Origin of the sequence: Bradyrhizobium sp. CCBAU 45389 (assembly GCF_028128625.1) — a bacterium.
In the GTDB taxonomy this organism is placed as follows: domain Bacteria; phylum Pseudomonadota; class Alphaproteobacteria; order Rhizobiales; family Xanthobacteraceae; genus Bradyrhizobium; species Bradyrhizobium liaoningense_B.
The window spans coordinates 624,886-682,533 of sequence record NZ_LBIY01000098.1 but is presented as its reverse complement, the minus strand read 5'-3'; the positions used below and the strand labels follow the sequence as shown (position 1 = coordinate 682,533).

The following is a 57,648-nucleotide window of genomic DNA, read 5'->3' as shown; positions in this document are numbered from 1 at the left end:
ATCGCCTAACGCTCTCGCAGCTTCGATCTCGGCCGCCTTCTGATCGGCGAGCTCGAGTCCTTCTTCGTCGGGATAGAGGTCTTGGCCGTCTCTGATGTCGAAGTAGTACCGGGTCATCACGCGCTCCTCTGCAGGCGGGAGCGCGCGTTGTCTCTCAGTCACCAACGCCCATAGTCGGCTGTTGTCGGTGATGCCTGACAATATGAGTAAGGCGACGACGTTCCAAGCTAAATTCCTTTTCGCTCAGAGCTTTCCTGGGGAACTCGTGATCGAACAGCGGATTGATTTGGACAGGCATGCGAGCAGCTGCGCCCGACGAAGCAATGGACGCAACTGTGATGGTGGCCAGCCATTACGATCGATCGATCTGTTCGCACGCGCTATTCGCCTCAGAAAATCAGGCTGCGAACGTGACCGGCAGGCGCAGTACTGGTGCTTTTGAGTCGCGCGCGTTCGTGCAATTTGAGGGCAACAAGATGATGAAGGACGAACACGCGGCTCGGGCCTTGCGCCAGGCCAACGAGCTGTTCAAGCAGGTCGACGCGACGAAAGAGGTGAGTGACTACGAAAAAGCGCAACAGTCATTTCATGAAAACCGCGAGCGTTGAAAGCGGAGCGATTGGCTCGCGAGGCCAAACCGAGTCGTCGACCTGATTAGGAACCCGTTCGTGCGCCGGCGGTACTCGACGTCTGGAATGGAGAGGCACTCCAGTGGAAGAGGAGGGCCATCGTCAGCGCCCAAACGCTGACAGTTGAAGTCGCGATGTTTTGGGGGCGCACAAGCAACGATGCAGCCGACACGCAATTTGCCTGCCTATCGGGCGAGGCTGAGTAGCGGCAAGGCGATCGTAACGTTCACGCCATCGTCGAGCCACGAAACCGGCGTGGCAACAAACATCGTTTGGCGAGAGCGCAGACGGCGGGCGCAGGTCATGCCACTATTCTGATGCTTGATGTATCGTAATCCTCCCATAAGATCGCGTGCGGGAGTATAAACCCTGCTCAGGCTAGGCTGCCCGCCAAAATTCTTCTCGATCGAGATCGGTTGACGTCTCGAAATCCTGGGTTGCTCGTCGACCCGCTCCGTATCCCAGCCAATTCCGCAGGGCGCGATCATTTGTAAACGATGCCCCTAGAGCGGTGAACACTGTGCTACTGATCGCTTGTTGCTGGCTGCGTAGGTGATCTTCAAGAAGCTTGTGTCGAGTAACGTAGCCAGCATTAACGCCGGGGATCGAATGGTTCATCAAGAGCTTTGCATCGAACTCGGAGACACCAGCGGCTGTGGCGATGGTTCGAAATGTTTGACGTAGATCGTTCCCCCACTTCGAAAGCGTGTCTCGATCCTCCTTGGTTTCTGCTATGTGCCCTGACTCGCTGTCGGCGGGGAATACCCATTCTTTCGCTTGGGTCGGATACATCTTCATACCGAACCGAATTGCGCGAACGAGACACAGGATCATCTGCCGCGACAGCGGAATGTCGAAAGCCCGCTTCCTACCACCCTTGGGCTTTGAGATGTGCAGCGTTCGCCGCCGAAAATCAATGTGAGCCGGCTTAACCTCCTGCAACGCGGTTGGTCTGGACCCCGAAAGCAGCGTGAACAAGTGGAATTCGCGGCGGACTGGATTGTCGAGGGTAGCCAACTCCGCGAACCATCCCTTCAGATCGCGGTTGCCCATTCCGGTGTCGCGGCGCTCCTCACGGTTCCAGTCGACAGCGTCTGCGGGATTGTCGGGGGGCAGAGACCGGTTAGTCTTGCGGGCGTGATTGTAGATTGCGCGCAGCGTTCGCATGCTGCCGTTCGCCATGTACGGGCCATTCTTCTTAGTGGTCTCGTCGTGTTTCTTGGCCACTCGCGCCGGGTCCATTCCGAGCTCCCGCAACGGAGCGTCCAGCCAGTCAATAAAGACCCGCTCGACGTGGTCGCGATAGCCACTTATCGTCTTTTCGCTCCGACCTTTCCTAATGAGATGGGCCTCCAGATATCGTTGCCAGGCCTCCCGAAGCGTTATTTCGGCCGCGGGCATACTATTCGGGACGGTTTCACCAGCGTTGGGCCGAACCTCTTCTTTCGCCGGTTTTGGGTGCTTCCCCTTACTGATCTGGGCCAGGTATTCCTTCGCTGTCGCGCGCGCAGTCCGGGTCGACATCTCCGAAGTGTCCCCGATAGACACCCTGACAGATGAGGCGCGCTTTCCATTCTGTCGGAGATCGCCCTGGACCGTAAATGTCCGTTTTCGCTTTCCGACGACGACGAAGAAGCCCTTGAGCTCGGTGTCGCGCGCCAGATACCAGCCATCTTTTGGAGTAGGCAATTGGGCAATCGTTTTGTCGGTCAGGAGAATGCGAATGTCGGCCATATGAGTGTCCTGAGGCGCTAAAACGGTTCTCAAACGGTGATGATGAATTGAGGTGTTTGAAGGTTTGAGTGCGAAGGACTGCGAAGCTATGCGAGAAAGGCCTGCAAACAAAAGGGGATTTGAGAAATCGTCGTAGTGTGGCGCGCGTTCAGAAACAGCAGCGAATTGATCGTGTTGAACTCTTAATCAGCGGGTCCCAGGTTCGAGCCCTGGTGCGCCCACCATATAAAACGCCTTCCTTTTCAATAAATTACGAGAATAGTCGTCAAGAACAAAACGGGTCTTGTGCGACGTTGTAGTCGAACGTGGCAGCGCGACCTTGCTTCTGTGTCTTCACCCCATTCGATACAGCGCGCAAATCCGATGGTATAGGCCGACCTACGTGCTCGGCGTGGAGTAGGATATTGGGGGCGAGCTAAACGGACGACCTGTTCTGCCCGCCGCCGCCGGGCACCGCTTGCTGAACAACCAGAACCGGAATGTTCCATTTGCTCTCCCGCTACCAATCGTACGATTTTTTTAAGCCAGTTTCCGTTACCCGATTCCCGAAGATCCCAGTCTTCCCTGATCGCTGATGAAGACCAATCAGACCGTAACGCTACACCGCGGCGAGGCGGCACCGCGCCGTTCGCCTTGAGCGGCCGGCCGCGCGGGGGCTCTGATGGTGCGCCTCGTCAGCGACGGTACAGTGCGCCAACCGTTCCGGTCTCGCTAGCACACGCAGGAGGAAGGAAGTGGAGGCTGCCTTTCAGACACGCCGCTGCACAATCCACTCTGAAACCTGGACCGCAAGTGAGGGGTGACTGGCCAGAGTGAGGCGCCGAAGATGGCCGCTGTCCAGTTCGATAACCACGGCAGAGGGTGACGAGGCCAACACAATGGTGTTTATGATCGTAGCGTCTCCCAAAACGATAGGCAGATCAGTGCCGACCGGCGGAAAACGCTCCAGCTTGACGCTGGTCGTCAGCCAGACCGAGGCGCCAGTTGACAGCGTCCAATAATGGGTGTGCGCCGCCCAAGCCAATGTTTCACCGCTATCGATTGCGGGCCGTTGGTAGGTAAGTTGCCCCGAAGAAACCTGATCGATATCAAGGCCGGATCAGCGACAGATTGTCGCTCGCGCGTCGTTCATGCGGCCCGTGTAGAGGTGACGTTTCTTCGCACGGCAGAGTCATCGTTCTGGTTCCAGTCACGCTGCGTCAGGTCCCGATCTCGGTGGCGAGATCCATCGCTTTACGTTCCAGCTTCACGGCAGCACGCAGAAGCGTGCTGAAAGAAAAATGGCGCGGTGAGGAAGAGCTCGCGCGGAGGTTTCTTATCTCCTTGTTGGCCGCTTGGGGCCCGCGCGAGTCGGAAATGGAGACGATGCCAAATCCAGTTGGACGCGCGGTGGGAGCGCATACGTGGCGAACACCGTCTGCTCTGTAGTGTTGCGCACTTGAGCGTCGGGCCTCTCTCGCTTCGCAGTGCCTGACGGATTGTGACGAGCGGATGTTTGGGACATCACCGAGTCAGTACCTCGCCCAGATATTCCCGCGCTCACTCCGGCATGAATCTCCCCGGCGCGTCGACAATTGCTGTCCGTGCGAAAAGCGACTTCAATAAGCCGCTTCGCTCGAGAGCGTTATCACGGTCAACGCGATGATACGAAGATCTAGCCAAATGCTCCAATTGGTTACATACCAAACGTCGTATTCAACACGCTTCTTCATCAATTCGATGGTTGGTGTCTCGCCGCGGAACCCGTTCACCTGGGCCCAGCCAGTCAGACCGGGTTTTACGTAACGGCGGTAAGCATAGTTGCTGATCGTCTGGTCGTAAAAATTATCATGTGCGAGTGCGTGCGGGCGCGGACCCACCAGCGACATGTCTCCGCGCAAGACATTCCAGAGCTGAGGCAATTCGTCAATGCTGGTCCTCCGCAAGACACGCCCAACTTTGGTGACACGCGCATCCTGTTTGCTTGCCTGTCTAATCTCGGGACCATCCTCCGAGACCGTCATGCTGCGAAACTTCCAGATGTTGAATGGTTTGCCATTGAAGCCGCGACGTGTCTGTTGAAAGATGACGCGGCCGGGCGAATCCAGCTTGATCAGAACTGCCGTCAGGATGAGCAAAGGTGGCAGCAGCAACAGCCCCAGAGAGGCTAACCCAATATCGAGGCCACGTTTCAGGGCACGTTCGCCGATCGAAAGAGGTGCTCGCTGAATTTCGACTGCCACCGTTTCGCCGATGGGCACGAAAGGGCGCGACACGACGTCCGCGATAGTGGAATCCGGCAACAAGCGAACGGCATTCGGCACTTGGCGCAAATGTTGGCTCAGCTTCTTCAACGTCGGGAGCTCGGTCCAGTCGAAGGCGAGGAGAAACTCATCTGCCTCTGCCGAACGGGATTCTCGAACGATTTTCAGGACATCTCGATCCCACTTGGTATCGTCATCCTCCAGCGTCACGTTCAGAACGACGTGACGCACGACCTCGAAGCCGTTTCTACGCAAGTCCTTGAATCGCTCTGATGTGAAGTCAAGCGGCTTTTGGCTGAGTAAGACAACACGCCGCCTGAAAGAGCGGCCTCTGGCAGACGACGAAGCCAGGGTAACCCGCCACGCCGCGCGGTGCGCACCCAGGCCAACGAGGCCCATCACCGCGAACAGGATGATGGTGCCGCGGGACAGAACGGCTGTAGATTTCAGGAGAAAAGCAGTGAATGCGAGAATCGTCAGTGACAACATCCAAACGAGAAGAACCTTACGCGATTGCCAACTCGCATTGAGCAAATTGTGACGGTCGTAACCGCCCTGAATGAATGCGATCGCGCAAAACGCAATCGACACGATCAGGCCGACGCCGACTGAAAGGTCCGGGTCGGGCGGAGCCCCTATGAGCCTGCGATAAATCAGGGCGGCGCCAACATAGCTGAGTAGAACCAGAAGAAAATCGCCTGCCATGATAACGATCGGAAGTGGCGTCTCTAGCGAGCCGCCGCGACCGATCGCGGTCGGGGATACGTGCCTACCGTAAATGACTGAGGACATGATAAGCCTCTTCGAAAAGTTGGCTGCTGCAATGCACTATCTCAAAGCGGAAAGCTCCATGATGAGCTAAGGTCGGTTCGTTGAGAACTGAGCGGCGGTGGTGGGCCGCAGGCGTTGGGTATTTTGAGTGCCGATGTCTATCGCGGTTCGAATCATGAGCCCGGTGCTGCCAGATTTATCGAGGTGCCAGGATGCGAAGGCATGGCGATGGGGAATTCGCGGCGTGCTGCGTGCTCGTCGGCTGCGCTGAGAGCGGCAACTCGGCCAACGGCGGCGGTGGGTTCGCAGCGAATTTGGCGGCACTGCCTGAAAAGAAAAAAAGCGTAGACCAATCCGGGGACAGCTCTACCCAGTTGCTGTTGCCGGCGCCTCTATTGTTAGCGGCGCTGTGCGGCGCGTCCGGAGCTCGCCACCAGTCGGCTCCAACATTGGCGACAACTTTCATGTTCGGGTCAGTGGTCTTCATGTCCATCTGCACATAAACGGAATCCACGCTACCGGCAGCAAAGTTGCCCCGTCTCACCATCCACATCAGATCGTTGCGACCGACTGGAGGACCATCGACAAGAGTGTCGCCGTCGGCTTGCACCTCCGCCTTCATTTGAACAGCCAGACTTTTGGGAGTCATGGCGTCGAAATGAGCGCCTACGATCTCGTTCTCGCTCTGGTCTTGCACGAGGATCCATTCCTGCGTCGCGCGAAGACGCACATAGGTCTTGCTGTTCGATACGAGTATTTTTCCGTTGGGATTGGCGGATGCCGTCGCGCCAAACTTGGGAAAGACTGAAGCTAGTCCCGTGACAGCTGTGAAATCCGAAGGAGGTCCGCCGGCTTCGGGCTTGGAGGTGCCGTTGCACCAGGAGGACGTGTTGGGAACCCCGGCGGGATAAGCTTGACTGTAACCTGGGGTATTCTGTTCGATAACGTTCATCGAGATCCCGGCAATGATCGCTCCGTTTGACGAGCCTTTCGCCGCCAAGGCGCTCTCTGGGGTCGCGACGAGAATTGCGGCTATTCCAATTGGCAAAAGCAAGGTAGGGAGCTTTCGCAACTCGATGTGCACTGCGCATCCAGGCGTCGCAGATGGCAATCGCAGGGCGGAAGAATGGCGCGTGTCAGACATAGCCACCGACCCATAATCAGTTGAGCCTCTCTGCCTGCACTGTAGGTGTCGGAGGTGTCGCGGACTTGACGGACCTCAATATGGGCTGCGCGATTGGTTCTGACGTCATTACCGATGCGTGTAGGTCAATCGGAGTCGCCAGGCCGGACGTCTCGCATTGAGTTCCTCGCCAAGCCAACGTGCCGCGGCCCGCGGCCGAGGGGCGCGCTTGGAAAGCACGGACGTCAGGCCCAATACTCCTGCCATTAGGCAATTACAGGCTATTGCTCGGTTGCGCGCTGTCGTCCTCGGCTTGTCCAATACGTAGATCGTTCGTGATAGAATACCGCGGCGCCGAAAAAGCCGAACGCACCCGCCTAGAAATAAGACTGTCGATGTAGCGACGGGCCGGAGTTTCGATGACAAAGTACGAAAAATAGGCGACGACGAAGATGATGGCATAGCAAATCACGCAAAACATCAACATCCAGCTGGGGGAAGCGTGGATCAGCTTGTCCGCCACTGCATTCATGACCATCAGGACGATGAGCGAGTGCCACATGTATATCGAGTAGGTGAGTTGCCCAAGAGGAGCAGACCGTTTCACAAAAGCCGGAACGGCATGTTTGGGGCATCGGCCGCGACGGCGGTGATCGCGACGACGTAGACGAGCCCCAGTGCAACAAGATGATGGGTGTAGGAGATCATGGCGGCCAGCGACAGTGCCGCCGACAATAGCAATAATGGCCCCGGCGCGGCGAGCTTGCGCGCCTTGTCGCGAAAGCAAAATAGGCAGACGCCGATCATGAAGGACGGGAGCGCTCTCAAGGGGGGCCACAGGTCAACCCAGGAGCGATCGATCGCGTTCCGAGCAAGGTCGATAACGATCGTGGCGACTAGAGTAAGAACCGTTGCGAGCAGAAATCCCAACCTTGATCTCACGCTCATCCAGACGAAAATCGGGAATACAAGATACATCACCATTTCGGCGCCAATCGACCAGGATACGCTGCTGAACGAGATCCCGTTACCGCAGGTCAACATTGCATTCAGGAGGAGCGCAGTTTCTGCAATGCATCGCAATTCGAACGACGGTTCGTGGTTTCCGGCCTTACCAATGGCGACGAATCCGGACCAGAGAACGATTGAGACCAGCAGGGTCAACCAGTGGAGCGGCATCAGCCGCCCTACGCGCCTTCGGAGAAATAAACCGTAACTCGAAAGGGTATCGACCTTTCCGTAGTACACGTGCGCGATCACAAATCCGGAGATCACGAAGAATAGATCGACGAACAAAGCGAGGCCGCTCGGCAGCGTGGATCGAGCAGATTCGGGAAAAAAGAACTCGAAAGAATGGCGAACGACGATGCCAACTGAGGCAACGAATCTTAGCAGGTCCAAGTGCAACATCTCGTCGGATTCGACGCGCAGCGCCGGCAAGTTTCGCCAACTTTTGGTCATGGTATGCCGCTCCATCGCATTGCTCGAGCCAGTGAGACTCCTCGACGAAGTTTGACCAGTGCGCTTAAAGCCAACGCGAGCACAATGAGAGAGTCGTTCGAAAAGGCGTCCGCCACTGCGATCGAGCGGGCAGGGGTAGGGCGCGACCCGGCATTCATGACCTGCTGCTGGTCTTGTCCTGGATGATATGATTCATCATTGCTGCTGGAAACTTTCCGCCCGTTCGAACCAGACGTTGGCTCGTACAACTGATCCATCATGAGATTGTCGCCGCTTCGTGTCGGCCCCGGAGGGAACGGTGGTGTCTTCCTGGGTGGCGTTTCGTTCGCGGAGCTGCGAAATGGTGGAGCGGGACTCGCGCGAAATTCCGCTTCACTCATGGAGTAGAAGCCGATCGTCTTCCACTGGATCGAGAGCGCGATCCAATTACTGCCGCCGACGCCCGGATTGTTGCTATGATCCTCAAGATATGGAGCTGTGGCGTGGCGCCACCAGTCGGCGCCCACCATCGCAATAAGATGCAAGTTCGCGTCGGTGACCCGCATTTCCATTTGAACATAGACGGCATCAACGGTTCCGGCGGGGTAAGTTCCGCGCGCCTTGTACCAAAAGTGGTTGTTATAGCCGGCAGGGGGCGCGTCGAAGGAAATGGTCGTCCCGGGCAGAGTGGTCGCCTTCATGGGAATGGCGACATTCCCGGCGAAGTCCTGGACAAAATGCCCTCCGGTGAGTTGGACCTTCGCCTGGTCCTGAACCAGTTTCCATTCGCCGGACGGCTTGAGGCGAACGTAGGTTTTCGCGTTGGCGACCTCGAGTGCGGCATTCGGATTCGAATAGGGCAGCGCTCCCACCTTCGGATAGACCTGTCCCCAGCCCTCTACCGCACTGAAATCCGCAGGCGGCGACCATAGCCCGCCATCATTCCAGCCTTGGTACCAGTTGTAGCTCGGAGGCACGCCTGCGGGGAATCCTTCACTGTTGCCAGGGGTATTCTGTTTGAGGAGCTCGGAGATCGAGAAGTCCATTGGCCGTGCCTTGCTCATGCTGTGGTTGAGCTGCGCGTCATCCATTTCGGTGATGTAAACCGACCCGCGTAAGAGAAGAACAAGGTCATCGACGTGAAGTTGTCGATCAAGTTCTCGGACAGAAAGTAGATGAGAAGCACGGTATACATGGTTTTCGCCGACCGCTCTTTCAGTGAAAAAACGATGCTGAACACGAAAATCGCAAAGATGATGAAGTTCAACAATCCGTACTCTGCGAGGACGCGCAGGTAATCGTTGTGTGGCGGCAGCGGCAGCACGGTCAACAGACCGGTCTGGCTTGCACCGTAGCCGAACAATATTCCTCCGATCCCCAGCGACGAATAGATCTGCCAAATGTTCGTCCAGTGCGTGATCCGAAAGAACGCCGACATGTCCGTCGTACCCGTTAGATCAATCAACTGCTTTGTTGACATCCGCGCAACGGTGCTCGGATCGAGGCTCCAGATGAGGGCTATCGCATTCAAGCCCGTTAACAGTCGATCCAGTGCACCGACCGCATAGGCCGCCAAGCTGGCTATCACCAACAGCAGAAGGGCGACTAAGACCTGCGGCCTCAACGGGAAGAAGGACCAAAGGCCAATGGAGATGATGGTCGCGAATGCGGGACCAACACGGTTCATGATTGCAGCATTTATGAATTGCGCGATCAAGACCCTGGTTCCGAGCCAGGGGGACAAGGCAAAAAACAGAGCGGAGAAGTAGAGTGCTGCCGTATTCGTGTTCGGAAAATAGGAGAAAACGTCTGGATATTCGATGCCGGTGTAGACCTTCGTCTGGCCGACCCCCCTGAATAATAGGGGCAGAGCGGCGAGTGCATAGATGCACCGCTTCTCCGACCGATGGAGCCGTTCGGGTGTGCTCCGCCCTGCTAGGAAGAACGAGTATATTGATAGCAGTTTCAAAGCATCCGGAAGTTCGAACGCGCCAAAATTCACTAGATAGCTCGTGCCCGTGAACGCACAGGCAAGCAGCAGGAGGATCGTGTAAGGTCCATCTCGCTCCTTCGCTATCAGCACGTGATAGGCTGACCACGAGATGAGCAGCAGGCTTATCGAATTGCTCAGGACGTTGAATACGCTCGACCCGGTAAAGTGGTAGATGAACGTGAGCCAGTTCAGGAACACGAGGCCGAAACAGGTCACTACGAAGAACCGCCCTTGGACGGCCGTCGAGGTGGGAACGAGGTGTGACGTCCCTTCTCGTCCTAGAGTTAGATCCTTCACAGCAACCTTATCCCACATCCTAGGCGTTGCGGTTCCCACGGTGCGCAACTCGACACGCCTAGCCTGCTCGAACTGGCCGGACGCGCAGCGGTCAAGATGTCGACGATCGCTGAATCCGAGTTGACGGCCGTCAATACCGGCCTGCTCGCTTCGGTAGACGCTGCGGTGTCAGAGAAGTGGAGTCGGCGGTGGAACGTAGTAAAGGCACCATACTCGGTAGAACGTTCGGTCTATTATGGCGACGACAGTGGGTTATCTACCTATGCCTGTTCCTGACTTCCAGTGCAGCTTTCCTCTACTACGCGGCCGTTGGTGAGCGTTACGAGGCATATGTACTGTTGCGCGCCGGGCAAGGGATCAAGGAACGTTCGTCCAGTACCACCGGCGCGCCTTTCGGGGAGGGCGTCGACCTTCAAAGCCGCATGGAATCACTGTCGCGCATCGCCAAGATTGATCAGGTGATCTTAGAGGCGGCAAAGAACGTCGGCTACGACAGGCTATCGTCCGATTCGAATCCGACGCTCCTGGCAAGGTTTATGGCATGGGGGAAGGAAATCGATCTCAGGGACGTGTTCGCCAGGGAGCCGGCGGGATCGAAGCCACAGCCAAATGCGCAACCGCCGGAGCCTGCCGAGACGGAGGAAGACATAGAGCGCAACCAGGGGGGAATTCTCAGTCTGCGGGACCGCATCAATGCCAAGCAGGAGGGCCGATCCGACCTGTTGAAGATCACGTTCCGTCACAAGGATGCATCGATTGCGGCGAGTTATCTGAACGAGCTCGCCAATGCATTGGTCGCTGTTCAAAATCTGGACGTTCAAATGCCCGGCGCGCAGGAGTTCTTCCAGCAGCAAACGAAGCGGCTCGAAGAAGAGTCCGAGATCGCCGCTGCCAATCTGAAGCGGTTCTCTGTTGAGGCCTCGATTTATGCCGTCGACGATCAGCGCCAGCTCCTGCTGAGGCGCGCAAGCGACCTGGCTACGCAGATCTCCACTACACGGAGCGCAATCGAGGACAAGAGAGGGCAGAAGCTAGCGATCGCGGAGCAATTGGCGGTCCTGCGGCCGGTTACACAGAACAAAACGGTGAATCGAATGGTGAGCACGCTTGCCGGGCAGGACTCTCGAAGGACCGTTGATGCGTCTGCCAAGCCGCCGGATCAGTTTGAGGATCAACCGCCGTTACTGCTGATCAAGGTCTATCAGGACAATATGGCGACCCTTATGAGATTGAATGCCGATCTTAACGGCCAGACCGAACTCCTGAATCAACTCGGCTCCGAGCTTGAGAATGTGAACAAGGAATTGGCATCGCTCTCTGCAAAGGAGGCCGAATACGGAAGATTAAAGCGCGTTCTCACGACCGCGTCGGCAGCTGCGGCACAATACGCAGGCCGGATCCTCGAGGAGCAGATAAGCTCGGAGGTTGCCAAGAAGAGCCAGCTGTCCAGCCTCAGAGTGGTGCAGAAAGCGATAACGCCAACGGCGCCGGTATTCCCTCAGGTCCCGCACCTCATCGCCTTGGCGCTGACCGGCGGCTTTCTGCTCGGCCTGGGAGGCATTTTCGGGCCAGAACTTGCGAAAAGCACAATCCAAGCCCCGTCAAGTTCCGACGTGAACACGGGAGAGGACGACCCAGTGAATTTGCTCTTGGTCGCTCGGCAAAGGAAGGAAGGGGTGAAAGACCCTCAACTTGCCGGATGGTCAGACTTTAGGGAAGACCCCGGAGGGAGGACACCGGCATCGGTCCGGTAGGCAGGTCGCCCCGACTGCCTCCGCCGAAGGGATGAGCGTAGGAACGGCCGGCTTCCATTTCAATGTCGTGCGTGGGTTTCGGTGCCAAACAAGTGTGACTTTAGCATGAAGATATTCAGCATCTGCTGCGTTCGAGACGAGAACGATATCGTCGGTGAGACATTCGAGGCTGCGCTACGTTGGAGCGATAGGATCTTTGTCTTCGACAATGGCAGCGTCGACGGGACCTGGGAGACGGTTCAGTCCATCGCGGCCCGCAGTGATAAGATCGAGATCGTCGGTCATGATGACCGCACGTTCACCGACGAGCTCCGCGGGGAGATATTCGAAACGCGTCGGAGCATAGCGTCTCCGGGAGATTGGTGGTGCAGACTCGATTCCGACGAGATCTACATTGACGACCCAGCCCGCTTCCTCGCGCGGATCCCCGGCAGCTACGGTTTCGTCCATTCGGCGACGTTCAACTTCTATTTCACTGACGTTGATCTTCGCGACTACGAACAGAGTCCGTCGGATTGGCTCGGAAGGTCGGTGCAAGACAGGCTCAAGTACTATCAGAACAATTGGAGCGAGCCGCGATTCGTCCGCCACCAGAATGATCTCCGCTGGGGCGGGCTGATTTGGCCTCATAATCGCAACCGGACATATCCGTCACGAATCCGGCTGAAGCACTTCCCGTATCGTTCTCCGACGCAGATAGCGAGTCGGCTGGAAATAAGGCAAAGGCAGCCGGCGCTATTCAAGCACGAAGCCAACCGAATGCTCGCGAAGGGTTTGCAGCCCGATTGGGCAGACAAAGGCCCGGCGCCGATGCGCGAGACAGCCTCCTGGCGGGATCGCGTGCGAAAGGCGGTCGAATGCGATGTGGATCGCGGGGATGGGATTTTTCCAACGCGCGACGATCTGATGCCTCCACTTCCGTCGGCGGCCGTCGATCTGGTCAAGGTTGGCTTGCGGCGGACCCACATGGGGCGGGCGATATTGTCGCCGGTGCTCAGGTGGCATCGGCGCCAGTTCAGTTGGCGACGATGATTTTCTTTCCATGCGCGCAGCATTGGCGGCGGCAAAAGCAGGACTCATGGGAGCGGAGACATGATGGTGAAGGACCGGCTTAAATCGATCGTGAGGTCAGCGGGGTATGAGATCCGTCGTCATCATCCAAATTTGGTGGAGTTTCTGCACTCGCGCTCTATCAACCTGGTGTTGGATGTCGGCGCGAACGAGGGCCAGTTCGCGCAGGAAGTCAGGTCGAACGGATATACGGGCAAGGTAGTCTCCTTCGAGCCGGTCGCCGAAGTATTCGAACGACTCGAGAAGAACTGCGCCATAGACAAGAATTGGCATTGTCGAAACATGGCGATCGGTGAGACGATCGGAACCGTCGAGATCAATGTCAGCAAGAATACGGCGATGAGCTCAATCGCCAATCAAACAGAGATCGGTCGTAAGAGCATCTATGAGACTGACGTGATCCGCGTCGACAAGGTGCGGATTGCGACCCTTGATTCTATATACCCGGAGTTCGCCGACGATCGAGTGTTTTTGAAAGTCGACACCCAGGGATTCGAGCAGCACGTTTTGCGAGGCGGCAGCAACTCGCTCCGTCGGCTTCTTGGCGTCCAGCTGGAATTGCCGCTCGTGCACCTCTACGAAGGTACCTGGAAGTTTGACGAGGCGCTTCTTTTCATGCGCGAGGCCGGATTCACCCTGAGCCAGGTGCGACCTGTGACTTACTATTCTCGGGATCCTGTCTCGCTCCTCGAGATGGATTGCATATTCAAACGGACTGAATCCTCTGACGAGGTCAAGTACCACTGACTTCGGGACAAGATGTCCTTTTAATTCGCTTCGGAAATCGGGAGACAAGATCAGCCTCGCAAGAAGGCCTATCGAGCCGACATTTTGGGAGCTTCCGGCGGGGGATAAGAATAAGGTCCAGGGAGTATTTGTCGGTGTCGCAGATCGATTTGGACGGAAATTCATCGCGGATGTTGACCGCGACCACCGGAGGATCACGCCAGCCGGCAGTTGCCCCATCATCGCCCCGCTCCCCTCGAGAGGACTTCGATGAGACCGAGAGCCGATCCTGGATCGGTGGGGCGCTCGAATCGGCGATCTATGGCATCCTGATCGTTCCGCTTGCGATCGTAGTCTGCGCGGTCGTCGCGTTCGCCATTGTGCCGCTGCACTCTGATTCCAGGTGTGACGACAGCTACGAATAGTCCGCGGACGGATGTAGGCCTTATGCGGATTCGAGCGGCCCGAAAGGACCGGCGGCGTTTAGGCTCCCACCCGGCCGGATTCGACGTTCTTGAGTGAGAAACCGAACAAGAGCCAATAGCGCCAAAGTGCTATGATGAGAGAGGTCAGCAGGATCGCTCCGCCAGCTCCGTGGAGGCCGGCAAGTGGCAGCAGCGCTAGCTGCGCCAAAACTAACACACAAACCGAAGCGACATTCGTGACCGTCGTCAACCGATCGCGATGTGCCGTAAACAGGCTGAGGGCACCGAAATCGGCCATGTAGCGAACCGCGAGCGCGGCGACGATCAACCAAAATGCCGACGACTGCGCCGCGAGAGCAGGTTGTCCCAGCCACGGCAGGAGCGCCTGGAACGCCAGGCCGACTGCTATGCTGAGCGTTGCCGTGGCAAGAGCCGTCGTCTGCATGAAGCGCCGGGCCAGTTGACAGTGTGCGGACGCTCCGCCGGACCGGTACGCGCTGATCAGGAGAGGACGCTGCTTCTGCTGAAGGACCAGCGCAAGAAAGGTGGTTGCGGAACTTCCTACCGTCCAGAAAAGAAAGTAGATGCCCGCGACCCTCAGGCCCAAGAACAAGGTGATCAGGTAGCGATCGATGTATTGGCTTGCAATGAAGCCGAGATCGCTTACCAGCATGAGGAAGGACTTCCGGATCGCTTGCGTAATCAATAAAGGCCTGAACGGAAGGGAGAAGCATGCGCGCCACGGCCAGGACCAACTCAGAAAAACGAAAAGTGCGACCGAAACGATGCTTCCTGCCAGCCAAAACCCGAACAGATACGGGAGTGCCCTAAGGTTCGAATCCCAGATAGCGAGCGGAACATAAGCGAGAATCCACGCCGCACCGCGAAGGAAGCCGATAGCATTCGCCGAGAGGTGCTGTTGCAGGCTCGAAAGTAGATAGAAGATATCGTTTCCGACATGTTCAAACATGATTACAGCAACGATCAAGATCCAGAGGGTGGAAGTGCCAAAGGCGATTGTGATCAGCGTAACGATCGACAAGAGCACGACGTACACCGAGACTACAAAACTCCAATAGTGGCGCATGCCGTCGATCATTTCGGCTGCGGAGGCCGTAACAGCGTCGCGCATCAGCAAATGGTTCATCCCGAGATTGACGACGATCGGAACGGCGGCGATGGCGCCAGCCGCAAGACCGTACAAGCCCAGCGACGACAGATCGAGATAACGGGCAATGAAGAGGGCGAGGCCAAATTTGCAGCCCATGACGCTGGCCCGCATGGCGATCACGATCAGATCGGCGAGGTATCGGTTGAATGAAGTAAACATGTCCGCGGTGCTCACAATGCTGATGATGAATCAAGCACAATGAACCGGTAGTGCGGCCTGCGCTCGTCCTCCCGTAGCGTGTTCCGATTCAAGCCCTTCGATCGGCTGGATGCCGGCGTTCTATGGAAACTGATGACCATGCACTCTCTTTAAGGAAAGCTACATATGCAGGATCGCCAGGATTTGAGGGGCATCAATAACGGCGTGGCGGAGCAGGGAGTACGACTGGCGATAGTGGACAAGCGCGGCCAAGGGGCGCGTTCAGGCAAGTTGCTCCGGTGTGCTGTGCCTTAGGCGGCGTAGCCGGGCGGTGAGCGATCGCGGACAAAGGGAGAGAACAACGAAGCGGAGAACGGCCTTCAGGCTCGCATCGTAAAGGTCGCGACGAAATCGCCAGGCCACCTCCAGTATCTCCTGAATACTGCCGCCGCTCTTACGAAAATCGGACAGCGTGATCAGTCCGCGACGGGCGAAGCAGCGTTTGGCCTCGATTTGGATGGTCTTGCGCAATTCTAAGTCCTGCACATGAACCTCTGCGGTCTGTGCGATCAGATCGGCCACCCGGCGTCCGTCGTTCAGAAGCTGTTCGACGCCTAGCCGAGCCGTCTCGGAATCATCGTGATAGGTATAGGTTGCGCAGGCTTCATTGATCAGTCCGGCTCGGCCCAGCAGCAGAAGCGGTGCCCAAGCGGCGACGTCGGCCGTGTGCGGCAGATCAAGCGGAATGCCTCCTCGCCTCCGCAGCAGTTCGGTACGCATCACCACGCCGCACATGTTGACCGTGATCTGATCCGTCAAGAAGTCTTTCAGAATTATCGTGCCGTCCCGAACGCCCGTAGCGCAGAGACGGCTGGCGCGGGGGGGCCTTGTATGCCCGAGTGAGGCTGCGTGAAGATTGCTCAGTGTGATCACGCTCGAGAGTTGCGGCTGCTGTCTGATGAGAGTCGCGCATCGCTCGAGCAGCCATGGCATGATCCTGTCATCATCGGAAACGAAGACGATGTAGTCGCCCCTGGCGTTCGCGAGACAGGCATTCCAGTTGGGAAGCAGGCCGATATTCGTCGCCTGATTGATGATTCTCAGTCTCGGGTCCTTGAAGCCGCTCAAGACCCGGCTGGTATCGTCCGGCGAGGCGTTGTTCGAGACGAGGATCTCGAAATGGGGATAGGTCTGCGACAAGGCGGATCCAACACAGCCCTTCAGGAGCGCAGCCCGATTGTACGTAGGAATGGCGATCGTCACGAAAGGATAGGCCCGATCGGTGGCTAGGTTGTGGTTCGCGGCCGTTTGGACGCCATTCAGGGGCTCGCTCTCCGTGACATTCGTCAAAGGTGTCATGGATCAGCATCACCGAACGTCGCACGGTGGATACCCCGGCGGCCGCCAGCCGTTCGGTAGACTATCGCTCAGATCCTGATCAGAGGTGGCCCAGCTGGCGTGCACGACCGTCTCCATTCCACAATTGATCACACGAAGGACGCACGGACGGCGAATGGCATTCTCGAGGGCGCGCCCAATGTCAACTAATGCGACCTGGGTTGGCCCGAGTTGACGATTGTCAATTTCTTGCTCGTTCTCCAGGTGAGGCGGCCTGCGTGAGCGCGCTATTCTGTCGCTTGCGTGCACTTGTGTGCTCGCCATGCGAGAGAGTGCCGGTCCGCGTGGCGCATAGCAAAAGGGTGCCGCCGCGCGACACCCTGAAGCTTCGTTCGATCGAGTGCAGCGAGCTAGTGCTGTGCTGGCAAAGCAAGCGTTTGAACGGCAGAAGAGTTGGGATCACTGGTCACGACTCTGCTGGTCTCTGCACCGGTGTTGGTGACGTCGGCTGCCGCATATTGTGTCATCAGTGCCACTGCCTGATTTACAACACTCAGCATTGATGCAGAAGCGGTACTTGTTGGCTTGGCAACCAGCGAAATGTTGTCATACAGCGCACCCAGCCCGTCCTTAGACTGGCCAGCCACCTCACGAATTGTCAGGCGATCCTGTCCTCCGGTGCCGACCACGCTGAAATCGTAGCTTTGCCAGTTGTTTCCCGGTGGAACCACGCCAATGACCGAGTCATTCCACAACACCTCGATCGAGCAAGTGGAGCTTGTGAACCCCGGCCGCGAACGGGCATCGAGGGAGAGGACGTACTCTTGGCCGGCGGTGGTCTTTACATCCTGATACAAGCCATCGAGAGCTCCGGCATAGTCCAGCTCGCCGTAATTTCCCCCGTCGCTGGCCTTTACGCCGTTGAGATTGTTCCAGAGCTCGATGGTGCCGCCACTGATGGCGTGCCAGCCCGAAACGGAATTGAAGGCCCCCCATCGACCGTCCAGCAAGGGTACCATCGAAGACGATTCGAAGGACCCGTTCGTGAGCAGGTTGGTGCCTGCCGTCGGCGGTTGCGTGACGGATTGAGACGCTGCGGCGCTCAATTCGATGTTGTCATAGAGCGCGCCCAGTCCGTCGCTACCTTGGCTCGCCAGCTCGCGGAATGTGAGGCGATCCCGGCCGCCGGTCCCGACCACCTTGAAATCGTAGGTTTCCCATGCGGCGCCGGGCGGGACGGTGGCGATGACTGAGCCATTCCACAACACCTCAATCGAGCAGGTCGAACCGGTGAAGCCGGGTCGTGAGCGCGCATCGAAGGACAAGTTGTAGACCTTCCCCGCATCCGTCTTGACGTCCTGATAGAAGCCATCTCGAGCTCCGGCATAATCCAGCTCGCCGAAATTGCCTCCATCGCTGGCCTTGATCCCACCAAGATTGTTCCAGAGTTCGATCTTGCCGCCAGAGAGCGCGGTCCAGCCGGACACGGAATCGTACGCTCCCCAACGGCCATCGGCAAAGGCCGCCAAAGTCGTGGCTTCGAACGAGCCATTGACGAGCAGGTTCGTGCTATTTGTCGGCGGTGGGGTAACGACAGGCGCACTCACGATCACACTCAGCGCAGCCGATTTGGTGCTGACATTGCCTGCTGCATCGGTGGCGGTCGCAGTGAAGGCATGGGTCCCGACCGCCAATTGAGCCGTTGTCAGGCTCCAGGCGCCGCTTGCGTTGGCCTGCGCCGCGCCAATCACGGTCGCTCCCTCAAAGACCTTCACGGTGCTGCCGGCTTCTGCTGTCCCGCTTAACGTCAATTGCTTGGCGTCCGTGGTCTTGTCACCGACGGTGCCCGTATCCGGTGTGAACGCCGTGATAGATGGCGCTGCCGGCGCCAGCGTGTCTGCCGGCACGACCGGAGGAGTTTCCGAGGATCCGAGCAGCGGCGGCGGCAAGTCAGCCGTGAAGGCCGCAGTGCTCATGGAATAGTAGCCAATCGTCTTCCACTGGGTGGAAAGCTCAACCCAGTTGCTTCCGCCGACACCCGGATTGTTGCTGTGGTCGGCAAGGAAAGGAGCCGTCGCGCTGCGCCACCAGTCGACGCCGACCATGGCCACCAGTTGCGCGTTCGGGTCTGTCGTTCTCATGTCCATCTGGACATAGACGCCGTCGACCGTTCCTGCGGTGTACGTTCCTCGCGCCCCATACCAGAAATGATCATTGTACCCATCCACAGGGGCATCAAAGCTCGCGGTCCCGTTTAGATTGGTCACTTGCATCGGATAGGCTGAATTGCCCGCAAAATCCTCGACGAAATGCCCTCCTCCTAGTCCGAGCTTAGACTGGTCTTGAACCAGCACCCATTGGCCGGTCTCCTTGATGTGTACATAGGTCTTCGCGTTGGCGACCTGGACATCTGCGTTTGGGGAGGCGGGAGCTCCTTCCTCCGTGTAAACCTGTCCCCAGCCCTCAACAGCGGTGAAGTCCGCAGGCGGGGTCAATTGCCCGCCGGGATTCCAGCCTTGATACCAGCTGTAGCTATGCGGCACCCCGTCGGGGAATGCCTCGCTTTGCCCAAGCGTGTTCTGTTTGATTAGCTCCGACAACGAAATAGCCATGTAGGATTCCTGGTAGGATGTGTTGATGTCGCGAAGGCAGGAGTCAGCACTCATCCCGGCGAGGTCGTCGCCGAGTCCCCGAAGCGTGATCAACGTCACGCCGTTCACGCTAACTGAATGCTATTTCTGCTGAGAGAGATACTCGCAAGAATGGGCTGTGCGCCGTACAGCCAACATTCGAGCGTCACGGAAATCGAGCCTGTCGAATCACGTTTGCGCCTTTCCCCAAAAGATGAACCAAGCCAAAGCAAAGTTCAATCGACGTAGTTGTACTGACAGCGCTTGAGCGCCTGCCGGCTTGCACGAATTTTGTGCGATGGCCGCCAATCGAGACGACCAGTGCAGTGCAAGCGTTTCCTTACCTGCGCCAACGCTTGCAACAGAATTTGTCGCCAATGTGATTGAGAAGTTGCCGAACGGTACGAGAGTGCGGCGTGCTTCGATCAAAGCGGAAGATGAAATGTATTTGCCTTCGCGAAGAGCAAAGGCGCTTGGTCGTGGATATCGCTACAGCTCAGAATTGTAAGCGTTTTTTGCCTTGTCCCCTCGTGCAGTGATCATGGATTCGGCTACTTGCGTCGAATTGTCCCGCGGCAGTCGGGAGTGTGCACGGCGTCGAAATTCGCGGTCTTGCGATCAGAGTTTGGTCGGACCCCTCGGCAGCGCGCGCGACGCTCGTTGAGCGGCAGTGAAGCATCTCGTCGCTGAATGTCCTGCACGCGCATTATTGAGAGGCGTCAATTCGACTGCAGAAAATCAAGACTAAGCACAAGCCTTCGTTGTTCTCGGGCTAACCCATTGATCGAGACGGAAGGTATGTCGTGATCACTTTTCGCGCAGAGACGGGAGTGTCTACCGTTTTGTCGGATTGGCTCGATCTCGCGCGCGGACTCGCGGCCGTCGAGGTTCTGGCTTTCCATTCCTATCAGCTGATGTTCATGGAAAAGGTCCCGGACGGAAGCCATGGCCCGGCGATCAGGATGGTCTATTCCATTCTCTGGGCATTGAGCGCGCATGGTCCAGCTGCGGTCCTGGTGTTCTTCGTCTTGAGCGGATACCTGGTCGGTGGTCCGGCGCTGATCAGAAGCCTGCGTGGACGGCTGCATGCGGTGGACTATTTCTCGGCGCGCTTGGCGCGCCTCTATGTTGTACTCCTGCCAGCGCTGACGCTTTCCTTTTGCATCTATGTTTCAGCGAGGCAATCGGCAGGCTGGCAGTCCTATGTTTCCTCTCATCAGGACGTCTACAACAGTGCGGCAATTTTCAACGCACCTGTCGGGGCTGCCACCGCAATCTGCAACGGCTTGTTTCTCCAGACCATCGCGTGTTCGGAATTCGCCGGCAATGTAGCTCTATGGAGCCTGGCGGCCGAATTTTGGTATTACCTGCTGTTCTTTGCGCTGATTTCGGTCCGCAGGACGCCGGCCTATCTTCTGCTGATCCTTGCGGTCTTCGGATTGTTCGGACTGGCAGAATATCACGACGCGAGCGGCACGCACATCGGTCTGAGACTCTTCTTCCTATTTTCGATCTGGTGTCTCGGTGTGATCGCCTATGCCGTGATTGCGCCGGTGTGGGTGTGGTGTTTCGGCTTCCTAGTGAGTGTCGCTGGCTTGTATGCTCTCGCGTCCAAGGGCCTGCTTCCTCAATGGGCGGCAGCGAGTCTGGCCATTGGATTGGTCACAGCCGCATTCGTTGTCGGTATAGACTATCTGAGGGTGCCGCTGCCTTCATGGCTGCGAACGGGCCGGGAACTCGCGAAATTCAGCTTTTCATTGTACGCGATCCACCATTCGATCCTGCTGCTCCTCAACGTCACCGTTGCCAGTGGCCGTCAGCATTTCACGCTCGCATCAGTCGGGCTGGACGCGAGCTTCATCCTTTTTTGTCTGATCGCTGCGGGGATATTCTATTTCGTATTCGAAAGCCGCACGTCGGTGGTCCGTGATTGGATGAAGGGCATGATGTTGCGCAGCATTGCAGGCGGCGGCCGCATATTCCGCCCGGCAGTGATTGGTGATACCGCCAGGGCGCCTAGCGCGCCTACATCAGCCCGAGCGCTGACGATTCCAAGTGTGGGAGCAAAGCCTCTCTTGCAATCCTCCAACGCCTACAGCCCTTCAACATTGCACGTCGCTTCTCCGCAAGCGCAACATGGGTCGGCCGCGGGAAACGTTCCGATGGTTCTGCTAAATGATGGTCATTCACTGCCCCAACTTGGCTTCGGCGTCTGGCAGATCGACAATGCCAACACACCCGAGATCGTCGCGACCGCGATCAATGCGGGATATCGTTTGTTCGATACCGCTGCGAGCTACGGGAACGAGGGCGGACTCGGCGCGGCCTTGAAGCAGGTGGACCTGCGGAGAAGCGAGTACTTTGTCACGACGAAGCTCCGCAATGAAGATCAAGGATACGACCGGACGATGCGCGCTTTCGATGCAAGCGCGACCAGGCTGCAACTGGATGTCGTCGATCTGTACCTCATACATTGGCCGTGCCCTCAACGTGCGACCTACGTCGAAACCTGGCGTGCACTCATCGAACTCCAGAAACAGGGGCGTGTCAGGTCGATCGGGGTGTCAAATTTTACGGCTGACCATCTGGAGCGCATCGTGGGCGAGACCGGTGTAACGCCAGCGGTCAATCAGATCGAATTGCATCCCGCGTTTCAGCAACACTCGTTGCGGAACGTCCATGAGCGGTACGGCATCGCGACCCAGGCCTGGAGCCCGCTCGGGCAGGGCAGGGCTCTCAACGATCCGAGGATCCAGGCCATTGCCGAGCGCTGCGGCTGCAGCATCGCGCAGGTGATTCTTCGCTGGCACCTTGAGAATGGCTCAGTCGCGATCCCGAGATCGGCTAACCCGGCTCGCATGGCTGCCAACATTGATCTGTTCAGTTTTGAGTTGACCAGTCAGGACCACGCCGTCATTGCGGGGCTGGATCGGCCTGATGGTCGGATCGGCCCAGATCCGGCGGCCTACGGCCAAATGCCTATCCTGCAGCGGTTGGCGCGCCGCTTTTCGATAGTCTGATCGACCTTCATGGCCGCGGCGATGGACGTTTGAGGTTCCTCAGGACGCCGAACGGCATCGACGTTTCTTACGGGGAGAGAGCCGAAGCGGTTGTCTTGCTCTCCGTCAGCAGGAGAATTTGCAGGCCTTGTTTCACTTGGGAGGCGTTGCGCGTGCTTTCGCGGAGCGACGGACCAGCAGGCCCGGGGGACCACAAGGAGATTTCGCAAGCGAACCTGGAGCGCGGCGACGAAAGCGAGAATCCGCTTTTTCCTCGCCATCACCTTGGATTCGAGCAGATGCCAGGACGCTATCGCGAAGACGAGTGTCACGGCGAGGCTGATCCCAAAGTTCATGTACCATATGCGGTGGCCCGGCATCAGTTGCGCCACTGTCTGCTGAACGGGGAATCCGTAGAGATATACGCCGTACGAGTAGTCTGCGACCTTGGTAATCGGCCCAATGCTGAAATTGAGCAGCCCGAGATACACTGTGAGGTAGGCGATGAAGATGGCGGCGAGATCTTCGCCGGCTCGGGTTGATGAGAGCACAGCGACGACGAAGCCGGCGGCGCTGATCAGGAGAAGCCAGTGCGAATACACGATCCGGCCTCGATTGAGAAACAGCGCGACCCCGCACAAAAAGGCGAGTACTAGCAGGCGGCCCGGGGGGGCGGCCGGTGAGCCCGGCTTGCCGCTGAGCATGTTGCGCAGTGCGAATGCAAGAATGATGAACAGTACGGCGAACAGGAATGTCCGGTGACGCTTGGTGAGGCCGATCATCGCGGCCGCACTGAGCGCCAGATAGCATTCGAGTTCATGTGGGACAGTCCAGAGCTGACCATTCACCATGTTCGGCACGGGCAAATCGGAAAAGACACCCGGCAAGTAGAAGTGGATGTCGCCGATCATGTTGAGGAAGTAGCGAAAGAAGTCTGGATCCGTGAAATATCGTGACAGCGGAAGGTTCGTAAGGAGCGGACCAATCAGTATCGCAGAAATGATGACTTCCGCGGTCAGGGCAGGAAAAATTCTGATGACGCGCAACGTGACGAATGACGGAAGATCGTTGCGCTCCAGGCTTCCCGCCACAAGGAAGCCGCTTAGTGCAAAGAAGGCCGGAACGATCAGCCAGACAAGGGGCTTCAGAGGGCCGCCATAGAACCATTGCTCGGCTGGCAGGCCATAGCAGACTGCGACGGAATGCCAGAGGATTACTGCAATTGCCAGTATGATGCGTAGGAGGTCGAAACCTGCGGGCCTCCCGTTCGACTCTTTCCATTTGTCATCGATCGATTTCATCGTTCGGTCCCGTCACGGGTCAGACGCGGTCGCCTCGATCTTTGATTATGAGGGTGGGGACGAGGCAAGTTGACAGGTGTCAAATCCTCGAAGCGAGCGCTCGTCACGACGCGGCAAACGCTCGTTAAATACGCTCAGTCGAGTTGACGGTTATCAACTTGGCCTGGCAGCGGCGACTTACCGTCCAGTGTGACCCGCCATCCGCACATTACGCATGCGGGGATTGAGCGGGACCCCCGAGACAGGAGAGTCATATGAAGGTGGTCATTCTCGCCGGCGGCTATGGAACGAGATTGAGCGAGCACACCTCGGTGGTTCCAAAGCCGTTGGTAGAGATCGGCGGTCGTCCGATCCTGTGGCACATCATGAAGCTCTATTCTCATCACGGCTTGAATGAGTTCGTTATCTGCTGTGGCTACAAGGGCACGGTGATCAAGGACTATTTCATGAGCTACTTGTCTCACCAGGGAGATTTCACGCTCGATCTTCAACGCAATCGCATTGAAATGCATCGAAACGGCTGCGAGCCTTGGAAGGTGACGCTGGTTGATACCGGCGAGAAGACGATGACGGGAGGTCGGCTCAAGCGGGTGCGCGAGCATCTTGGCGATTCCACCTTCTGCATGACCTATGGCGATGGTGTCAGCGACGTCAACATTCGCGAATTGATCAGGTTTCATCATCAGCAGGGCGCGCTTGCAACTGTCACCGCGGTCCAGTTGCCCGGCCGTTTCGGTGCGATCAATCTCTCCTCTGACCGCCCGCGAGCGGCGAATTTCCGCGAGAAGGACGCGAGCGACGGCCAGGTCATCAATGGTGGCTTCTTCGTCATCGAGCCTCAGGCTCTCGATCTGGTCGACGGCGATGACACGAGCTGGGAGAGCGAACCACTCGCGCGGCTGACAGAACTCGACCAACTCACCGTCTACAGGCACCGCGGCTACTGGCAGAACATGGACACGCTGCGCGACAAGACCGTGCTGCAGGAACTCTGGGACGGGGGAGATCCGCCCTGGTGCGTGTGGAGCAAGGATGGCGTTGCGGCCGGCGCGATCGCCAAGGTCACCGAGCCGGCTATTGCCGGTCGAGCCACGCTTTGAGGAGATGATCACATGCGCGTTCTCTTCACAGGAGCTGATGGCTATATCGGAGCGGTACTCGGTCCGAAGTTGCTCGAAAATGGCTGCGATGCGGTCGGCATCGACACCGGTCTGTATCGCCGCGGCTGGCTGTTCGATGACGGCAGGACGCGCCCCATGGTTATGTCGCGTGATACGCGGCAACTGTTGCGGTCCGACTTGGCGGGCTTCGATGCCGTGGTTCACCTGGCGGAGTTGTCGAATGATCCGCTCGGGGAGAATGATCCCGCGATCACGATGGAAATCAACCATCGTGGATCGGTGGAGTTCGCGCGCAAATGCAAGGCGGCCGGCATCGGGCGATTTATCTACGCGTCGTCATGCAGCATCTATGGTGCGGCGGGCGGTGGCGAGCTGAAATCCGAAACATCGTCGTGCGATCCTCAAACCGCCTACGCGCGTTGCAAGGTGCTTGTCGAGCGTGATCTTCTCGAGCTGGCGGACTCCCGCTTCACGCCGGTGTTTTTGCGCAATGCGACGGCCTTTGGGGCATCGCCGCGACAGCGCTTCGACCTGGTTCTGAACAATCTCTCCGGCTGGGCATTCACGACCGGGAAGATTCGCGTCATGAGCGACGGCACACCTTGTCGTCCGCTGGTTCACATCGACGACATCTGCCAGGCCATCTTGTGTGCCCTCTCAGCGCCACGCGAGGCGGTCTTTGCCGAGGCATTCAACGTCGGCGATGAGACTCAGAACTATACGGTGCGTGAAATTGCAGAGATTGTGAACGACACCTTCCCCGGCTGCGAGCTGTCATTCGGCTCAAGCGGCCCGGACAACCGCAGTTATCGCGTGTCCTTTGCGAAGATCAAGGCGCACATGCCAAGCTTCCGTTGTCAATGGAATGCGAAGCGCGGCGCAGGGCAACTGAGGACCGTGTTCGAGCGCATCCAGCTGGATGAAGCCACGTTCAACGCTGCGCCTTTTACTCGCCTTTCCGAGCTCCGCCACTTGCAGCACACGGAGCAGCTGGATTCCCACTTGCGGTGGACGCCAATCGGCGAATCCGTTTCAGTGATCGCCAGCGCGTGATTGTTGGTCGCTGCTGAAGGGCGGCGTCAAGATCGCGATGTGACGCGGGTGTGACGCCCCCTGGCGTGCTACCCCACCGCAGAATCATTCTAGATTGTTTCAAACCGTTGACTTTTCCTGCGCCCGCGATATCGTTTTTGCGTTGCGATATTCCGATTGGTTGTACAGTGGCAAAATGCCCGGCGGCGGTATCGAAGAGCAATATCTAGAGCGTTTTTAGTGGGCGGTGTTGCTCGCTTTTATATCAGTCTGCTGCCAGGATATGAGAATCCCGGGTAAGAGTACGGGATTGCTCGGGGTTTGAGCAGTGTCTGCTATTTTGGTAGTCGATGAGCACAGTGTTTATCGGAGCGGCCTCCGAGATGTGATCGAAAGCCGGTTCAAGAAATCTCGCGTTTTGGATGCTTCCCGGCTCGAAGGTTTCGATCTCGCCTTAAGTTTCGATCTGATTTTGATCGATCATGGTTGTCTCAATCAGCGTTCGCTTGGCGTCCTTGCCGAACTGTTCGACATAAAGCCGACAACTCGCATTGCCGTGATGTCGACCTCGAACACCCGTGCGGACGTGTTGCGATATCTTTCAGCCGGCTTCCATGGTTTCGTACCCAAGCTTCAATCAGATGAGGAATTGCTGTCCGCGATCGCGGATCTCTTATCGGGACGTATTTACGTTCCAAGGTGGCTGGCCGATGACGATGTTGGGCAACCGGAGGCTATTCATTCGGTTAGCTTTGACCTTGAGGCGCTGCGATTGACGCGCCGGCAGAACGAGGTTCTTCCGCTGCTGGCTCAGGGGATGTCGAACAAGGAGATTGCGCGCGAACTCAATATCGCAGAGGGGACCAGCAAGATTCATACGGCTGCGCTTCTGCGCGCACTCGGTGCTCGCAATCGAACCGAGGCGGCATTCATGGCCGCGAAACTAGTCGGGTCCAGGGACCGGTTGACGACGAGAATTAAGAGCAAGAGGTTTGTGGTAAACGGGGCCAGTGGCGCCGACCAAAGTTTGAGCCATATCTCCGGTCCTCGTTGGTCGAACCATTCCTTGCACGATGTGCGGGGCGATCGCCGTCTCCTGAAGTGAACGCCGTCAAATGAATGTCCCTACGGCCGGAAGTATCGACGAAACCGCCCGAAGCTGAAATTGGCCAGGTGTAAGCCATCGGCAAGAACAGCCTCCAAGGTGAGACTGCGGGAAAGCTCCGCCCCGCCGCTGTCGAGGCAAGCGAAGGACGCCGCTCGAACTCGGCGCCTCCGGATGCGCGGAATCGCAGGGGTAGCTCTTATTAATGTGGATGGTACTGCAGTCCATCTCGACACCCTGCCCGTTAAGATCCCCTGGCAGGATTGCGTTCCTGTATGATCCACTCGGGTGGTGGGCCCGTGGTGTCGCGAATCTCGCGAACGGACCGTGATGCAGAACTAGAGGCGCCTGCTGCATACACGAGCATTTTACTCGACAGTTTGCACGAAAGGTTTGCGCGATTGGGCGCGGCGTGAGCAGCGAATAGTTTTATCGTCAGATGGACTAGACCGTCCGGCTTATTCGGAACTCGCAAAATCCTAACGCAAGAGCCTGAATACCGTTCGGGGCAGGAGCGCCTACACTTCAGTGTATTGATTACATGCTGAGGTGATCAGACATGCTTACGGAATCCGCGTCCCTCGATGAGGGTAAATTATTTTCGTCAAACAATAGATTGAGCCGTAACGACGTTTCTGAGTTCAGACGGCCCTCCGCGTCCTTCATACCTCGCGGCAGGGCCCTCTTCTGGGAAGGAGAGGAAGAAGCTCATAAGATCGAAATTGTCCAGGGCGTCGTTCGGGCAGTCCGACTTCTTGAGAACGGAAATCGCCAAATTCTGGCTTTCTATTGGCCTGGCGATGTGGTCATGCCGACTCATTCAACCCACCAACAGTTTACAGCAGAGGCTGTGACAGATTGCCGCGTCATTCGATCGAAGGTCTCAGGAGTGTGCCGCAGCGACGAACCCTGCGGTGCGCACCAGGTTTTGGCCGACACCCTCACGTTGGTGATGACCATGAGCCAAAAAAATTGCGTCGCACGTATCGCCTGGCTCCTGCTCCGCATTCGACGGCACCTGCCGCCCGATTCCAAGCGTCCGGAAGCGCTCCGACTTCAGTTGCCCCGGGCCGATATTGCGGATCACGTTGGAACGTCGCTCGAAACGGTTTGTCGCACGCTCGCGGAGTTCAAGGCGAAGAAGCTTATTGACCTTCCCAATCGCAAGACCATCAGGTTTACGAACCTGGAAGGTCTGGCGCGGGTCTCCAACGGGCGGTCTATCGATTGATTTGATATCGCCTTACGAGCGTCTCGCCGTGATTGCTCTGTCAACCCCACGGCGGGCCTGCTCCTGGTGGACTGGCGACCGTACGAAGTTTGTTTGGAAGCTGCCTACCGAGCGTCAGGTTATGATCGTTTCATTGGTCTTTGCGTCGACTGACGCGCGCGCTGGACTTTTCGACGATCCGGTGGCTCGTCGGCGGAATACTGGTTGAACCGGTCGTCCGATCAGGTGAGCTTCTGGTCCGTCCTCGAGCGCCTTCTGGTATACGTCAAGTGCGCCATCAATTGCCTCGATGGTCCGGTCAATATCATCGTCGGAGTGCGAGTAGCTCACGACCAGCGAGGGCGCCAGCAAGCCGCGACGGATTGTTTCCTGGAGAAACAGCGTGCGAAAGGTCTGTGACGGCGCACCGTCGGCATCGTAGCACGTGTAGATCAAGTTGGACGTACGGCCGGCCAGTTTGAAATGCTTGGTCAGTCCGCGACGACGTGCGGAAGCGTCAACCCCAACTTTCAGGCGCTTTCCCTGGAGGTGAAGCGTCTCGACGACAGGCTCATCACGATAGGTGCGCATAACGGCCAATGCCGCAGCCAAAGCGTGGGTCTCGGCTCCATGCGTGGTTGAAAGTAGGAACACACGGTCACGACCATGCTCGAGGCCGCCCAGTTGCATTATCTCACGCTTGCCCAGCAGCGCGGAGATGGCGATGCCGTTGCCTAGCGCTTTTCCGAACGTCGATAGATCGGATTCAACTCCGTAATGGCGCTGCGCAGAGCACTTCGGCCATCGAAAGCCCGTGATCATCTCGTCGAGAATGAAGAGAGCGCCATTCCGATGACAAAGCTCGCGCAAGCCGATCAGATAGCCGGCGGCCGGCGGCACGTCCCTTTCGGCCTCGAGGATCAGCGCTGCGATGCGGCCCGGATACCGAGCGAAAAGCGCTTCGGCCGAGGCCAAGTCGTTGTATCGGAAGCCGAGCGTCAGCCGCGCCACATCCTGGGGGATGCCGGAGTCCATCGGTGTCGTGCAGATCGCCCAATCGTCGTAAGAGAAGAAGGGGTGGTCGGAGCATAGCGCTAGCATGTCCCGGCCGGTGAAGGCACGGGCAAGCCGGATTGCAGCCGTCGTCGCCGTCGACCCGTCCTTGGTGAATTTTGCCATCTCTGCGCCGGGTACCAATTCGATCAGGCGCTCCGCGCAATCGACCTCCAGCGGTGAAGGCCGTGTGAAGTTGGTTCCTTGCGACAGTTGTTCGACGGCGGCCTTTACCACAGCGGGAAAGCCATGCCCCAGCGCCACCGCGCGCAATCCCATGCCGTATTCGATGAACCTGTTACCATCCGCATCCCAGACGTGGCAGCCCAGGCCCTTCGAGATAAATCCAGGCGCTCGGAGGGGATATTGATCATCGCCCTTCGCGTAGGTGTGTGCTCCACCGGGGATAGCCGAGCGTGCTCGAAATCGCAGTTCATCGGACATCTTGAACACCTCGAGACCCGCCCGCAACGGCTCACCTGAACGGCAAGGAGAACGCATCCTCATGACAAAACCTCTCTTTGCGCACCATTCGATGGATCAACGGCCGGCACCCGTGTGGCGCGTCCTAGCTCATTTGATGGCGCTAAAATGTCACATAGTTGAGGGTTCTCAAATTTCGGGGTCTATCGCTGCAAACGTTTCCGCAAATCGTTTCGCGGCAGGAGGGATAGTGTGTGTCGTTATTGAGATTCGTCAGGTTGACGAATGCAGCGTCAGCTAGCCTGAAAGGCACCAACGTCTCAGGTGAAGGCGAACAATGTCCGAAGTCAATCAACTCAGGACCGCAAGATACATATCGGTAATCGGCGCCGCTAAAACGGTGACGCAAGCCGTCAGCTGGCCTGTTCTCGGTGTTGCGCTTGCGTTGATTAGTGTGCTCGCGTGGGATCTCGTTCTACTGTGGTTTGCAGTTCAACTTTGCCGAATCGTGCTCTTCTAGAGGCCTGAACCATAAACGTCCCTCCCGCATGATATTCTCGGAAACAATCCTTCCCGGTGCCTACACCGTGGACATCGACAGGCATCAGGATGACCGAGGGTACTTTGCCCGAATGTTCTGCGCCGATTCATTTCTGGCGCACGGTCTCAGGCCGGTGTTCGTGCAAGGAAGTATCAGCTACAATGCGAAACGCGGCACGTTGCGCGGCTTGCACTTCCAGTATCCGCCGGCGGCGGAAACCAAGTATGTGCGCTGCACGAAGGGCGCGGTGGTCGACGTCATCGTCGATCTAAGGCCGGAATCAACCACCTATTTGCGCCATATCACCGTCAACCTGTCGGCTGACAATGGACGCGGGCTGTACATACCGGAGCGCTTCGCGCACGGCTTTATTACGCTTACGGACGACACCGAGCTGACCTATCTGATTGGCAACTACTACGCGCCAGGCGCGGAAGGTGGGCTGCCTCACGATGACCCGGCCATCGCAATCGCTTGGCCGCTAGAGGTGCGTGTGATCTCGGAGCGCGACAGGAGATGGAAGCGCTATAGCGAGATCGGCGCTGAGTTGAAGGCGGGAATGAGCCTCGCTGCGCGGGAAGGTGCCTAGATCAGAGGCGCGCTTTCATCAAAACGAAGTTGCGCCACGTGCTCACCTTGATGCCGCGCCAAAAAATCAAACGCGACTTGACGACCGTCAATAGCTGGGCGCCGACGGAAGTTAGCGTCCAGGCAACCATCGTTGCTTGCCCGCCAGGAGCCGTAGAATGTTGAATGAAGTCGCCCACCCCCTCAGCGCCGTAACACCATCCACACAGGCAGCGGAGCCGAGCTGCTGCCGCTTCTGCAATGCCCCCCTTAAGCACGTGTTCCTCGATCTCGGGCTGTCGCCGCTGGCCAACTCCTATCTGCGCGACGAAAAAGCCAAAGCGGACGAGCGATTCTTCCCCTTGCGTGCATATGTTTGCGGGGAATGCTTCCTTGTTCAACTGGAGGAGTGGGAAGCGCCAGAGAACATCTTCGGCGACTATGCGTATTTTTCATCCTATAGCGAGTCATGGCTGCAACACGCGAAGTCCTATGTTGAACGAGTCATCGACAGGTTTGGAATTGGTCCCCAAAACAAGGTTGTGGAGATTGCGAGCAACGACGGGTATTTGTTGCAATTCCTGGTCGAGGCGGGTGTGCCCGTTTTGGGAATCGAGCCAGCGCAAAACGTCGCCGCTGTAGCGCGAGCAAAGGGCATTCCGACCCGCGTAGAGTTCTTTGGCGAACGCGCGGCACGTGCCTTGCGACGCGAAGGATTGCGGGCCTCTCTGTTGATTGGAAACAATGTCCTGGCCCACGTTCCGGACCTGAACGACTTCGTCAAAGGCATGAGCATCCTGCTTGACGACGAAGGTGTCATCACGATGGAATTCCCTCATCTAATGCGATTGTTTGATGAATGTCAGATCGACACGATCTATCACGAGCACTTCTCATACTTTTCCCTCATCTCGGCCGAGAGGGTCTTCGCAGCGCATGGCTTGACCTTATTTGATGTCGAAGAGCTGCCGACGCATGGCGGGTCGCTGAGGATTTATGCCCAGCATGGCAGCAAGGGATGGCATCCAATCTCGCACCGGGTGCATGATCTTAGGGCGCGCGAGATCAGCGCCGGATATGCCAATCTTGATCACTACGATGAGTTTGAAGAACGTGCGCTGCAAATCAAACGCAAGCTGATCGCGTTCCTTGAGGATGCGAAACGCCAAGGCAAACGCGTGGTGGGATACGGTGCTCCCGCCAAGGGCAACACCCTCTTGAACTACTGCGGCATTACAACGGATCTCATCGAGTACACGGTTGATCGAAACCCGCACAAGCAAGGCTGCCTCCTGCCAGGCACCCACATTCCGATCTTCGAGCCCGAGAGGATCAATGTAACGAAGCCGGATTACATATTGATTCTGCCCTGGAACTTGAAGCGAGAGGTTGTCAACCAGCTGTCGTTCGCCCGTAGCTGGGGAGCTCAATTCGTGGTGCCGATTCCGGAGCCCAGGATTGTCGATTGACGGGATGGAGGGTTCCTGGCGAGGCGGAGATATGGACGACATCGCGCGGCATGTAGACCTTGCGAACCTCACGGACGAGGAGGAAGTGGTGGATCTGTCGGCTGACGAAAGCGGACAGGCACTCTATCAGTTCGTCGTTGATATGTATCCGATCTGCCGAAGCATCACAGGGGACGGGGTCCGAAGAACGATCGACCTGATCCGGAATTACATCCCCCTTACGACCTGTGAGGTGCCATCGGGCCTCCAGGTATTCGACTGGACCGTTCCGCCAGAATGGAATGTTCGGGATGCATACATCAAGAATAGCGCCGGAGAGCGCGTGGTCGACTTCAAGAGATCGAATCTGCATCTCCTGAACTACAGCGTTCCAGTGCGAGCACGCATGACGCTCGATGAGCTCAAGCCGCATCTATACACGGACCCGGAAAAGCCCGATTGGATTCCCTATCGCACGAGCTACTATAAGGCGACCTGGGGATTTTGTCTGCCGCACAATCAATTGCTGGCGATGCGGGAAGACGACTATGAGGTGTGTGTCGACGCAAGCCTCGGCCCCGGTCATCTGACATACGGTGAACTGAGAGTGCCCGGTCGAACTTCGGAAGAAGTATTGATCTCCTGTCACATTTGCCATCCATCGATGTGCAATGACAATCTGTCCGGGATTGCAGTTGCGACAGCTCTTGCGCAGCACCTTTGCAACATGGAGCCGAGGTACACCTATCGCTTCCTATTTGTGCCGGGCACGATCGGTTCGATCACCTGGTTGGCGCTCAACGAGGCGCGTGTTGGGCGAGTGAAGCATGGGTTTGTGCTAACCTGTGTCGGAGATCCGGGGCCGATGACCTACAAGAGGAGCCGCCGCGGGAATACGGAGATCGATAGGGCTTGGTCCTACGTCCTCGAGCAGTGTGCCGATCCGCACGAGATCCAGGACTTCTCACCTTATGGCTACGACGAACGGCAGTACTGTTCGCCTGGTTTCGACCTTCCGATTGGGACCGTGATGCGAACGCCTTTTGGCAAGTTCGCGGAGTATCATAGCTCGGCAGACAATCTGGACTTTGTTCGTCCAGATGCACTGCGCGACACGCTGTCGAAGGTAATCGCGACCATCGATATCATCGAGAACAATATGTACTATCGAAGCGTGAAACCTTTTTGCGAGCCTAGATTGGGCATCTACGGCCTTTACAGCGGACTTGGCGGACTTGCAGCCGGAGACTTCCAGTTGGCGTTGCTGTGGGTCCTGAATATGTCCGATGGAGAGAACTCGCTTCTTGATATCGCTGAACGGGCTCGATTGTCCTGGGGAACGATCAAAAAAGCTGCAGTCGCGCTGAGCGAAGCAGGTCTCATACGATCGAGTTAACCGAACTAGCCAAGAGGGGCGATGGAGCTGTATCGACCCCGCTCGGGGCAGGGAGGTGTGATCCGACGGCTGTCGCTCACTCTCGGCTGGTTGACCGTCGCCTTCATCACCTTTGTGACGCTGTCTCCAATACATAATCGTCCGACGGTTGCCAGTTCGCAACTGGAGCACTTCGCGGCGTTTGCTTTCATGGGATTTGCATTTGCGTCGGGTTCGCGGCGACGTGCGATACTCATCGCTGCCATGAGGATCGCGGGCGCCTTCGCTCTCGAAACTCTGCAGTTGCTGACTCCGGATCGCCACGCCCGCGTGCTAGACGCGTTGATGAAGGCCACGGGAGGAGTCTGCGGGGGCGGCCTCAGCCGCTTGACCGCGAACTGGTTATATCGGGCCGAAGGCCGACATGTGCAGCCGGCGAAGCCTCCTAGCTAAGCGGCAGGGAATTTACGCTCTGTGCTGGCCGAAGTCGCGGTTGGCGTCGACGGGCTGCCGACTATCTCTCGCGTAGACTTTCCTGCTTGTATCTCATGATCGGTGAGAGGATATAGCTGATGACGCTGCGCGAACCCGATTTGATTTCAACAGTGGTGGCCATGCCCGGAGAAAGGTTGACACGCCTGTTGTCGATGTCCATGTAGTTGCGATCGAGCGACACCCGCGCGGCGTACACGAGCTCCTGACCTTTCGGTTCGCTGCTGGTTGTATCCGCGCCCATAAGCTTTGTATTGCCGGTGTCCGAGGGCTTGTTGCGGGGAATAGCGTCCTGGGAGATACTGACAATCCTGCCGCGCAGCAGGCCGTAGCGGGTGAAATTGAAGGTGTCGATCTTGATCGCGGCTTCCTGGCCTGCTTCGACGAAACCGATATCCTGGTTCGAGATCATCGCTTCGACCTCAAGGTTGCTGTCGGTTGGCACGATCAGCATCAATTGTTGCGCCGGTGTGACGACGCCGCCTACTGTATGAACAGCGAGCTGCTGTACGACTCCGCTGATTGGAGCTGTCAGGTTCTGCAGACCGGTGTGCCGCTCGGCTTTGATCACGTCCTGGGTTAACCCGGCGGCCTTCTGGTCCGCTTTGGCGAGCTCTTCGAACAAACTGCGCTCGTACTCGGCAATCGACTTGTTTCGGCTCTCGACGAGAACGCCAATGGCGGCGTCGGCTTCGCCGAACCGGCTTTGCTGAACGAGGATCTCTTGGCGTTGGCCGAGCAGTTCCTGGTATTCGGTCAAGTACAGCAGTTTTGAGCCCAACTCCTTCTGATACAGCTGCTCTCGTATCTCGACGCGCTGCTGAAGGGGCCCGATAGTTGCCTTCAGCTTGTCGATCGACGCCTTGGAGGTCGCTCGCTCGGCTTCCTTCTGAGCGATCTGGTGATCAATAGCGGCGATCTTGGCGTTTTGCTCGGTAGCCTGGCTGAGAAGAAAGCGACGGTGCAACTCCGACATGGCAGGCGGCGTACCGGGTGGCGGTTCGAAGGCCGAAACGGGATCGGCCTTGTTTGCGAGCAGCGCCTTGAAACGCGCGACGTCGAGCTGGGCGCTCATCTGATCGCCCTTCAAATGACTCAGCTCGGCCTCCGGTATGGTCGCGTCCAGATCGATCAAGCGCTCGCCGGCTGAAACAGCCTGTCCGTCGCGGACGTAGATCGCGCGGACAACACTGGTTTCAAGGGGCTGAATGGTCTTGGTACGGCTGCTTGGAATGATCTTGCCGGGAGCAATGGCAACAATGTCGAGCTTGCCGATGCAGGCCCAGGCCAGTGCGATAGTAAGCCCCGCCAAAATGCTAGCGACAATGGCGCGTCCCGCTGGGGAGGGAGGAGTTTCAACGATCTCCAGCGCAGCGGGAAGGAAGGCAAGCTCGTCGCTCGAGCGGACCCGATCGGTCGATCCAAGCCTTGCAACCGAACGTCCAAGCTGGCGCGCGTGATCTGCGAAGACAATCACCGCATTTCCGGTGCGGCCGCTCGGCGCCGCCTGGGTCCGCCTAGCCGACCATCGCGTAGCTCTTGCACGCACTCGACCGGCCGGACCGGAAAACAAATCGGCCAGTCGAGAGATCGCGGCTCGCGAGTAAGCCCTGAGATCCCGAATGAGGCGTTGGCAGTCCCGAGGGAAGCGCAGGAGCGAGGCGGCGATCGCGCGGCGTTGCACGATCAAGATCAGCCGTCCGTCCCAGTTGGCCTCCAGTTCAGATCTGGAAATGATGGAGGGGCGTTCGGCGCCGGGAGCAAGGACAACCGCTTCATTGCCGTGCACTTTTCCAAGCACGACGAAGCGTCGGCCGCGAAGCGCAACAATGCCGGGGAGTGGATGCTTGGAAAGTCCGTCCCAATCGGTCAGCACACAGCGCGCAGAGAGGTCGACCTCTCTCGCATAAGCCAGCATTTGCGAAACGCCGATCGGCGCGTAGCTTGACCGCCGGCGAATGTGATCGAGATTACTTTCAACGCCGCGCAAGCGAAGCAGCACGTCTAGGACGAAAAGCCCCGGATCATCGATATACGGTGTCGCTGTCCGTTCCATCGGGGTTCATTGGCCCCAATAGAGGGTTGGAGGCGAGTTGGCGAGGTCGCATGGCGCCCCGGCACGGTCGTGAAAGCAGGACGTGCTATCGAAAGTCATGGAGCCCTGCCTGGAGACGATAGAGCTTCGAATACCGGCCGCCGCTTTTGATCAGGTCCTGGTGGGACCCGTCCTCGATCAAGCGGCCGTCTTCGATCGTGATGATGCGGTCGGCTATTCGCAGAGCCGAAAGTCGATGCGCGATGATCAGTACAGTGCGGCCTTGCGACATCTTCGTCATGTTTTGCTGAACGATGTTCTCGCTCTCGTAGTCTAGCGCGCTGGTGGCTTCGTCGAAAATAAGGATCCGGGGGTCGGTAACCAGCGCGCGCGCGATTGCAATGCGCTGACGCTGTCCGCCCGACAGGCTGCTCCCGCGCTCCCCCACGACCGTGTCATAACCGTTCGGGAGCTGCAAAATGAAGTTATGTGCGCCGGCCATTGTGGCCGCCTCGATGACGCGTTCTGTCGACGCCGCAGTATCCGCGAACGCAATGTTGTCCCTGATCGATCGGTTGAAGAGGATGCTGTCTTGAAGAACCACGCCAATCTGCCGACGCAGCCAGGCAGGATCGACCTGGGCCACATCGATCCCGTCGACCAGCACCCGGCCGCGTTCGGGTACATAAAGTCGTTGCACGAGCTTTGCCAGCGTGCTCTTTCCCGACCCCGAAGAACCCACTATTCCAATGACCTGGTGCGCCGGAATATGAAGGTGGACGTCTCGTAGCACCTCAGGTCCGTCGATCTGGTAGCGAAAGGTCACGTGATCGAAAGTGATGTGACCTTGAACGGCGGCCAGCGCCATCTTGCCGGGACTGTATAGCGGTTCGGTCTCCGTATTCAGAATATCGCCGAGGCGTGCGATCGAAAGCCGGGCTTGATGGAAATCCTGCCACGTTTGAGCCAATCGAAGCACAGGTGCGCTGACGCGACTGGCGATCAGATTGAAGGCAACGAGTTCTCCAACGGTAAGATCGCCACTTATAACAAGTTTTGCGCCAAAATAGAGGATGGCTGTGCTCACCAGTTTGCTGACGAATTGAACCGATTGGCCTGCCACATTTGCAAGACTGGTCACCCGAAAACTCGCGGCGACATAACCGGCTATCTGCTGTTCCCAGCGGCGCTGCATCTGAGGTTCGACGGCCATCGCCTTCAGCGTCTCTATTCCAGTGACACTTTCCACCAGGAAAGCCTGGTTTTCAGCTCCGCGCTGAAACTTCTCGTCGAGCCGCCGCTGAAACTGCGGGGTGGCGCCGGCAGATATCGCGACATAGATGGGGAGCGAGAGGAGAACGATCCATGTCAGGGCTGGCGAGTAGAAGAAAAGCACCGCGATGAAGACCGTCGCAAAAAGCAGATCGATGACGAGGGTCAGGGCGGAGCTCGTCAGGAAGTTTCGGATATTTTCCAGCTCTCGCACTCTGGCAACGGAGTCGCCGACCCGCCGTGCCTGGAAATACCCAATCGGCAACGCCAACAGGTGACGAAACAACCGGGCGCCGAGTTCGACGTCAATCCTATTCGTGGTGTGAGAAAAAACATAAGTGCGGAGGATGCCGAGTACCGTTTCAAACAATGCGATCGCGACGAGTCCAACAGCAAGAACGTCCAATGTGCTCATGCTCCGATGAACCAGGACCTTGTCGATCACGACCTGTAAGACAAGGGGCGACGCCAGCGCAAAGATTTGGAGGCCGAATGATGCGGCCAGTACTTCGCTTAGCAAGCGGCGGTATTTGTGAATCGCACCGAGAAACCAAGTGATATCGAAGCGGCGTGCAAGATCGGAAAGAGATGCGCGGCGAGTCATCAGGATGACCGAACCGTCCCAGGTGGCCTCAAGCTCGGTCCGCAACATCATGACCGGCTGTGGGCGGCCAGGCTCCAGGGCGATGACCTTGTCCGCTCCGGCCTTTCCCAAGATCAGGAATTTGTCTCCGCGCAGGATGGCGAGTGCCGGCATCGGTAGGCCGGAAAGCCTGGACCAATTCGTCTTGAGGACGCGAGCCTTCAGTCCCAGCTCCTTTGCGCAGCGGAGCATATCGGGAACCCTGATGATCGCTCCGAACTGATGACGAATACGTTCTGGATCTATTGCGATCCCGTGAAACCGGAGAATCATGACCAGCGCGATCAATCCCTGATCGGGGATTGTGCCAATCGGCCCAGTTTGCTCGTGCATTTGCACCCCGCGCTGCATCACGCAGTTGCGGCCCGGCGATCTCTGTAGCAGTGCATTTCCATCATGAGCTGCGTCGTTCCGGTGTTGCGCCTAGCGCCAGACGCAAGCCGGTATCTGCCGACTAGGACAGCAATCCGACGCGAGAACGGGCCATCGCCTCATCTTATGCAGCGCCTCGAAAGCGAGTTGACGGCTGTCAATATTGGCGGAAGGCGGTCGCTTATCGTGTCTTGCATGGTCATAACGAGAGCAGCCACGTACCGCCCGATCGAACGCCGGCCAACCGCATTTGGCGTTCGCACCGCAGTTCGGCTCGTTCTGACCTCCCGGTCGGGAACGCCGCAATGATGAAATCGTCGTTCAATTTCAGCGAGGAAGCGGCAGTCACCTGTCCGACCGAACTCTCGAGGCCCGAACAAGATGTCCAACACGCCGGCCTTCATCAGTTCGGCTATTCGGATCGGCGTACGCTGAAAGTCCTGTTTGCGAATAAATTTCTCTTTCGCAACGGCGGCTCGGAAGTCGTGATGTTCGACGAGATGGAGCTGATGCGAAGCAGGAACGTCGACGTGGTGGAATTCTCCATGAACGACGACCGAAATGTCCCATCGCGCTTCCAGTCCTATTTCGTATCGCAAAAATCATACCGCACTGCGTCGCGAAGCGACAAGCTGAAGTCCGCGCTCTCCTTTGTTCACTCGCCTGAGGCCGTTGCAAACATCACTCGTCTGATTCGAGACGAGGATCCGAACATCCTGCATTGCCACAACATCTACCACCAGCTCACTCCCTCTATCATTACCGCTGCGGCTAGGCAGAGTGTCCCAGTCGTCCTGACGCTTCACGACTACAAACCCGTATGTCCTGTCTATACTCAGCTCAGCAATGGGTTGGTTTGCACGAGATGTGCGGACGGTGCCTTCGAGGCGGTTCTCACGCAACGCTGCGCCGACAGGTCGCTCGGACGTAGCGCGTTGCTATGGGCGGAGGCGCGCTATCACGCGTTGGCGGGAAGTTACCATCGCGTCGACAAGTTCATCGCGCCGAGCAAATTCATGTACCACGCCATCGTTCGCCGGTTTGGTGCGGACAAGGTGGTTCATATTCCGAACGGAATAGACGCCTCTCGTATCGAGGTCTCTGCGCATGACGAGGGGTATGTGCTTTGTTTCGGGCGGTTGTCGGCGGAGAAGGGCGTTGAGACGCTCCTCCAGGCGCATGCGGCCGACCATGGAGCCTGGCGGCTTGTGATTGCAGGCACGGGGCCGCTGCTGGAGGAGTTTCGGCGGAAGTACCCGGCCGCAGAGTTTAGAGGGCACCTGACGGGCACCGACCTGGCGAGGACGATCGCGGGTGCGGCGTTGATCGCGGTCCCGTCAGAATGGCACGAGAACAATCCCCTCTCGATTCTCGAAGCGATGGCGCACGGAAAGCCGATTGTTGCGTCGCGTATCGGCGGTATCCCGGAGCTTGTGAGGGACGGCACGACGGGCCTCCTGTTCGGTCCTGGCAACGGCTCCCAGCTGTCAGAAAAAATAGGGGCGCTCCTTGCTGATCGCGATCGCCGCGCAGCGTTCGGCCGGGGTGCACGGAGCATTGTCGAGGCCGAGTATTCACTTCAGGCGCATGGAGCCGCGTTGTTGTCGTTGTACGAGAGTCTGATTGAATCGGCGAAATCAAAGAGAGTCGGATTGTAAAATGGACCTTACTGTCATTTCGACGTTCCGCTGCAACTCAAAGTGCCAGATGTGTTACATCTGGCAGAACCCGACCGAGCCAAGAGAAGAGGTGTCGCTAGAGACCTTGTCGAAACTTCCTGCCGGCTTCGACAATCTCAATGTGTCGGGCGGTGAACCCACGCTTCGCAAAGATCTCGCGGAAATGATCGATATTCTCTATCCCAAGGCGAGGGTGACGGAGATTTCGTCGAATGGTCTTCACCCGGAGCGTCTGGTTCCGATCATCAAGAAGTATCCGAATATCAAGGTGCGCTTTTCGCTGGAGGGTGATCAGGAGACGAGCGACAGGATTCGCGGCGAGAAGGACGGCTATAGCACCAAGGTAGCAGGACTGCGCATGCTTCGCGAGGCGGGTGGCACCGATCTCGGTTTTGCGATGGTCATTCAGGACGAGAATGTCGATCAGCTCGTCGATGTGTACGAGTTCGCCCGCAGGGAGAAGTTTGAGCTGGCGACTTCTACGCTCCACAATGCGTGGCAGTTCTACAAGAACGACAACTATTTCTATGATCGGAAGTCGGTCGCGCGAAAGGTCGAAGGGCTGATCTCCGCGATGCTGCGCAGTCCGAAGCCGAAAAATTGGTTTAGAGCTTACCTGAATCTTGGTTTGATCGAAAAGATCCTGGGACATGATCGGCTGATACCCTGCAGCGCAGGCAAGGACTTCGCGTTCATCGATCCTTGGTCGGATGTATGGGCATGCAACGTTCGCTCCGATCTCCCGATGGGAAATCTTGCGCGGCAATCATGGGACGAGATCCTGAACAGCGAAGTGGCACAGCAGACGCGTAAGAAAGTCGCAGCCTGTGGTCAGAATTGTTGGATGGTGACCACGGCGCGGACCGCCATGCGATCCAATCTCGTTCCTCAGTTGCCAAAAGCCGGCCCGCTGCTCTGGGTCTTCAAGAACAAGCTGAAGGTTTCCATTGGCAAGAGCATCTGTTTTGACAGCTACATAGATTACTCCGACGTGAGGCCGTCCCCGCACGTCCAACGAACGTCCTTCTTGGCCAAGAACGTCAAAGCACGGCTGGTCAAGGGACGCATTACCCCCGACGAACATTATCCGCTGCGAACGTTCATGAACAATTAGATTAGTGGAGGAAGTCCAGATGAGCAGGCGCGAGATCTATATGTTCGGCTTCCGAGGTTTCCCGCAAGTTCAGGGGGGTATCGAAACGCACGCAGAGAATCTCGCGCCACGTGTGGTCACACTCGGTAGAAAAGTTGTCGTCGGGATGCGGTCCCCCTATGTCGAGCCGAGTATGGCCAAGACATGGAGAGGCGTCCGAATATTGCGACTGTGGACGGTACCAAACAAATACGTCGAAACGTTGCTTCACTCCTTGATTTGTGCGCTCGTTGCGGCGCTTCGCAGACCGGGCGTCGTGCACATTCACGGCATAGGGCCGGCCATCGTGACTCCGCTGCTGCGGGCCATCGGCCTGCGGGTCGTTGTCACCCATCATGGCGAGGACTACAATCGGGAGAAATGGGGGTGGGCGGCCCGCACGGTGCTCAGGGCCGGAGAGGCGATGGGGATGCGTTACGCCAACAAACGTATCGCGGTCAGCCGCAATATTGGCGATCTCATTGCGTCCAAGTATGGCAAGCCTTGTGAGGTTATACCGAACGGTGTCGCGTTTGCGGAGATTCCGCAGCAGGCCGACAAGGTCGTCGAGCTTGGATTGGAGCCAGGACGATATATTTTGGCGGTTGGTCGCCTGGTTCCCGAGAAGCGGCAACTCGATCTCTTGCGTGCTTTTTCAGCAGCCACACTGCCAGGATGGAAATTGGCGATTGTTGGAAAGATCGACCACCAGAGCGAATACGCGGAGCAGTTGGTCCGAGAGGCGGCCGGCCGCCAGAATGTTGTCATGGCGGGCTTCCAGACCGGCGACGCGCTGCGACAACTCTATGCTCACGCTGCGCTGTTCGTGTTGCCTTCGTCGCATGAGGGACTACCCATCGTGTTGCTTGAAGCGCTCAGCTACGGATTGCCGGTGCTGGTGAGTGATATTGCCCCCAACCTCGAGGTCGTAAGCGACCCCGACCACATTTTCCAGGTTGGGAATTGCGAGGAGATGGGCGCAAAGCTTTCGGCGCTGACCGTTGCCCGTCTTTGCGCAGAGGATCGGGAAGCCGTGCGCCGCGAGAGTGCCTTGCGTTATGATTGGTCCGACATCGCACTGAGAACGCTGAAAGTGTATGACGATCTGCTGGGCCGGAAGCGGCCCCAAGGCAATATTGCACGGTCGAGCGGGGCTGGCAGAAGGGCGCAACAGCTAGGGTTTGCCAAGTCGGTGGCCGGCGGATACGGCGTTTCACGCAGCGTCAACGACAATGTGACAAAGCCGCTTGCCGGAGCACCGTCCGCAGAAGTGAAACTGAAATAGTTGCAAAACACTCGGCAAGCGCAGGCACAGGCTTACGACGATCTCCTCTGATCCTCTCGGTCCGTCGCCACTTACGGCCATCGGTTTGTCAACGGACCCGTGGGCGATCTCCGCGGACGCGGCCGGCGATCGTTCTCCCGGAGAGGCGAGGCTTCGGCCGGGCCGTGTTCGACGTGACGAGGACCGCCGCACAAACGCCCATACGCCCAGGTGAGCGTGTCCAAAACAGCGGCTTCGCGGTCGTTTGCTTGGCACCCCCCGCCAGCGCCGCGAACTTTACATCCTCCCTGCCTTGATTCTGAGCACAAATTGGGCTTTCGAAAACGGCTGAGGCCTGAGAGGCTCCGGATCAGGATTGGGCGCCAGCGAAGGGCGATCCAGACGCCCGGGGCGACCAAAGCGTTGGATGTTGGGAAGATGAGCAGGGTGGACGAGCCGACCGTAAGCGAAATTGACCGGCTGATCGCGGCGATTGTCGACCTGGCCGGTGACAATCTGATAAGCTTGTCCGACCCTTCACTCGACTTCGTACCGGACGGAGTGAGGGCAGGAATCGCGACCATCCATCAGCGCTTGAAGGCGGAAGTGCGTGCACTTCTGGAGTTGAGAACTGTGTACGGCGACCTGGTTGCTTGCCAGGTTCTTGCGCGCGGATATCCGTGGGCGCGAGGCGAGTTGTCGCACTACCAACATTTGAGACTTGCTTGGTCGCAGCTCACGCGGTTGAGCGGCACGTACGATCAACTGATTTTGGAGATTGACCGTCTTCACAACGAAACGCTGGATTTGCTTTCTGTCGATGTCGAGCGAGAAATTCCTCCTTCGGATGGTGGCAGCACTCGTCGAACAGAAGTGGTCGATCGACGCGCGCGATGGGATCGCTGGTACGAAGTTGCACCGCAGTCGGGACCGTCGATCTTTGAGTCCATGAGAGTGGCGAGCGAATGGTCCGATGTTGCCCGTCCCTTCTCGGATTATTACGATACAGCCCGGCGCGAGCTATTGGGCCAGATTGATGTAATGATGCGAACGGTCGCTACCGGGATCGCTGACTTTCTGGCAAAGCACCGCGACGAACTGACAGATCTGATTGGACGTTACAACGACATGATCGGGAATTTCAGAGCCTTGCACGGCAGGACGTGACACGAAGACTGCAAACGCGCGGCGGAAGAGGCTGCGTATATCCATGGCGCGGCCCAGATCAGAAATCGGATGGTGCCGAAGACTTAAGTCTTTTCATCCCTTTGAGGGGTCCGTTGTGCTGATCCGCAGATGACCAGCGGTCATCTTGCCAGAGGCAGTCACGAGTTCATACCTCACCCTTTGCCCCTCGACTAACGTCTGAAGGCCAGCTTGCTCGACGGCCGACATGTGAACAAATACGTCCTTGCCTCCGCCATCGGGTCTTATAAACCCGTAACCCTTAAATCTATTAAACCAAACAACAGATCCAATCGCCAAAGTACCCCCCGGCGTTCATCGATAGAAAACTCCTAGGACATAAGCAGAGCGACGGGATAGCAGCGGCCCGTCATCAAGAACCCCGAGGCCGTTCAGTTAATCCGCATCTGTCCGGTCAGTTCCTGGTCATCACGCGCCGGGGTCTCGGTGTACAACCATTGGTATGGCTTCGACCGAGTTCAGTTCATTTTGCTTCTGCTCGGAAGGATACACGATGGCTGGGCCCTGGACGCGACTGTCACGGTGAACTACCGCGGATTGGGCAAATCTCGTTTGTCAAACGAGCAGTGTGCCCAAGAGGCGTTTCACTTTCGGCTTTTCGCCCACAATATCGGCGGCTTTGCCGGTATTCGCTCGGCCGACACTCATTGTGAAGTAGGCAACGCGTAGGTTTCAGGGGCGCCATCGAGCAACTAATCGCTCGGGCAATCGCTACATGCCGGCTCTGCGGCATCATGGCGCACCCCGCAAGAACCAAAGAGCCTGACGGATTGCGCGAGAACCAATTCGGTCGGAAAGGGTGAGTGGCTGGACATCCCGCCGACGGTGGGGGCAGGCGGATAAGTGCGCCAAATCTCACTTGAGGGATGTAAATGCGGCTTGAGCTTCAAATGCCACGGTGTCCGCGGGGAATGACTTCGCGCGTCCCATATCCGCCTACGAAAGAGCTTATAGCCGCCGCCGAAGAGCCTGATGCGCTCTGCGCTGCCCCAAGGGCGTCTCAGTCGATCGCATGATCGACGAGGATGAAGAATGGAAGCGGTTGCGTTTCGGAGATCCGGGCTCAGATGACCCGCAGTGGCAGCTTCAGCCTGCTTGCGACTTTTCTTATGGCTTGTGGCGTTCTTCCAAGGCGCCTTGAAACGGCATGCACGCTCTTACCTTCCAGGATGAGGCACCGAAGCTGCTCTATTTCCTCGGTACTCCACGGTGGCGCGGTGGGACGCTTTGGCGATGGCTGCATCAACAGTGTCAAGCTCCCTCCGAGATGTTCGACTGAGTTGAGAGTATCGAGAGCCTAGGGAAGCGGCGTAAGCTGGTAGGTCGTGACGATCGGTCGCTCTTGCCCGGCATCATAGTTCTGGCTGGCTATGACTTGGATGGTCTTATGGTGTCTGTAATAGGTCGCGCGGATGTCATTCTCATCGGCGCCATCAGCTATTGCGCGATCGGCCAATGCCCCCGACTCGATCTCGCAGAGCACCCGCTTGTCGCCGTCAAACATGGCGAACAGTACGCCTGAACGTTGGTCAACTACGATTTCTTCGGAAGGATCTGGTTGAAGTGGCATGGCAACCGGTCTCCGTTGAGGAACGCGCCACGCGGCGCTCCCATCGCGCCGAACGTAAGCAAGGGCCTCCGCGCAACGACGACAAGCATGAATGTGTGAGCTCTCCTGAATGTGCAAAGGCAATTTATATGGACGATGCAATTGGGAACCTGACAAAAGTCAAATTGTAGAGAAGTACTTGCCCAAGGGAGCTAATTATGAGCCCCAGGGACTGGCGATCCGTATTCGTGGCGAGAGGCAGGCTGACCCGGTTGCGCGCATTGCAGCCAATGCAACGAAGGACGATGACCGTGCGGCGAATGCCCATTTTCGGCCGGGTAAGCCCAGGCGTGCAACCGGCAAGTCATTGATTGTTCTTCACCAGTCGCTATCTCTTAATCAGCGGGTCCCAGGTTCGAGCCCTGGTGCGCCCACCATTTATTGGTCCTTCTTCCTCAATTTGAAGCACGGGTGCGCCGGCTTCCTCTTTGCTCCGGATCAAGCGGAGAGAAGGAACGTCCATCGCGCGACGCTAGTTGCGTTGTGGCATGCCGGCCGGAACGACTGTCTGCACGATCGACGAATCGAGAGCTTCATAGGCGTGCAGGCCGATCGTCGCGTAGAGCTCCGCCCGCGTCTGCATCCGCTCGACGACCCCATGCGTGCCGCCGTCACGCGAAATCGCCGCGTAAAGCTCCGCCTGGGCCTTGTTCGCCACGCGCAGTGAAGAGACCGGCCAGATCACCATCGCGTAGCCCATCGCCTCGAACTCGGCGGCCGTGAAGAACGGCGTCCTTCCGAACTCGGTCATGTTTGCGAGCAGGGGGACATCAGGCATGCGCTCCGCAAAGGCACGGAACATCTCGGCCGTGTTGAGCGCTTCCGGAAAGATCGCATCGGCGCCCGCTTCCATGTACAATCTGGCGCGTGCGACCGCTCCGTCGAGGCCTTCGCTAGCGGCGGCGTCGGTCCTGGCGATGATCACGAGATCGCGCCGCGCTTTCGATGCGGCCGCGATCTTGGCCGCCATATCGTGCGCATCGGCGATCTTCTTGTCGTTCAGATGGCCGCACTTCTTCGGCAGGATCTGGTCTTCGAGGTGAAGCGCGCCAGCGCCGGCGTCCTCGAAAACGCGGGTTGCGTGCATCACGTTCAGCGCCTCGCCATAGCCGGTGTCGGCGTCGACGAGGAGGGGCAATCCCGCGGCGCGGACGATCTGGCGGACGAAGAAGGCGACTTCATCCACGGTGATGATGCCGAGATCAGGCAAGCCCATCGACGCCGTCATCGCGGCGCCCGAAAGATAAAGCGCGTCGAAGCCGGCCGCTTTGGCCTGCAGCGCCGCCATGCCGTTGTGAGCGCCCGGCAGCTGCAGGATGCCGGGCCGCTTCAACAGCTCGCGGAAGCGGCGGCCGGCGGATTCGCGGGGAAGGTCGGCGGCAACGAGATAAGTCATCTAAGAGAGCTCCGGGAACGTTACGCGCTGCGTCGTGCTTGCGCGGTGGATTTGGCAGTTCGATAGAGCACGTTGCCTTCGAACAGCCGTCTGGCGGTGCGGTACACCGCGCCATGAATGGCCCGCGCCTTTGCGGGATCACCGGCATGTTCCACGGCTGCATCGACCACGGTCGTGCCGGAGGGATGGGCGACGGTGATCGGGCCATCGCCGGGGCGGGCCAGCCGGTTCGCAAGCGTGCCTTCGATGCGTACCGCAATGGCAAGGCAGGTGGCGCCGGTGATCGGGACCGCGCGGTGCGGCTGACCGATCGAAATCATCCGGATGCCCAGCGACATGTCCGAAGGCTCAAGCCGCCGACCCGACAATGTCGTCATCTGGCGCGGCGCCACGATCATCGCGACCTTGGGCACGCTCGGGATCTCGGCTGCTGCGGCGACATCGGGCGCAAGGCCCATCGCCACGGAGGCCGCGCAGCGAATCGCTTCCATCCGTTCGAGAAAGACCGGATCGCTCTCGAGTGCCTCGGGCATCTCGCTGCCGTCCTTGCCGAGCGAACCGGCGGCGACGAAGACGCAGGGGTTGGCGGCATCGACGAGCGAGGCCTCGATCGAACCAAGACCGGGGATGTCGAAATGATCGCAGGCGCGACCGGTCGGCAGCAGGCGACCGGTCCTGGTGCCGCCCGGATCGACGAATTCAAGCCGGACCGGTGCTCCCTGTCCGCCGACGCCATCGATCGTCATCTCGCCTTCGGTCTCGACCTCCCCGTCAGCCATGGGGAAACGTGCAACGATGATCTTGCCGGTGTTGGTGTTGTGAATGCGAACGACGGCCTCGCCGTTCGCCGGCGCCTTCACCAGGCCTTCGCTGACGGCGAACGGGCCCATCGCCGAAGACATGTTGCCGCAATTTGCGCTGTAGTCGACCGCGGCACTCTTCACGGAAATCTGCGCGAACGTATAGTCGATGTCGGCATCCGGCCGCGTCGGCGAGCCAACGACGCAAACCTTCGACAGAGACGACAGCCCGCCGCCCATTCCGTCGAGCTGGCGGCCATTGGGATCGGGCGATCCCATGACGGACAGGAAGATCGGGTCCCACTGCGCGGGATCTGCCGGCAGGTCCTGTCTGTTGAACACGACGGCTTTCGACGTGCCCCCGCGCATGAAGGTCGCCTTGAGTTTGCTTTGTGGCATTGGGTGGCTCTCTGCATACCATTGTATACTTTGGATACCACTGTATACATTAAGGCGCGGGACTGCTACCCTTATTCTATTCGGTGGACGCCTGCTGCCTCGTTCCAGACAGTCAGCGCGACGCCGAATATCCTGCGTCGTTCGCGTGCCTCGTAGGACCAGACGCAGATCATTGATGGATGGTTTGGCGCGTTACGCTCTTACGAGCAGCTCCTGCCGAATGAGATCGGAAAGCCTTCATGACCGACGAGATGGTGTTGCCGGACCGCACGAAGTTCGCATCTGCTGCCGACTACGCCTACGCGGCGCTGCGGCGTGAGATCGTCGAAGGGCGCTTTGCTCCAGGGCGGCGCATGCGCGAAGTCGAATTGGCGGAACATCTCGGCATCAGCCGAACGCCAACGCGCCAGGCGCTGACGCGGCTCGAGCTCGAGGGTTTGCTCGATCTTCGCCCGCGGACCGGGCTTGTCGTGTCCGTTCTCGACATGGATGCGGTCGAAGAGCTCTACGAGATGCGCGCAGCGCTCGAAGGCACCGCGGCCGCGATGGCCGCAAAGCATGCGAGTCCGAAAGATCTGGCCGCACTGGCCAGACTTGTCGCCGAGGGTGAAAAGCTCGATCGCGAGCCGGTCAAGCTCTATCGGCACAACAGGGAATTGCACGACGCCATTCAGGTCGCTGCCCACAATCGCTATCTCGAAAAGAGCTTGTCAGCTCTGCAAGATGCGATCGCGCTTCTGGGGCCGACGACGTTGGCCGACAAGGGCCGTTTCGCTGTCGCTCAGGCCGAGCACGCCGCCATCGTGCATGCGATTTCGCAGAGAGACGGCGAGAAGGCTGACCGCCTGGCGCGCACCCATGTCCTGAATGCGCTCGAGACCCGTCGCGCGATCCTGACGAAAGAGCGGGAGCTGGAGGCGCGCCGCGAACAGGACGGTGTCTGAACCGGCCTGCGAGCGATGCTGATCTTGTTGCTTGCAGCGCCGCTTCGTTCGGCCTCCTGACTCTTATTAGTTTCCATATCCGGCTGTTTTTACGAGGTTTTTCCCGGAAAACCGGATTGCTTCGAATTATCTTGCATTCCAATGTATACATTGGTATCCATCAGAATACAGAAGTTCAGAAGGCGTAGGCGGGAAGGAACCGAAATGAACGAAGAGTTCGACGTGATCGTCGTTGGCGCGGGAAATGCCGCTCTGGCTGCGGCTGTCTCAGCGAAAGAAAACGGCGCGGATCGTGTCGTCGTTCTCGAGAAAGCTCCCCGCGAAATGCGAGGCGGAAACACGCATTGGAGCGGCGGTGTCCTGCGCTTCGCCTATGACGAGCCGCGCGAGATCGGCGCTCTGCTGCCGGGCATCGAAGACGAGTTCGAGAATTTCTACGACGGCATTTCTCCCTACACGCAGGAAGACTTTCACGGCGATCTCGTGCGCGTCACCAACGGACGCACCGATCCGACCTTGTCTCGTCTGCTCGTGTCGAACTCGCAGGCGACCGTGCGCTGGATGAAGGATACCGGCGGCATCAAGATGGAGCCGGCGATCAGCTTGTCCGCCGTCAAGAAGGACAACGTGATGGTCTGGGCGCGCGGCCTCGTCGTGCGCGCGGCGCACGAGGGTGTCGGCCTGTCGCGCAGCTGGTTTTCGACCTGCGAGCGCATGGGGATCGAGATTCGCTACGGCAACGCCGTTTCGGAGCTGCTCGTCGACGACAATGGCCGCGTCGTCGGCGTCAAGACCAAGGACGACGAAGGCGTCCGCTCGCTCGGCGCGAAAGCCGTCGTGCTCGGCTGCGGCGGGTTCGAGGCGAACGTTCAGATGCGCACGCAGCACATCGGTCCGCTGGTCGGCGCCGCGAAAGTTCGCGGGACGCCTCACAACCAGGGCGACGGTCTGCGGATGGCGCTCGCCATCGGCGCCATGCCGTGGGGGCAGTGGAGCGGCTGCCATGCAACGCCGATCAGTGCGGATTGGGGCGACTTCGCGCCCCGCGAGATGACCGACCGCAGCAATCGTCTGTCCTACGTCTATTCGGTGATGATCAATCGCAAGGGCAAGCGCTTCGTCGATGAAGGCGAAGACGGCGCGCTGTTCACCTACGCCAAATTCGGCCGCGCCATTCTGGCCGAGCCGGGCGCCAAGGCGTATCAGCTGTTCGACAGCAAGGTGATCCACCTGCTCGAGCCGCGCTATTCGACCAGCGATCCCATCAAGGCGAGCTCTCTCGCGGATCTGATCGAGCAGCTCGATATCGACGACAAGGCGCAGGCGCTCAGGACCGTCCAGCAGTTCAACGATCACGCCCGCGCGCCGGACGAAGGCTTCGATCCCACGAAGAAGGACGGCCTTTCGACCAAGGGTCTCGATCTCGAAAAGACCAACTGGGCCCTGAAGCTCGACAAGCCGCCCTATTATGCCTACAGCGCGACGGGCGGAATCACCTTCACGTTCGGTGGCCTCAAGATCAACGAGAATGCCGAGGTGATCGGCACCGACTGGCGTCCGATCAAGGGATTGTACTGCTGCGGCGAGCTCGTCGGCGGTCTGTTCTATGACAACTATCCGGCGGGCACCGGCCTCGTCTCGGGCGCAACATTCGGCAGGATCGCAGGCCGAAACGCAGCTGCGCAGCAGGGCGTTGCGCCGGTCGCAGCGGTGGCGTCGCGATGAGCGCCGGCACCACGATGTCGAGACCTGATGCCTGGGCCGAACGCCTGGCGGAGCAGATCAGCTCTTTCGATTCAGCGCAGCGAGATGCAAAAGCTGCAGCAAAGGCCAAGGCAGCAGTCATCACAGCGTTCGGTCGGGCGCTGTCCGGTGCGCCAGTCACCATCACGAAAGCGCTGCTGGGTGCCTCCGGCGTCGCGATGAGCGGGGGAGCGTCGCTCGTCTTCGGCACCGAGCGACGCACGAGCGCGGTCGATGCTGCGTTGATCAATGCCGCAGCTGCGGTGGCCGGAGCCGAAGCATCGCGCGATGCTGCGAATTCGGCCTGGATCGTGGCGCTCTTCGGGCTCTGCGAGGAGCGCGGAAAAACCGGACAAGACCTGCTGGATGCGCTGATATCGGGCGCGGAGGCCGCTCATCTTCTTGTGCCGGTGCTGTCAAAGGAAGGTGACCAGCTCCGAGCCGCCTTGTTCGGCGCCGTCGCGGCCGCTGCGCGCGTGCTCGAATTGAGCCGCCCGAAGATTGCAGCCGCGCTGCTGATGGCACGGATGGCGAATGTCGACCGTCCTGTCGCCGGACCGGTCGGAGCAACGTCGCTCATGGTTGGTCTGAGCCTTCGCAGCGGACTGCTGGCCGCTCTGCTCGCCGAAGCCTTGGACGAAGCGTCCTGCGCCGAGATGATCGGAAGCGAAGGAAAGGCGATTCCTGGTCTGGTCTCGAATGATGGAGCGCCAGGAGAGGCCGCTTTCGATCTTCTTGCAGTTCAATCATCGCCAGGAGCCGATCTCTGGGAGCAGTTCGAACGGCAAGCCGGCGCTGCCCTGCCACGCGACTATATCGCTCCGCTGTTCGAACGGCTCGAGACGATCGACAAGGTCAAGGACCTCACGACGGTCTCGCGTCTGTTGCAAGCGCGCAGCTCTCAGGCGGCGCCGAAGAAAGTCGTCTTCGCCGCGCGAGGAACGCACGAGCCGGAGGAGACGACCTGGGTTCCCTGAACCCGCGCATGAACGCGACGCGGCCAAGCCGCGTCGCAACGACAAAGCCTTACCTGAGACAACAAGAGCAAGGCCGACAAAAATATCATCTGGGGAGAGATTGGAATGAAGCGTCTTGAGTTGGTTGCCGTACTCGCCGCATCGGTCATGTGTTCTGCGGCCAGGGCCGAAGACAGTGTCACGATCGGCGTGCACGCCAGTTTTTCCGGTGCCGGTGCCGCGTTTGCGGAGGGCATGCTCGCCGCCACCGACTTTGCTGCCGAGGATGTCAACAAGGGTGGCGGCCTCGAAGTCGCCGGCAAGCGCTACAAGATCCTGATCAAGCAGTATGACGACCGCTACCGCGCTGCCGACGCGGTCACCGCGATGGATCGCCTGATGATCCAGGACGGAATTCACTTCGTGGTCGGACCGATGGGCTCGGCTGCGGCCGTGGCGACCAAGGATCAGACGACGTCCGGAAAAGTCATCACCATGACGCTGGCCTTCACGCCGCGGGCGCTTGGCGCTGATGCGCCTTTCGCGTACCGGCCGGTCATCACCACCGGCGAATTCTCCGATCCGCAGGTGGCCTGGCTCATGAAGAACACGTCCGCCAAGCAGGTCGTGTCGCTGCTTCCCAATGACGAAACCGGACAGCAAATCGGCGTGGCGAATTTCAACTCCTATGCCAAGGCCGGCGCGAAGCTGCAGGTCGAGTATTTCGAGCGTGAGCGCGTCGACTTCGTGCCGATTCTGACTCGCCTTCTGACCAAGGCCGACGGGCTAGAGCTTGGCGGCAATTCCCCGACCACCGCGGGGCTCATTCTCAAGCAGGCCCGCGAACTGGGCTACCGCGGTCCGGTGTTCGTCACGGGCGGCGATGTCGCCGCCGAGATGCTGAAGGTGGCGGGCAAGGACGCGGCTGAAGGCGTCTACGTGCACCTGCCCATCGATACCGGCCTGCCGGATACGGCGGCCTATGTCGCCCGCTTCAAGGCCAAGTATGGGCCGAACATGAACGGGTTCAGTCCGTTCTTCTATGCCGGCCTGCAGATGCTGTTCACCGCGATGAAGAAGGCCGGGACCGTTGACGACACGACCAAGATCGCAACGACGCTCGACGGACTGTCCGACGTTCCCACGGCGATGGGCAAGGCGGGCTGGACCGGCGAGCAGAAGTACGGGGTCAAGCACCAGATCGATCTTCCATTCTATGTCGGGCAGATGAAAGACGGCGTCGTGACGAAGGTGGCAACCTGCGACGTCAACGCGTGCAAATAAGCGACCGCTGGAACAGGTGAGGCGCGCCTGCGCCTCACTGACACGATTGGAGTCGTCATCCCGTGAGCATGGATATCATCCTGGTCCAGACGATCGTGAACGGCCTCATGGTCGGCATGATCTATGTGCTGATGGCCATCGGCTTCACCATGGTGTTTGGCATCATGCGCATCGTGAATTTCGCGCATGGCGAGTTCTACATGGCCGGCGCATTCCTGTTCGCGATCCTTTACGGCAGCAACGGTTTGCCGTTCTCCATCAGCGTCCTGCTGGCCATTGGCGCCACGGCCTTGCTGGGACTGCTGATGGAGCGGATCGTCTTCCGCAAGTTTCGCGGCAACGAGCTGAATGGGATGATCGCGTCCGTCGGCGTCGCGCTCATCCTCCAGAACAGCGCGCTGCTGATGTGGGGATCGTCCGCACGCACCGTGCCGCCGGTCGTATCGGGGGTGCTGTCCGTTGGCGGCATCGTGTTCCCCTGGTCGCGACTGGTCGTCATCATCGGAGCGATCGTCGCCGTCGTGTCGCTCAATCTGCTGATCGGCCATACAAGGATTGGCCGGGCCATGCGCGCCGTAGCCCAAGACGCCGAGATTGCCCAGGTGCAGGGCATCCGCGTCGACGTCATCTTTCCCGTCGCGTTCGTGCTGGGCGTGAGCCTTGCGGCATTCGCCGGCGTTCTCATGGCCCCGGTCCTGTCGGTCTCTCCGTTCATTGGCCTTGCGCCGACGCTGAAAGCCTTCGTGATCGTCGTCATCGGTGGGCTCGGCAGCGTTCCCGGCGCCGTGGCGGGCGGATTGCTGATCGGCTTGATCGAGAGCTTCGCCGGTACGTTCGTGAGCGCCTCGCTATCGGAGATCCTTCAATTCCTCGTCGTGATCGCCGTCGTGTTGCTGCGTCCGCAAGGCCTGTTGGGGCGAAAGGAGCGTGAGGCGTGAATCCTCCCACAACCAAGCCGATGTCCTATGTCGGAGTTGCGGCGGCCGTCGGTCTCGCCGTGCTGCTGCCCTGGTTCGCTCCGAACCAGTTCTATATCCATCTGGCGACCGTCGGCTGCATCAACCTGATGCTCGTGCTGGGCCTTGCCATCATCGCTCGGGCGGGGCAGCTGTCCATGGGCCATGGCGGCTTTGCGCTGGTCGGCGGATATGTCTCGGCCTTGTTGTCGATGAAGGGCTGGCCGCCCCTGCTGACCCTCTTCATCGCTGCGGCCGTCTCGGCCGTCATCGCAGCGGCCCTTGGCTGGGTCATCCTGCGTTTGCGCGGCGTCTATTTCGTGCTGGTCGCCTTTGCGTTCAGCCAGATCGCGGTGCTGCTGGCGCTGGACATGAGCTCGATCACCGGTGGTGCAAACGGCCTCGTCGGTGTGCCCCCGATTTCGATCTTCGGCTACGTCCTTCGCGCCAAGCCGCAATTCTATCCGTTCGCGCTCGTGTGTGCGCTGACGACGCTGCTGTTGACCTGGCTGCTCTATCGCTCGCCGCTCGGCACGATGATGGCGGCGACCGCCGAGAACCAGCGGCTCACCGAATCGAGCGGCATCGATACGCATCGCGTCCAGGTGATTGCCTTCACGGTCGGATCCGGCATCGCGGGCTTCGCCGGTGCGTTGTCGACGCACTATCTCCGATTTATCTCGCCGGATTCCTATACGTTCTGGGAGTCGGTTTCCTACCTGACCATGCTGGTCGTGGGCGGACGGGACGGGGTGCTGGGGCCGGTCGTCGGGGTTCTCGTGCTGACGCCGCTGCCGGAGCTCCTCCGCTCCACCGAAGGACTGCAGCATATCATCTACGGGGCCGTGCTCGTGCTCTGCCTGATGTTCGTTCCGAACGGGCTCGCGAGCCTCATTCAGACCTGGCGTTCGCGCCAACGGGTTACGACAACCAGCGCTGCGCGCGTGGCCGAGGAAGTGCCATGAGCATGCTCGAAGTCGATAGCTTGAAGCGTTCCTTCGGCGGTCTTGTCGCCGTTCGCAACGTATCCTTCGAAGTCAACGAGGGCGACTTTCTCGGCCTCATCGGACCGAACGGCGCCGGCAAGACCACGCTGTTCAACGTGATTTCGGGCGTTCTCAGTCCATCGGCCGGCATCGTGCGGTTCCTGGGGCGGGACATTTCCGGGCAGCCAGCCAATCAAACGGTTCGCCAGGGGCTTTCGCGGACCTTCCAGGCTGCGACCATCTACCCGGAGGCGACGGTCATCGAAAATGTCGCGCGTGGCACGCTGGCCTCGAACCTGACCGGCCTGTGGGGAGGATTTCTCTCGAACAAATGGCGGGCGGCGGCCGAAGAGAAAGCGCACCGTGTGCTCGATCTGTTCGGGCTGACACGCCGCGCCGGCCTGAAGGCACGCGAACTGTCCTATGGCGAGCAGCGCCGCCTCGGCGTCGCCATCGCGCTTGCCAGCGAGCCCAGGCTCCTGATGCTCGATGAGCCGGTCGCCGGCCTCAATCCGGAGGAGGCGGCCGAGCTCGCCTCGGTTCTCCGCCGGGTCAAGTCCGAGCGTGGCGTCACGATGGTGATGGTCGAGCATCACATGCGTACCGTCATGGGCCTCTGCAATCGCGTCGTGGTGCTCGATCACGGGACGCTGATCGCACAGGGAACGCCTGCGGACGTCGTGTCGAACCCGGTCGTGATCGAGGCATATCTCGGCAAGGAAGCGGTCCATGCTTGACGTTCGCGGAATAAACGTCGCCTACGGTCCGCTCACGGCGGTCCGCAACTTGAGCCTGTCCGTTGCCGACGGAGCGATCGTCTCCCTCATCGGTTCGAACGGAGCGGGCAAGACCACCACGATGAAGGCCATCATCGGCCTGAAGCCCGTGAGTGGCGGAGAGATCTATTTCGACGGCAAGCGCATCGATGGGGCCTCCGCGCCGCAGCGCGTTGGGCGTGGTATCGCACTGTCACCCGAAGGACGGCGTGTGTTCCCGCAGATGAGTGTGCTCGACAATCTTCTGGTGGGTGGCTACTCGCAGAGGGACAAGGCGGACCAGAGAAAGACGCTGGACCAGATTTACGGATATTTTCCCCGCCTCGTGGAGCGAAGGGGCCAGATGGCCGGTTCGCTGTCGGGCGGCGAGCAGCAGATGGTGGCCATCGGCCGCGCGCTGATGGCCAGGCCGCGGCTGTTGCTGCTGGATGAACCGTCGCTCGGGTTGGCTCCGATCATTGTCGACGAGATCGCGCGCATCATCGTCGACATCAACCGCGATATCGGCATGTCGATCATCCTGGTCGAGCAGAATGCAAAGCTTGCATTGAATCTCTGCAACGAGGCGTATGTGCTGGAGACCGGCGCGGTCGCGCTGAGCGGGAAGGGCAAGGACCTTCTGGCCAGCGATTATGTGCGGCGCGCCTATCTCGGCATCTGAATGTGTCTGTCCAAAAATTCCGGAGTTTTGTTATGACTGGCTCTTCGACTTTCGGCTTCATCGGTTTGGGCGTCATGGGTGAACCCATGTGCCGGCACCTCGTGCAGAAGACGAAGCAGAAGGTCCTGATCCACGACATCAACACCGAGCCCGTGGCGCGCCTGGTTCAAGCCGGCGGGGTCGACGCCGGCTCGATCGCGGGACTCGCCAAAGCCGATGTCGTCTTCATTTCCATGCCGAGCGGCGAGCACCTGAAGAAGATATGCGAGATGCCGGGAGGGCTCCTGGAGTTCGCCCGCGCCGGCCAGACCATCGTCGACCTCTCGACCAGCCCGCTGAAACTGACCCGCGAGCTGGCCGGCGCCTTCGGCGCAAAGGGAGCCGACTATGCCGATGCGCCCGTTGCACGGACGCGGGCGGCGGCCGAAGCGGGGACGCTTGCGATTTCAGTGGGGGCGACCGCGGAGGTGTTCGCGCGCATCGAGCCGTTGCTGCGCTGTTTTGCCAGCGAAGTGACCCATTGCGGCGACGTCGGATCGGGCCAGGTGGTGAAGATCCTCAACAACATGGTCGTGGTCGGGACCGTGACCGCGCTGTGTGAAGCCGCCGCGATCGCAAAGTCGGCGGGCGTATCCACCGAAACCTTGTTCGACGCCTTCTCCAAGGGCTCGGCCGACAGCTTTGCGCTGCGCAATCACGGTTACAAGGCGGTGTTGGCGCAGGAGTTTCCGGAGCGGGTGTTCTCGACCGATTATATGCACAAGGACGTTTCCTACGCGCTCGATATGGCAAAGGACGCAGGGATCGAGGCGAGGGAAGCGGCGCTCGGCGCCAGTCTTCTGACTGAAGCCTCTCGAGCCGGCTTTGGCGCCAATTACTGGCCGGTCATCGTCAAGATCATCGAGCGCGCGAACAAGTCGTGATCGATATGCGACGGCGGCCGGGCGCCGCCTCGCAGGTTCAAGCAATAGAAGACGATCAATGGGAGGGTTCTGTGCGGGTATTGGTGTTGGCGATCGCGCTGTTCGTTTCACATTGGAATCAGGCAGTCGCGGCGGAAAGCTATCCCTCACAGCGCATCACCGTCATCGCGCCGTTCGCCCCCGGCAGCGGCACCGACGGCGTTGCCCGCATCGTGTTTCAGCGGCTGTCCGAGCTGCTGAAGACGACGATCGTCATCGACAACCGCGTCGGCGCGAACGGGGCACTGGGTGCGACGGCTGCCGCGCGTTCCGCGCCTGACGGCTACACGTTGCTGGTCGGCGGGACGTCGACCCATGCGGCAAACCCCAGCATGCTGAAATCGATCCAATACGATCCCGTCGCCGACTTCGCTCCCATTTCGCAGTTCGGCCTGTTTCCGTATTTTCTGATCATCGACCCCG

At 58.8% G+C, this 57,648-nt stretch carries 47 protein-coding genes and 1 pseudogene (1 of these 48 only partly in view); 29 read left to right on the top strand and 19 right to left on the bottom strand.

Annotated elements, in window-relative coordinates:
• A partial coding sequence (locus tag XH79_RS43355; protein WP_442870023.1) for a DUF6894 family protein occupies window positions 1–117 on the bottom strand: 117 nt, incomplete at its 3' end.
• A 206-nt stretch (window positions 118–323) separates the two neighbouring features.
• Between XH79_RS43355 and XH79_RS39190 the strand changes: the two genes are divergently transcribed.
• On the top strand, window positions 324–608 hold the full coding sequence (locus XH79_RS39190; RefSeq protein WP_271585176.1) for a hypothetical protein: 285 nt from the start codon (window positions 324–326) through the stop codon (window positions 606–608).
• Between the two features lie 399 nt (window positions 609–1,007).
• On the opposite strand, the gene XH79_RS39185 is transcribed toward XH79_RS39190, so the two are convergent.
• The 7 genes from XH79_RS39185 to XH79_RS39155 all read right to left on the bottom strand — a co-directional run bounded on the left by XH79_RS39185 (window position 1,008) and on the right by XH79_RS39155 (window position 10,230).
• Window positions 1,008–2,363 carry a tyrosine-type recombinase/integrase gene (locus XH79_RS39185; protein ID WP_212337750.1) on the bottom strand — a complete coding sequence of 452 codons (1,356 nt, stop codon included), beginning with the start codon at window positions 2,361–2,363 and terminating at the stop codon, window positions 1,008–1,010.
• 1,598 nt (window positions 2,364–3,961) lie between these two features.
• Window positions 3,962–5,398 (bottom strand): undecaprenyl-phosphate glucose phosphotransferase, encoded by a 1,437-nt coding sequence (locus XH79_RS39180; protein WP_271585175.1) that lies wholly within the window; start codon window positions 5,396–5,398, stop codon window positions 3,962–3,964.
• A gap of 175 nt (window positions 5,399–5,573) precedes the next feature.
• Window positions 5,574–6,461, bottom strand: coding sequence for a hypothetical protein (locus XH79_RS39175; RefSeq protein WP_271585174.1), 888 nt, complete (start codon window positions 6,459–6,461; stop codon window positions 5,574–5,576).
• A gap of 313 nt (window positions 6,462–6,774) precedes the next feature.
• Window positions 6,775–7,062, bottom strand: a complete 288-nt coding sequence (locus XH79_RS39170; protein WP_271585173.1) for a hypothetical protein — start codon at window positions 7,060–7,062, stop codon at window positions 6,775–6,777.
• 41 nt (window positions 7,063–7,103) lie between these two features.
• A complete protein-coding gene (locus XH79_RS39165) occupies window positions 7,104–7,961 on the bottom strand; it encodes an acyltransferase family protein (RefSeq protein WP_271585172.1) in 858 nt (285 codons plus the stop codon).
• The gene (locus tag XH79_RS39160) at window positions 7,958–8,986 is read right to left on the bottom strand and encodes a hypothetical protein (RefSeq protein WP_271585171.1); all 1,029 of its coding nucleotides are present in this window, start codon (window positions 8,984–8,986) and stop codon (window positions 7,958–7,960) included. The genes XH79_RS39165 and XH79_RS39160 overlap by 4 nt, the downstream gene beginning before the upstream one ends.
• A 14-nt stretch (window positions 8,987–9,000) precedes the next feature.
• Entirely contained in the window at window positions 9,001–10,230 is a 1,230-nt protein-coding gene (locus XH79_RS39155) for an O-antigen ligase family protein (protein ID WP_271585170.1), read from the bottom strand.
• A gap of 188 nt (window positions 10,231–10,418) precedes the next feature.
• Between XH79_RS39155 and XH79_RS39150 the strand changes: the two genes are divergently transcribed.
• From XH79_RS39150 to XH79_RS39135, 4 genes are all read left to right on the top strand, one after another.
• The gene (locus tag XH79_RS39150) at window positions 10,419–11,984 is read left to right on the top strand and encodes a hypothetical protein (protein WP_271585169.1); all 1,566 of its coding nucleotides are present in this window, start codon (window positions 10,419–10,421) and stop codon (window positions 11,982–11,984) included.
• A 105-nt stretch (window positions 11,985–12,089) separates the two neighbouring features.
• On the top strand, window positions 12,090–13,016 hold the full coding sequence (locus XH79_RS39145; protein ID WP_271585168.1) for a glycosyltransferase family 2 protein: 927 nt from the start codon (window positions 12,090–12,092) through the stop codon (window positions 13,014–13,016).
• Between the two features lie 60 nt (window positions 13,017–13,076).
• Window positions 13,077–13,802 (top strand): FkbM family methyltransferase, encoded by a 726-nt coding sequence (locus XH79_RS39140; protein WP_271585167.1) that lies wholly within the window; start codon window positions 13,077–13,079, stop codon window positions 13,800–13,802.
• A gap of 134 nt (window positions 13,803–13,936) precedes the next feature.
• Entirely contained in the window at window positions 13,937–14,206 is a 270-nt protein-coding gene (locus tag XH79_RS39135; protein WP_271585166.1) for a hypothetical protein, read from the top strand.
• 58 nt (window positions 14,207–14,264) lie between these two features.
• Here XH79_RS39135 and XH79_RS39130 read toward each other — a convergent pair whose 3' ends face one another.
• From XH79_RS39130 to XH79_RS39120, 3 genes are all read right to left on the bottom strand, one after another.
• Entirely contained in the window at window positions 14,265–15,536 is a 1,272-nt protein-coding gene (locus XH79_RS39130) for a lipopolysaccharide biosynthesis protein (RefSeq protein WP_271585165.1), read from the bottom strand.
• 261 nt (window positions 15,537–15,797) lie between these two features.
• Window positions 15,798–16,778, bottom strand: a complete 981-nt coding sequence (locus tag XH79_RS39125) for a glycosyltransferase family 2 protein (protein ID WP_442870022.1) — start codon at window positions 16,776–16,778, stop codon at window positions 15,798–15,800.
• 485 nt (window positions 16,779–17,263) lie between these two features.
• Window positions 17,264–19,573, bottom strand: coding sequence for an Ig-like domain-containing protein (locus XH79_RS39120; protein ID WP_271585163.1), 2,310 nt, complete (start codon window positions 19,571–19,573; stop codon window positions 17,264–17,266).
• Between the two features lie 208 nt (window positions 19,574–19,781).
• On the opposite strand from XH79_RS39120, the gene XH79_RS39115 reads away from it, so the two are divergent.
• The 3 genes and pseudogenes from XH79_RS39115 (at window position 19,782) to XH79_RS39105 (ending at window position 22,503) form a co-directional block, all read left to right on the top strand.
• Window positions 19,782–19,991, top strand: a complete 210-nt coding sequence (locus XH79_RS39115; RefSeq protein WP_271585162.1) for a hypothetical protein — start codon at window positions 19,782–19,784, stop codon at window positions 19,989–19,991.
• A 295-nt stretch (window positions 19,992–20,286) separates the two neighbouring features.
• Window positions 20,287–21,345, top strand: a pseudogene (locus XH79_RS39110) (acyltransferase family protein); the annotation flags it as partial.
• A gap of 300 nt (window positions 21,346–21,645) precedes the next feature.
• Entirely contained in the window at window positions 21,646–22,503 is an 858-nt protein-coding gene (locus tag XH79_RS39105) for an aldo/keto reductase (RefSeq protein ID WP_271585191.1), read from the top strand.
• Here XH79_RS39105 and XH79_RS39100 read toward each other — a convergent pair.
• Complete coding sequence (locus XH79_RS39100) at window positions 22,449–23,783, bottom strand: acyltransferase family protein (protein WP_271585161.1); 1,335 nt, start codon at window positions 23,781–23,783, stop codon at window positions 22,449–22,451. The two genes, XH79_RS39105 and XH79_RS39100, sit on opposite strands and share 55 nt — an antisense overlap.
• Before the next feature lie 254 nt (window positions 23,784–24,037).
• Here XH79_RS39100 and rfbF point away from each other — a divergent pair, with 254 nt between their 5' ends.
• From rfbF to XH79_RS39080, 4 genes are all read left to right on the top strand, one after another.
• The gene (gene rfbF / locus XH79_RS39095; protein WP_271585160.1) at window positions 24,038–24,883 is read left to right on the top strand and encodes a glucose-1-phosphate cytidylyltransferase; all 846 of its coding nucleotides are present in this window, start codon (window positions 24,038–24,040) and stop codon (window positions 24,881–24,883) included.
• A 12-nt stretch (window positions 24,884–24,895) separates the two neighbouring features.
• A complete protein-coding gene (locus XH79_RS39090) occupies window positions 24,896–25,957 on the top strand; it encodes an NAD-dependent epimerase/dehydratase family protein (protein WP_271585159.1) in 1,062 nt (353 codons plus the stop codon).
• A gap of 307 nt (window positions 25,958–26,264) precedes the next feature.
• A complete protein-coding gene (locus XH79_RS39085) occupies window positions 26,265–27,041 on the top strand; it encodes a LuxR C-terminal-related transcriptional regulator (RefSeq protein ID WP_271585158.1) in 777 nt (258 codons plus the stop codon).
• Window positions 27,042–27,600: 559 nt separating this feature from the next.
• Window positions 27,601–28,272, top strand: a complete 672-nt coding sequence (locus XH79_RS39080; protein ID WP_271585157.1) for a Crp/Fnr family transcriptional regulator — start codon at window positions 27,601–27,603, stop codon at window positions 28,270–28,272.
• Between the two features lie 114 nt (window positions 28,273–28,386).
• Here XH79_RS39080 and XH79_RS39075 read toward each other — a convergent pair whose 3' ends face one another.
• Entirely contained in the window at window positions 28,387–29,748 is a 1,362-nt protein-coding gene (locus XH79_RS39075; protein ID WP_271585156.1) for a glutamate-1-semialdehyde 2,1-aminomutase, read from the bottom strand.
• A 527-nt stretch (window positions 29,749–30,275) separates the two neighbouring features.
• Between XH79_RS39075 and rfbC the strand changes: the two genes are divergently transcribed.
• The 3 genes from rfbC (at window position 30,276) to XH79_RS39060 (ending at window position 33,679) form a co-directional block, all read left to right on the top strand.
• Window positions 30,276–30,857 carry a dTDP-4-dehydrorhamnose 3,5-epimerase gene (gene rfbC, locus XH79_RS39070; protein WP_271585155.1) on the top strand — a complete coding sequence of 194 codons (582 nt, stop codon included), beginning with the start codon at window positions 30,276–30,278 and terminating at the stop codon, window positions 30,855–30,857.
• 157 nt (window positions 30,858–31,014) lie between these two features.
• Window positions 31,015–32,304, top strand: a complete 1,290-nt coding sequence (locus XH79_RS39065; protein WP_271585154.1) for a class I SAM-dependent methyltransferase — start codon at window positions 31,015–31,017, stop codon at window positions 32,302–32,304.
• Window positions 32,305–32,335: 31 nt separating this feature from the next.
• The gene (locus XH79_RS39060) at window positions 32,336–33,679 is read left to right on the top strand and encodes a DUF4910 domain-containing protein (RefSeq protein ID WP_271585153.1); all 1,344 of its coding nucleotides are present in this window, start codon (window positions 32,336–32,338) and stop codon (window positions 33,677–33,679) included.
• Between the two features lie 493 nt (window positions 33,680–34,172).
• On the opposite strand, the gene XH79_RS39055 is transcribed toward XH79_RS39060, so the two are convergent.
• Both XH79_RS39055 and XH79_RS39045 read right to left on the bottom strand, forming a co-directional pair.
• A complete protein-coding gene (locus tag XH79_RS39055; protein ID WP_333938936.1) occupies window positions 34,173–36,206 on the bottom strand; it encodes an HlyD family type I secretion periplasmic adaptor subunit in 2,034 nt (677 codons plus the stop codon).
• Between the two features lie 85 nt (window positions 36,207–36,291).
• Window positions 36,292–38,433, bottom strand: a complete 2,142-nt coding sequence (locus XH79_RS39045) for a type I secretion system permease/ATPase (protein WP_271585152.1) — start codon at window positions 38,431–38,433, stop codon at window positions 36,292–36,294.
• Between the two features lie 344 nt (window positions 38,434–38,777).
• On the opposite strand from XH79_RS39045, the gene XH79_RS39040 reads away from it, so the two are divergent.
• From XH79_RS39040 to XH79_RS39025, 4 genes are all read left to right on the top strand, one after another.
• Window positions 38,778–40,130 carry a glycosyltransferase family 4 protein gene (locus XH79_RS39040; protein WP_271585151.1) on the top strand — a complete coding sequence of 451 codons (1,353 nt, stop codon included), beginning with the start codon at window positions 38,778–38,780 and terminating at the stop codon, window positions 40,128–40,130.
• Between the two features lies 1 nt (window position 40,131).
• Window positions 40,132–41,265 carry a radical SAM protein gene (locus XH79_RS39035; protein WP_271585150.1) on the top strand — a complete coding sequence of 378 codons (1,134 nt, stop codon included), beginning with the start codon at window positions 40,132–40,134 and terminating at the stop codon, window positions 41,263–41,265.
• A 19-nt stretch (window positions 41,266–41,284) separates the two neighbouring features.
• Entirely contained in the window at window positions 41,285–42,568 is a 1,284-nt protein-coding gene (locus tag XH79_RS39030; RefSeq protein WP_271585149.1) for a glycosyltransferase family 4 protein, read from the top strand.
• Window positions 42,569–42,985: 417 nt separating this feature from the next.
• Window positions 42,986–43,714, top strand: coding sequence for a hypothetical protein (locus XH79_RS39025; RefSeq protein ID WP_271585148.1), 729 nt, complete (start codon window positions 42,986–42,988; stop codon window positions 43,712–43,714).
• A gap of 93 nt (window positions 43,715–43,807) precedes the next feature.
• On the opposite strand, the gene XH79_RS39020 is transcribed toward XH79_RS39025, so the two are convergent.
• The 4 genes from XH79_RS39020 to XH79_RS39005 form a co-directional block, all read right to left on the bottom strand.
• Complete coding sequence (locus tag XH79_RS39020) at window positions 43,808–44,032, bottom strand: cold-shock protein (RefSeq protein WP_271585147.1); 225 nt, start codon at window positions 44,030–44,032, stop codon at window positions 43,808–43,810.
• Between the two features lie 1,018 nt (window positions 44,033–45,050).
• The gene (locus XH79_RS39015) at window positions 45,051–45,323 is read right to left on the bottom strand and encodes a DUF1488 family protein (protein WP_271585146.1); all 273 of its coding nucleotides are present in this window, start codon (window positions 45,321–45,323) and stop codon (window positions 45,051–45,053) included.
• 511 nt (window positions 45,324–45,834) lie between these two features.
• Window positions 45,835–46,758 carry a methylisocitrate lyase gene (gene prpB / locus XH79_RS39010; protein WP_212337778.1) on the bottom strand — a complete coding sequence of 308 codons (924 nt, stop codon included), beginning with the start codon at window positions 46,756–46,758 and terminating at the stop codon, window positions 45,835–45,837.
• Between the two features lie 20 nt (window positions 46,759–46,778).
• Window positions 46,779–47,957, bottom strand: a complete 1,179-nt coding sequence (locus XH79_RS39005) for a 2-methylaconitate cis-trans isomerase PrpF family protein (RefSeq protein ID WP_271585145.1) — start codon at window positions 47,955–47,957, stop codon at window positions 46,779–46,781.
• A gap of 239 nt (window positions 47,958–48,196) precedes the next feature.
• Here XH79_RS39005 and XH79_RS39000 point away from each other — a divergent pair, with 239 nt between their 5' ends.
• The 10 genes from XH79_RS39000 to XH79_RS38955 form a co-directional block, all read left to right on the top strand.
• Window positions 48,197–48,901, top strand: a complete 705-nt coding sequence (locus XH79_RS39000) for a GntR family transcriptional regulator (RefSeq protein ID WP_271585144.1) — start codon at window positions 48,197–48,199, stop codon at window positions 48,899–48,901.
• Between the two features lie 204 nt (window positions 48,902–49,105).
• The gene (gene tcuA, locus XH79_RS38995) at window positions 49,106–50,626 is read left to right on the top strand and encodes an FAD-dependent tricarballylate dehydrogenase TcuA (RefSeq protein WP_271585143.1); all 1,521 of its coding nucleotides are present in this window, start codon (window positions 49,106–49,108) and stop codon (window positions 50,624–50,626) included.
• Window positions 50,623–51,621, top strand: a complete 999-nt coding sequence (locus XH79_RS38990; protein ID WP_271585142.1) for an MmgE/PrpD family protein — start codon at window positions 50,623–50,625, stop codon at window positions 51,619–51,621. Before tcuA ends, XH79_RS38990 begins: the two co-directional genes overlap by 4 nt.
• 105 nt (window positions 51,622–51,726) lie before the next feature.
• Entirely contained in the window at window positions 51,727–52,884 is a 1,158-nt protein-coding gene (locus tag XH79_RS38985; protein ID WP_271585141.1) for an ABC transporter substrate-binding protein, read from the top strand.
• Between the two features lie 68 nt (window positions 52,885–52,952).
• The gene (locus tag XH79_RS38980; protein WP_245003501.1) at window positions 52,953–53,822 is read left to right on the top strand and encodes a branched-chain amino acid ABC transporter permease; all 870 of its coding nucleotides are present in this window, start codon (window positions 52,953–52,955) and stop codon (window positions 53,820–53,822) included.
• A complete protein-coding gene (locus tag XH79_RS38975; protein WP_271585140.1) occupies window positions 53,819–54,805 on the top strand; it encodes a branched-chain amino acid ABC transporter permease in 987 nt (328 codons plus the stop codon). The genes XH79_RS38980 and XH79_RS38975 overlap by 4 nt, the downstream gene beginning before the upstream one ends.
• Window positions 54,802–55,563: an ABC transporter ATP-binding protein gene (locus XH79_RS38970; RefSeq protein ID WP_271585139.1), complete on the top strand. Its 762-nt coding sequence runs from the start codon at window positions 54,802–54,804 to the stop codon at window positions 55,561–55,563. The genes XH79_RS38975 and XH79_RS38970 overlap by 4 nt, the downstream gene beginning before the upstream one ends.
• Window positions 55,556–56,263 carry an ABC transporter ATP-binding protein gene (locus XH79_RS38965; RefSeq protein WP_271585138.1) on the top strand — a complete coding sequence of 236 codons (708 nt, stop codon included), beginning with the start codon at window positions 55,556–55,558 and terminating at the stop codon, window positions 56,261–56,263. The genes XH79_RS38970 and XH79_RS38965 overlap by 8 nt, the downstream gene beginning before the upstream one ends.
• 32 nt (window positions 56,264–56,295) lie before the next feature.
• On the top strand, window positions 56,296–57,186 hold the full coding sequence (locus tag XH79_RS38960) for an NAD(P)-dependent oxidoreductase (RefSeq protein ID WP_271585137.1): 891 nt from the start codon (window positions 56,296–56,298) through the stop codon (window positions 57,184–57,186).
• 71 nt (window positions 57,187–57,257) lie between these two features.
• Window positions 57,258–57,648: the 5' portion of a Bug family tripartite tricarboxylate transporter substrate binding protein gene (locus XH79_RS38955; protein WP_271585136.1), read on the top strand. It continues 569 nt past the right edge of the window; 391 of the gene's 960 nt are visible here — the first part of the coding sequence; its start codon is at window positions 57,258–57,260; its stop codon lies off the right edge, out of view.

What these genes read in the sequence shown, in the direction of transcription:
- XH79_RS39190 (WP_271585176.1), top strand. Translation starts at nt 324, where the DNA reads ATGGACGCAACTGTGATGGTGGCCAGCCATTACGATCGATCGATCTGT.
- XH79_RS39185 (WP_212337750.1), bottom strand. Translation starts at nt 2,363, where the DNA reads ATGGCCGACATTCGCATTCTCCTGACCGACAAAACGATTGCCCAATTG.
- XH79_RS39180 (WP_271585175.1), bottom strand. Translation starts at nt 5,398, where the DNA reads ATGTCCTCAGTCATTTACGGTAGGCACGTATCCCCGACCGCGATCGGT.
- XH79_RS39170 (WP_271585173.1), bottom strand. Translation starts at nt 7,062, where the DNA reads ATGTGGCACTCGCTCATCGTCCTGATGGTCATGAATGCAGTGGCGGAC.
- XH79_RS39165 (WP_271585172.1), bottom strand. Translation starts at nt 7,961, where the DNA reads ATGACCAAAAGTTGGCGAAACTTGCCGGCGCTGCGCGTCGAATCCGAC.
- XH79_RS39160 (WP_271585171.1), bottom strand. Translation starts at nt 8,986, where the DNA reads ATGGACTTCTCGATCTCCGAGCTCCTCAAACAGAATACCCCTGGCAAC.
- XH79_RS39145 (WP_271585168.1), top strand. Translation starts at nt 12,090, where the DNA reads ATGAAGATATTCAGCATCTGCTGCGTTCGAGACGAGAACGATATCGTC.
- XH79_RS39140 (WP_271585167.1), top strand. Translation starts at nt 13,077, where the DNA reads ATGATGGTGAAGGACCGGCTTAAATCGATCGTGAGGTCAGCGGGGTAT.
- XH79_RS39130 (WP_271585165.1), bottom strand. Translation starts at nt 15,536, where the DNA reads ATGTTTACTTCATTCAACCGATACCTCGCCGATCTGATCGTGATCGCC.
- XH79_RS39115 (WP_271585162.1), top strand. Translation starts at nt 19,782, where the DNA reads ATGGCCGCCAATCGAGACGACCAGTGCAGTGCAAGCGTTTCCTTACCT.
- XH79_RS39105 (WP_271585191.1), top strand. Translation starts at nt 21,646, where the DNA reads ATGGTTCTGCTAAATGATGGTCATTCACTGCCCCAACTTGGCTTCGGC.
- XH79_RS39100 (WP_271585161.1), bottom strand. Translation starts at nt 23,783, where the DNA reads ATGAAATCGATCGATGACAAATGGAAAGAGTCGAACGGGAGGCCCGCA.
- rfbF (WP_271585160.1), top strand. Translation starts at nt 24,038, where the DNA reads ATGAAGGTGGTCATTCTCGCCGGCGGCTATGGAACGAGATTGAGCGAG.
- XH79_RS39090 (WP_271585159.1), top strand. Translation starts at nt 24,896, where the DNA reads ATGCGCGTTCTCTTCACAGGAGCTGATGGCTATATCGGAGCGGTACTC.
- XH79_RS39080 (WP_271585157.1), top strand. Translation starts at nt 27,601, where the DNA reads ATGCTTACGGAATCCGCGTCCCTCGATGAGGGTAAATTATTTTCGTCA.
- XH79_RS39075 (WP_271585156.1), bottom strand. Translation starts at nt 29,748, where the DNA reads ATGTCCGATGAACTGCGATTTCGAGCACGCTCGGCTATCCCCGGTGGA.
- rfbC (WP_271585155.1), top strand. Translation starts at nt 30,276, where the DNA reads ATGATATTCTCGGAAACAATCCTTCCCGGTGCCTACACCGTGGACATC.
- XH79_RS39065 (WP_271585154.1), top strand. Translation starts at nt 31,015, where the DNA reads ATGTTGAATGAAGTCGCCCACCCCCTCAGCGCCGTAACACCATCCACA.
- XH79_RS39060 (WP_271585153.1), top strand. Translation starts at nt 32,336, where the DNA reads ATGGACGACATCGCGCGGCATGTAGACCTTGCGAACCTCACGGACGAG.
- XH79_RS39055 (WP_333938936.1), bottom strand. Translation starts at nt 36,206, where the DNA reads ATGGAACGGACAGCGACACCGTATATCGATGATCCGGGGCTTTTCGTC.
- XH79_RS39045 (WP_271585152.1), bottom strand. Translation starts at nt 38,433, where the DNA reads ATGCACGAGCAAACTGGGCCGATTGGCACAATCCCCGATCAGGGATTG.
- XH79_RS39040 (WP_271585151.1), top strand. Translation starts at nt 38,778, where the DNA reads ATGATGAAATCGTCGTTCAATTTCAGCGAGGAAGCGGCAGTCACCTGT.
- XH79_RS39035 (WP_271585150.1), top strand. Translation starts at nt 40,132, where the DNA reads ATGGACCTTACTGTCATTTCGACGTTCCGCTGCAACTCAAAGTGCCAG.
- XH79_RS39030 (WP_271585149.1), top strand. Translation starts at nt 41,285, where the DNA reads ATGAGCAGGCGCGAGATCTATATGTTCGGCTTCCGAGGTTTCCCGCAA.
- XH79_RS39025 (WP_271585148.1), top strand. Translation starts at nt 42,986, where the DNA reads ATGAGCAGGGTGGACGAGCCGACCGTAAGCGAAATTGACCGGCTGATC.
- XH79_RS39015 (WP_271585146.1), bottom strand. Translation starts at nt 45,323, where the DNA reads ATGCCACTTCAACCAGATCCTTCCGAAGAAATCGTAGTTGACCAACGT.
- prpB (WP_212337778.1), bottom strand. Translation starts at nt 46,758, where the DNA reads ATGACTTATCTCGTTGCCGCCGACCTTCCCCGCGAATCCGCCGGCCGC.
- XH79_RS39005 (WP_271585145.1), bottom strand. Translation starts at nt 47,957, where the DNA reads ATGCCACAAAGCAAACTCAAGGCGACCTTCATGCGCGGGGGCACGTCG.
- XH79_RS39000 (WP_271585144.1), top strand. Translation starts at nt 48,197, where the DNA reads ATGACCGACGAGATGGTGTTGCCGGACCGCACGAAGTTCGCATCTGCT.
- tcuA (WP_271585143.1), top strand. Translation starts at nt 49,106, where the DNA reads ATGAACGAAGAGTTCGACGTGATCGTCGTTGGCGCGGGAAATGCCGCT.
- XH79_RS38990 (WP_271585142.1), top strand. Translation starts at nt 50,623, where the DNA reads ATGAGCGCCGGCACCACGATGTCGAGACCTGATGCCTGGGCCGAACGC.
- XH79_RS38985 (WP_271585141.1), top strand. Translation starts at nt 51,727, where the DNA reads ATGAAGCGTCTTGAGTTGGTTGCCGTACTCGCCGCATCGGTCATGTGT.
- XH79_RS38980 (WP_245003501.1), top strand. Translation starts at nt 52,953, where the DNA reads ATGGATATCATCCTGGTCCAGACGATCGTGAACGGCCTCATGGTCGGC.
- XH79_RS38970 (WP_271585139.1), top strand. Translation starts at nt 54,802, where the DNA reads ATGAGCATGCTCGAAGTCGATAGCTTGAAGCGTTCCTTCGGCGGTCTT.
- XH79_RS38965 (WP_271585138.1), top strand. Translation starts at nt 55,556, where the DNA reads ATGCTTGACGTTCGCGGAATAAACGTCGCCTACGGTCCGCTCACGGCG.
- XH79_RS38960 (WP_271585137.1), top strand. Translation starts at nt 56,296, where the DNA reads ATGACTGGCTCTTCGACTTTCGGCTTCATCGGTTTGGGCGTCATGGGT.